This is a genomic window from Sphingomonas glacialis (genome assembly GCF_006439055.1).
In the GTDB taxonomy this organism is placed as follows: domain Bacteria; phylum Pseudomonadota; class Alphaproteobacteria; order Sphingomonadales; family Sphingomonadaceae; genus Sphingomonas; species Sphingomonas glacialis_A.
In genome coordinates this window covers 1-55642 of sequence record NZ_RCZC01000004.1, presented here as the reverse complement: position 1 = coordinate 55642, position 55642 = coordinate 1, and the positions used below count along the sequence as shown (strand labels likewise).

53 protein-coding genes, 6 pseudogenes and 2 other annotated features (1 of these 61 cut by a window edge) are annotated in these 55642 nt (G+C 60.9%); of the genes and pseudogenes, 24 read left to right on the top strand and 35 right to left on the bottom strand.

Annotated features, from left to right (window positions below; translation table 11 throughout):
- Positions 1–760, bottom strand: partial view of a cobalamin B12-binding domain-containing protein gene (locus EAH76_RS14810; RefSeq protein ID WP_140851065.1) — the 5' portion only. It extends 149 nt beyond the left edge of the window; only the first 760 of its 909 coding nucleotides appear in the window; it begins with the start codon at positions 758–760; the stop codon falls past the left edge of the window.
- A gap of 492 nt (positions 761–1252) precedes the next feature.
- Here EAH76_RS14810 and EAH76_RS14805 point away from each other — a divergent pair, with 492 nt between their 5' ends.
- Both EAH76_RS14805 and EAH76_RS14800 read left to right on the top strand, forming a co-directional pair.
- Positions 1253–1837 carry an SOUL family heme-binding protein gene (locus EAH76_RS14805; RefSeq protein WP_140851064.1) on the top strand — a complete coding sequence of 195 codons (585 nt, stop codon included), beginning with the start codon at positions 1253–1255 and terminating at the stop codon, positions 1835–1837.
- Between the two features lie 208 nt (positions 1838–2045).
- Entirely contained in the window at positions 2046–2519 is a 474-nt protein-coding gene (locus EAH76_RS14800; protein WP_140851063.1) for a BLUF domain-containing protein, read from the top strand.
- 144 nt (positions 2520–2663) lie between these two features.
- Here EAH76_RS14800 and EAH76_RS14795 read toward each other — a convergent pair whose 3' ends face one another.
- Positions 2664–3770, bottom strand: a complete 1107-nt coding sequence (locus EAH76_RS14795; RefSeq protein ID WP_140851062.1) for an aldo/keto reductase — start codon at positions 3768–3770, stop codon at positions 2664–2666.
- A gap of 96 nt (positions 3771–3866) precedes the next feature.
- Here EAH76_RS14795 and EAH76_RS14790 point away from each other — a divergent pair, with 96 nt between their 5' ends.
- On the top strand, positions 3867–4769 hold the full coding sequence (locus EAH76_RS14790; protein WP_140851061.1) for a LysR family transcriptional regulator: 903 nt from the start codon (positions 3867–3869) through the stop codon (positions 4767–4769).
- A gap of 176 nt (positions 4770–4945) precedes the next feature.
- Here the strand turns inward: EAH76_RS14790 and EAH76_RS14785 are convergent, their stop codons facing one another.
- On the bottom strand, positions 4946–5401 hold the full coding sequence (locus EAH76_RS14785; RefSeq protein ID WP_140851060.1) for a hypothetical protein: 456 nt from the start codon (positions 5399–5401) through the stop codon (positions 4946–4948).
- Positions 5402–5950: 549 nt separating this feature from the next.
- Here EAH76_RS14785 and EAH76_RS14780 point away from each other — a divergent pair.
- Positions 5951–7177: pseudogene (locus tag EAH76_RS14780) on the top strand (IS3 family transposase).
- Positions 6231–6347: a sequence feature (AL1L pseudoknot), on the top strand. It overlaps the preceding pseudogene by 117 nt.
- Before the next feature lie 1003 nt (positions 7178–8180).
- Here the strand turns inward: EAH76_RS14780 and EAH76_RS14775 are convergent.
- Positions 8181–8762, bottom strand: a complete 582-nt coding sequence (locus tag EAH76_RS14775) for an FMN-dependent NADH-azoreductase (RefSeq protein ID WP_140851059.1) — start codon at positions 8760–8762, stop codon at positions 8181–8183.
- A gap of 89 nt (positions 8763–8851) precedes the next feature.
- On the opposite strand from EAH76_RS14775, the gene EAH76_RS14770 reads away from it, so the two are divergent.
- Positions 8852–9247, top strand: coding sequence for a winged helix-turn-helix transcriptional regulator (locus EAH76_RS14770; protein WP_140851058.1), 396 nt, complete (start codon positions 8852–8854; stop codon positions 9245–9247).
- Between the two features lie 206 nt (positions 9248–9453).
- Here EAH76_RS14770 and EAH76_RS14765 read toward each other — a convergent pair whose 3' ends face one another.
- Positions 9454–9819 (bottom strand): bleomycin resistance protein, encoded by a 366-nt coding sequence (locus tag EAH76_RS14765; protein WP_140851057.1) that lies wholly within the window; start codon positions 9817–9819, stop codon positions 9454–9456.
- A gap of 244 nt (positions 9820–10063) precedes the next feature.
- Between EAH76_RS14765 and EAH76_RS14760 the strand changes: the two genes are divergently transcribed.
- The gene (locus EAH76_RS14760) at positions 10064–10312 is read left to right on the top strand and encodes a DUF6894 family protein (protein WP_161989047.1); all 249 of its coding nucleotides are present in this window, start codon (positions 10064–10066) and stop codon (positions 10310–10312) included.
- 1510 nt (positions 10313–11822) lie between these two features.
- Here EAH76_RS14760 and EAH76_RS14755 read toward each other — a convergent pair.
- The 6 genes and pseudogenes from EAH76_RS14755 to EAH76_RS14730 form a co-directional block, all read right to left on the bottom strand.
- Entirely contained in the window at positions 11823–12317 is a 495-nt protein-coding gene (locus EAH76_RS14755) for a BLUF domain-containing protein (RefSeq protein WP_140851055.1), read from the bottom strand.
- Positions 12314–12742, bottom strand: coding sequence for a BLUF domain-containing protein (locus EAH76_RS14750; RefSeq protein WP_140851054.1), 429 nt, complete (start codon positions 12740–12742; stop codon positions 12314–12316). The genes EAH76_RS14755 and EAH76_RS14750 overlap by 4 nt, the downstream gene beginning before the upstream one ends.
- Before the next feature lie 209 nt (positions 12743–12951).
- Positions 12952–13032, bottom strand: a pseudogene (locus tag EAH76_RS14745) (IS5 family transposase); the annotation flags it as partial.
- Positions 13033–13240: 208 nt separating this feature from the next.
- Complete coding sequence (locus EAH76_RS14740) at positions 13241–13873, bottom strand: class I SAM-dependent methyltransferase (RefSeq protein ID WP_140851053.1); 633 nt, start codon at positions 13871–13873, stop codon at positions 13241–13243.
- Between the two features lie 181 nt (positions 13874–14054).
- The gene (locus EAH76_RS14735) at positions 14055–14393 is read right to left on the bottom strand and encodes a nuclear transport factor 2 family protein (protein WP_241659710.1); all 339 of its coding nucleotides are present in this window, start codon (positions 14391–14393) and stop codon (positions 14055–14057) included.
- Positions 14394–14424: 31 nt separating this feature from the next.
- Positions 14425–15174 (bottom strand): glucose 1-dehydrogenase, encoded by a 750-nt coding sequence (locus EAH76_RS14730; protein ID WP_140851052.1) that lies wholly within the window; start codon positions 15172–15174, stop codon positions 14425–14427.
- Positions 15175–15380: 206 nt separating this feature from the next.
- On the opposite strand from EAH76_RS14730, the gene EAH76_RS14725 reads away from it, so the two are divergent.
- On the top strand, positions 15381–16262 hold the full coding sequence (locus EAH76_RS14725) for a LysR family transcriptional regulator (protein ID WP_140851051.1): 882 nt from the start codon (positions 15381–15383) through the stop codon (positions 16260–16262).
- Between the two features lie 404 nt (positions 16263–16666).
- On the opposite strand, the gene EAH76_RS14720 is transcribed toward EAH76_RS14725, so the two are convergent.
- The gene (locus EAH76_RS14720) at positions 16667–19105 is read right to left on the bottom strand and encodes a TonB-dependent receptor (RefSeq protein ID WP_140851050.1); all 2439 of its coding nucleotides are present in this window, start codon (positions 19103–19105) and stop codon (positions 16667–16669) included.
- Positions 19106–19293: 188 nt separating this feature from the next.
- Here EAH76_RS14720 and EAH76_RS14715 point away from each other — a divergent pair, with 188 nt between their 5' ends.
- A complete protein-coding gene (locus EAH76_RS14715) occupies positions 19294–20856 on the top strand; it encodes an alkaline phosphatase D family protein (protein WP_140851049.1) in 1563 nt (520 codons plus the stop codon).
- 326 nt (positions 20857–21182) lie between these two features.
- The gene (locus tag EAH76_RS14710; RefSeq protein WP_140851048.1) at positions 21183–21428 is read left to right on the top strand and encodes a hypothetical protein; all 246 of its coding nucleotides are present in this window, start codon (positions 21183–21185) and stop codon (positions 21426–21428) included.
- Between the two features lie 195 nt (positions 21429–21623).
- Here EAH76_RS14710 and EAH76_RS14705 read toward each other — a convergent pair whose 3' ends face one another.
- Positions 21624–22448, bottom strand: coding sequence for an alpha/beta fold hydrolase (locus EAH76_RS14705; protein WP_161989046.1), 825 nt, complete (start codon positions 22446–22448; stop codon positions 21624–21626).
- Between the two features lie 97 nt (positions 22449–22545).
- Here EAH76_RS14705 and EAH76_RS14700 point away from each other — a divergent pair, with 97 nt between their 5' ends.
- The 4 genes from EAH76_RS14700 to EAH76_RS14685 all read left to right on the top strand — a co-directional run bounded on the left by EAH76_RS14700 (position 22546) and on the right by EAH76_RS14685 (position 27805).
- Positions 22546–23172, top strand: a complete 627-nt coding sequence (locus EAH76_RS14700) for a class I SAM-dependent methyltransferase (RefSeq protein ID WP_140851046.1) — start codon at positions 22546–22548, stop codon at positions 23170–23172.
- Positions 23173–24076: 904 nt separating this feature from the next.
- Entirely contained in the window at positions 24077–24559 is a 483-nt protein-coding gene (locus tag EAH76_RS14695; RefSeq protein WP_140851045.1) for an EF-hand domain-containing protein, read from the top strand.
- 200 nt (positions 24560–24759) lie between these two features.
- Positions 24760–25665 carry a hypothetical protein gene (locus EAH76_RS14690; protein ID WP_140851044.1) on the top strand — a complete coding sequence of 302 codons (906 nt, stop codon included), beginning with the start codon at positions 24760–24762 and terminating at the stop codon, positions 25663–25665.
- A gap of 262 nt (positions 25666–25927) precedes the next feature.
- A complete protein-coding gene (locus EAH76_RS14685; RefSeq protein ID WP_140851043.1) occupies positions 25928–27805 on the top strand; it encodes an ABC transporter ATP-binding protein in 1878 nt (625 codons plus the stop codon).
- Positions 27806–27826: 21 nt separating this feature from the next.
- Here EAH76_RS14685 and EAH76_RS23960 read toward each other — a convergent pair whose 3' ends face one another.
- The gene (locus EAH76_RS23960; RefSeq protein WP_161989045.1) at positions 27827–28522 is read right to left on the bottom strand and encodes an energy transducer TonB; all 696 of its coding nucleotides are present in this window, start codon (positions 28520–28522) and stop codon (positions 27827–27829) included.
- Positions 28523–29495: 973 nt separating this feature from the next.
- Here EAH76_RS23960 and EAH76_RS14675 point away from each other — a divergent pair.
- A complete protein-coding gene (locus EAH76_RS14675; protein ID WP_241659743.1) occupies positions 29496–30473 on the top strand; it encodes a bifunctional methionine sulfoxide reductase B/A protein in 978 nt (325 codons plus the stop codon).
- A gap of 41 nt (positions 30474–30514) precedes the next feature.
- On the opposite strand, the gene EAH76_RS14670 is transcribed toward EAH76_RS14675, so the two are convergent.
- Together EAH76_RS14670 and EAH76_RS14665 are read right to left on the bottom strand one after the other, a co-directional pair.
- Complete coding sequence (locus tag EAH76_RS14670) at positions 30515–31252, bottom strand: MarC family protein (protein ID WP_206667875.1); 738 nt, start codon at positions 31250–31252, stop codon at positions 30515–30517.
- Between the two features lie 72 nt (positions 31253–31324).
- A complete protein-coding gene (locus EAH76_RS14665) occupies positions 31325–31741 on the bottom strand; it encodes a hypothetical protein (protein WP_140851040.1) in 417 nt (138 codons plus the stop codon).
- Between the two features lie 199 nt (positions 31742–31940).
- On the opposite strand from EAH76_RS14665, the gene EAH76_RS23955 reads away from it, so the two are divergent.
- Positions 31941–32087, top strand: coding sequence for a hypothetical protein (locus EAH76_RS23955; RefSeq protein WP_161989044.1), 147 nt, complete (start codon positions 31941–31943; stop codon positions 32085–32087).
- A 12-nt stretch (positions 32088–32099) separates the two neighbouring features.
- Here EAH76_RS23955 and EAH76_RS14660 read toward each other — a convergent pair whose 3' ends face one another.
- The 4 genes from EAH76_RS14660 to EAH76_RS14650 all read right to left on the bottom strand — a co-directional run bounded on the left by EAH76_RS14660 (position 32100) and on the right by EAH76_RS14650 (position 33938).
- The gene (locus EAH76_RS14660; RefSeq protein WP_140851039.1) at positions 32100–32297 is read right to left on the bottom strand and encodes a hypothetical protein; all 198 of its coding nucleotides are present in this window, start codon (positions 32295–32297) and stop codon (positions 32100–32102) included.
- Positions 32298–32628: 331 nt separating this feature from the next.
- Positions 32629–32841, bottom strand: a complete 213-nt coding sequence (locus EAH76_RS14655) for a hypothetical protein (protein ID WP_140851038.1) — start codon at positions 32839–32841, stop codon at positions 32629–32631.
- A 109-nt stretch (positions 32842–32950) separates the two neighbouring features.
- Entirely contained in the window at positions 32951–33205 is a 255-nt protein-coding gene (locus EAH76_RS24855; protein ID WP_431357994.1) for a DUF6894 family protein, read from the bottom strand.
- A 319-nt stretch (positions 33206–33524) separates the two neighbouring features.
- The gene (locus EAH76_RS14650; RefSeq protein WP_241659709.1) at positions 33525–33938 is read right to left on the bottom strand and encodes a BrnA antitoxin family protein; all 414 of its coding nucleotides are present in this window, start codon (positions 33936–33938) and stop codon (positions 33525–33527) included.
- Positions 33939–34007: 69 nt separating this feature from the next.
- On the opposite strand from EAH76_RS14650, the pseudogene EAH76_RS14645 reads away from it, so the two are divergent.
- Positions 34008–34412: pseudogene (locus EAH76_RS14645) on the top strand (tyrosine-type recombinase/integrase); the annotation flags it as partial.
- A gap of 195 nt (positions 34413–34607) precedes the next feature.
- On the opposite strand, the gene EAH76_RS14640 reads toward EAH76_RS14645, so the two are convergent.
- From EAH76_RS14640 to EAH76_RS14625, 4 genes are all read right to left on the bottom strand, one after another.
- Positions 34608–35594, bottom strand: a complete 987-nt coding sequence (locus EAH76_RS14640) for a sensor domain-containing diguanylate cyclase (RefSeq protein WP_140851036.1) — start codon at positions 35592–35594, stop codon at positions 34608–34610.
- Positions 35587–35826 carry a hypothetical protein gene (locus tag EAH76_RS14635; protein ID WP_140851035.1) on the bottom strand — a complete coding sequence of 80 codons (240 nt, stop codon included), beginning with the start codon at positions 35824–35826 and terminating at the stop codon, positions 35587–35589. Before EAH76_RS14635 ends, EAH76_RS14640 begins: the two co-directional genes overlap by 8 nt.
- A gap of 149 nt (positions 35827–35975) precedes the next feature.
- Entirely contained in the window at positions 35976–36350 is a 375-nt protein-coding gene (locus tag EAH76_RS14630; protein WP_140851034.1) for a hypothetical protein, read from the bottom strand.
- Positions 36351–36788: 438 nt separating this feature from the next.
- On the bottom strand, positions 36789–38069 hold the full coding sequence (locus EAH76_RS14625; protein WP_140851033.1) for a Gfo/Idh/MocA family protein: 1281 nt from the start codon (positions 38067–38069) through the stop codon (positions 36789–36791).
- 16 nt (positions 38070–38085) lie between these two features.
- Between EAH76_RS14625 and EAH76_RS14620 the strand changes: the two genes are divergently transcribed.
- From EAH76_RS14620 to EAH76_RS14605, 4 genes are all read left to right on the top strand, one after another.
- A complete protein-coding gene (locus EAH76_RS14620; RefSeq protein WP_140851032.1) occupies positions 38086–38496 on the top strand; it encodes a hypothetical protein in 411 nt (136 codons plus the stop codon).
- A gap of 527 nt (positions 38497–39023) precedes the next feature.
- On the top strand, positions 39024–39230 hold the full coding sequence (locus EAH76_RS14615; protein WP_140851031.1) for a hypothetical protein: 207 nt from the start codon (positions 39024–39026) through the stop codon (positions 39228–39230).
- A 152-nt stretch (positions 39231–39382) separates the two neighbouring features.
- On the top strand, positions 39383–42142 hold the full coding sequence (locus EAH76_RS14610) for an MHYT domain-containing protein (RefSeq protein WP_241659742.1): 2760 nt from the start codon (positions 39383–39385) through the stop codon (positions 42140–42142).
- Positions 42143–42489: 347 nt separating this feature from the next.
- Entirely contained in the window at positions 42490–43362 is an 873-nt protein-coding gene (locus EAH76_RS14605; RefSeq protein WP_140851029.1) for an SGNH/GDSL hydrolase family protein, read from the top strand.
- A 697-nt stretch (positions 43363–44059) separates the two neighbouring features.
- On the opposite strand, the gene EAH76_RS14600 is transcribed toward EAH76_RS14605, so the two are convergent.
- Positions 44060–44278: a DUF6894 family protein gene (locus EAH76_RS14600; RefSeq protein WP_140851028.1), complete on the bottom strand. Its 219-nt coding sequence runs from the start codon at positions 44276–44278 to the stop codon at positions 44060–44062.
- Positions 44279–44460: 182 nt separating this feature from the next.
- On the opposite strand from EAH76_RS14600, the pseudogene EAH76_RS14595 reads away from it, so the two are divergent.
- Positions 44461–45686, top strand: a pseudogene (locus EAH76_RS14595) (IS3 family transposase).
- Positions 44739–44855, top strand: a sequence feature (AL1L pseudoknot). It overlaps the preceding pseudogene by 117 nt.
- A gap of 36 nt (positions 45687–45722) precedes the next feature.
- Here EAH76_RS14595 and EAH76_RS14590 read toward each other — a convergent pair.
- The 3 genes from EAH76_RS14590 to EAH76_RS23950 all read right to left on the bottom strand — a co-directional run bounded on the left by EAH76_RS14590 (position 45723) and on the right by EAH76_RS23950 (position 46896).
- Positions 45723–45977: a hypothetical protein gene (locus EAH76_RS14590; protein WP_140851027.1), complete on the bottom strand. Its 255-nt coding sequence runs from the start codon at positions 45975–45977 to the stop codon at positions 45723–45725.
- A 342-nt stretch (positions 45978–46319) separates the two neighbouring features.
- Complete coding sequence (locus tag EAH76_RS14585; protein WP_140851026.1) at positions 46320–46502, bottom strand: hypothetical protein; 183 nt, start codon at positions 46500–46502, stop codon at positions 46320–46322.
- 178 nt (positions 46503–46680) lie between these two features.
- Positions 46681–46896, bottom strand: a complete 216-nt coding sequence (locus EAH76_RS23950; RefSeq protein WP_161989041.1) for a hypothetical protein — start codon at positions 46894–46896, stop codon at positions 46681–46683.
- Positions 46897–46926: 30 nt separating this feature from the next.
- On the opposite strand from EAH76_RS23950, the gene EAH76_RS14580 reads away from it, so the two are divergent.
- Together EAH76_RS14580 and EAH76_RS14575 are read left to right on the top strand one after the other, a co-directional pair.
- Positions 46927–47160, top strand: a complete 234-nt coding sequence (locus EAH76_RS14580; RefSeq protein ID WP_140851025.1) for a hypothetical protein — start codon at positions 46927–46929, stop codon at positions 47158–47160.
- A gap of 129 nt (positions 47161–47289) precedes the next feature.
- Positions 47290–47550: a hypothetical protein gene (locus EAH76_RS14575; protein WP_140851024.1), complete on the top strand. Its 261-nt coding sequence runs from the start codon at positions 47290–47292 to the stop codon at positions 47548–47550.
- A 397-nt stretch (positions 47551–47947) separates the two neighbouring features.
- Here the strand turns inward: EAH76_RS14575 and EAH76_RS14565 are convergent, their stop codons facing one another.
- From EAH76_RS14565 to EAH76_RS14550, 4 genes are all read right to left on the bottom strand, one after another.
- Positions 47948–48634: an EAL domain-containing protein gene (locus EAH76_RS14565; protein WP_194151016.1), complete on the bottom strand. Its 687-nt coding sequence runs from the start codon at positions 48632–48634 to the stop codon at positions 47948–47950.
- A 98-nt stretch (positions 48635–48732) separates the two neighbouring features.
- Complete coding sequence (locus EAH76_RS14560; RefSeq protein WP_140851022.1) at positions 48733–49899, bottom strand: AMP-binding protein; 1167 nt, start codon at positions 49897–49899, stop codon at positions 48733–48735.
- The gene (locus EAH76_RS14555) at positions 49896–51185 is read right to left on the bottom strand and encodes a sensor domain-containing diguanylate cyclase (protein ID WP_140851021.1); all 1290 of its coding nucleotides are present in this window, start codon (positions 51183–51185) and stop codon (positions 49896–49898) included. Before EAH76_RS14555 ends, EAH76_RS14560 begins: the two co-directional genes overlap by 4 nt.
- Before the next feature lie 8 nt (positions 51186–51193).
- A complete protein-coding gene (locus tag EAH76_RS14550; RefSeq protein ID WP_241659707.1) occupies positions 51194–51559 on the bottom strand; it encodes a phosphonate transporter in 366 nt (121 codons plus the stop codon).
- A gap of 433 nt (positions 51560–51992) precedes the next feature.
- Here EAH76_RS14550 and EAH76_RS14545 point away from each other — a divergent pair.
- Positions 51993–52818: pseudogene (locus EAH76_RS14545) on the top strand (IS3 family transposase); the annotation flags it as partial.
- A gap of 119 nt (positions 52819–52937) precedes the next feature.
- On the opposite strand, the gene EAH76_RS14535 reads toward EAH76_RS14545, so the two are convergent.
- The 3 genes and pseudogenes from EAH76_RS14535 to EAH76_RS23945 form a co-directional block, all read right to left on the bottom strand.
- Entirely contained in the window at positions 52938–54773 is a 1836-nt protein-coding gene (locus EAH76_RS14535) for a pilus assembly protein TadG-related protein (RefSeq protein WP_140851017.1), read from the bottom strand.
- Positions 54774–54781: 8 nt separating this feature from the next.
- On the bottom strand, positions 54782–55456 hold the full coding sequence (locus EAH76_RS14530) for a TadE/TadG family type IV pilus assembly protein (protein WP_140851016.1): 675 nt from the start codon (positions 55454–55456) through the stop codon (positions 54782–54784).
- Positions 55450–55642: pseudogene (locus tag EAH76_RS23945) on the bottom strand (hypothetical protein); the annotation flags it as partial. The pseudogene EAH76_RS23945 and the gene EAH76_RS14530, both read right to left, overlap by 7 nt.

The window sequence follows — 55642 nt, the reverse complement described above, 5'->3', positions numbered from 1 at the left end:
CCATTATGCCGACCGTCTGATTGCGAGACTCTCGGCGTATTCGTGCAATCGTGGTGCGCATGCTCTCGAGTTGACGCTCCGACCCCGCCGTCAATCCGACGACCGCGAACCAGGTGTTATTGGCGACGTCGGCGATGTCATCGGACGTTCCCTCAAGCTCGGTCCGTACCTGCCAACCGGCAGCCAGCAGGAACCGCTCCACAATCTTGACCCCGAAGGAATGCTGATTGCCCGGCGTCATCGCCATCAGGACATGACGACGTTCGTCCAACGACGTTAAAATATGGGTATCGTTAAAGATCGCAAGCAGCTTCTGCAGCCGGGCAACGCCCAAGGTGACATCAATGAAATCACACTCGTCGCGGTCCCACATCTCGCCGAGCACGCGCGCGGTGGGCTCGAGCAGCTCTAGGAACAACGTCTCCATCGAAAGTCCGCGATCGCGGAGCATCAGCACGTACGCGGCGGCCGCATCCAGATCGCTGCCGAGAACTATGTCGGCGAGGCCCGTGATGTCGGCGCTCGTCGGGGCCAACGTCTTAATGACGAGCGCAACTGGCGGGGCAGCCGGAACAGCCTCGGTATGCAACATAAGCAGTCGCGGGACGATCTCGTTCGATACGATGCGCGCCAGCTTCGCCTGGCGCTCAGCCACGTCTTCCCGGCGATAAATCTCCGGAGCGATGAAGTGCGTCTCAAGCCGTTTTAGGCTTTGACGGTTGATTGCTGGTCTCGCCAACGCACCACTCGCCTGCCCCATGAGCTTCCTCCCCGCTTCGGTCTTGTGACGATAGCAATATCTGAAATCAGCACATTAGACGGCAAGTGTCGATACCTTACGTTGCCGCGGAACCGCCACCGGGAGCGTCGAAGGCACGGCTCGCAGATTCATAGGGATGCATTCAACACTCATCTTGAAGGCAGCAGAGTTGCAGCAATACTTTGGGCAAGTGCAGTCTCGAAAGTGATGAAAGCAAGGAACGCGCGACTAGGTTCGCTCGTCGCGGTCGTGCTGATCGGCGGAACGGCTCGGGTCGCAACCGTTCCTGGTGGAGTGCGCGACGTTGGCAGCGGCTTCCCATTGCCGAGAAGAGGGAAACAGATCACAGCGGCCCATCGCAACGCCGCTGGGCCGCTAAGCCAGCCGGGCGGTCGCACAGGCCTCACCCGAATTGGCGATGGCTCAAGGTCCGCTAGGTTGTAATAGTCGGATAGGCTGTCGATCAAAACCGGCTCAGTATTGGAGCGTGACATGAAGACGCACACCATTCTCGGCTGGGGCGCTCTTGGGCTTGGCCTTGCAACGCTCGTGACGGGAGGGTTGGGCTTGTACGAACGCAATCTCGAACAGCCTGCTTATACAGTCGTCGAGAAGGACGGTGCGTTCGAACTGCGCGATTATTCCGCAGTCCTCGTGGTGGAAACCGCCGTCATCGGCAAGCGGAGCCTCGCGCTCAAGGCGGGATTTCAACGGCTAGCGGAGTATATCTTCGGCAACAAGCGCGAAAAGATCGCGATGACCGCGCCCGTGTTTTCGGACCGCGTGAAGGGTGCCTGGCGCACCCGCTTCGTGATGCCCGCGCGCTTCACTGCAGCGACGTTGCCCGACATGCCGGATGACGTCGCCGCCGCCGAACTCCCCGCGCGCCGGTTGGCGGTGGTCCGTTTCGCCGGCCTCGGCAGTGGCCCGCGGCTCGCCGAACAGGAGAAGCACCTGCGAGAGTGGTTGACAGCACGGGGCCTTGAAGCGACCGGGGATATGGTGATTGCCTTCTACAACTCGCCGTTCGTAGCGCCGCCGTTTCGGCGCAACGAGGTGATGATCGTGTTAGGGTGACGGCCGGTTTGGCGTTGCAGGCCGCCGCGCCGCAACGCGCCCCAAACTTTGCCTTTCAGTCGTATTCGAGACTTGCCGAAAAGCGGTCGCTCCCGCGGAGCAGGGATCGGGCGCCAATGCTTCCTTACGCAAATCAAAAAGACGCGCTAACTTGCCGTTGACCCACCGGATCGCCCGACCTGCCGTCATAGACAAAGCGAGCTGACCTATGTTCGACGAATATGGTTTTCCACGCGACCCTTACGTGGACCATGCCGCGCCCACGCTGGCGACTTTCGTCTACTGCAGTCGTGCCGCCGAAGGCGTCGACGACGCCGCGGTCGGCCGCATGGTCGAGTGGGCGCAACACCGAAATGTCGCCCGCGACATCACCGGGGTGCTGGTTTTCGGCAGCGGCGTCTTCTTTCAGTGGATTGAGGGCCCGCCCGCCGAGGTTGAGACTCTGATCGTGAGCCTTCATAGCGATCTGCGCCATTACGACATTGTCGCACTGGACCGGTGTGTCGAAAAGCGCGAGCGTCTGTATCCGAATTGGCAGATGGAATTGGTCGGAGCCGACGACATCCGCGCGGTGCTGCAGGAAGCGCTTGAGGACGCCGAAGACGAAAACAACATCGCCGCGCTGAGGCGTATTCTTGCGCACCTCTCTTTGGGTCCTTTGGATACGCTTGGGCGACGTTAACCCAGTCTGGTACTGGATGCCTCGAGCCAAATCCCCACAGGCCTGCGTCGGCAGAAGGGCTTGTCACGCCTTTCACAGAGGGCTGCTTGCTCTCCGCTGCACACTTAGCTCTGACCGAAACCGACGGCCCGCAATCGGCCAGGTTTACGCCACGGTGGGCGCCCACGGCTCGATCTGCTGGCCGCCGAAGATACGGGAGCGCGGCAAGTCGAAGATGAAATATGGATTGAGCAGCGGCAGCGCGCCCACGGCGTCGAGCCGCGCCTGCTGATGGGCACTGAAGACGATATCGAGCGCGGCAATGTTTTCCAGCAGCTGCTCGGGCCTGCTCGCGCCGACAAGGACCGAGGCGACGCCGCGCGCCGCGACCCAGGCCAAGGCGACCTGAGCCATCGGCCGGCCGATCTCGGCGGCGACCGAGCGCAACACGTCCACCACGTCGAAATTCTTCTGCGTGAAGAGCATCCCGCCATAGGGATTGTCGCCGTTCAACCGACCGTCGCTTCCGCTGGCCGCGGCGTCGCCGGCGCGGTTGGGCAGACTGCCGGCCGGGCCGGCCTCGGCGATCTTGTCGCGGCCGTATTTCCCGGTCAGCATCCCCGCCGCCAAGGGACTCCAAGCTACGAGCCCCAACCCGAGCGCGTGCCCTGCGGGTATCACATCAAGTTCGACGCCGCGGTCGATCAGCGAGTAGGAATATTGCAGGCCGATCGGCTCGGGCAGGCCATGGGCGCGCGCCACCGTCGTGATCTGCGCGGCGTACCAGGCAGGTGCATTGGAGAAACCGTAATAGAGGATGTCGCCGCGCCGCACCGCATCGGTCAGCGCGCGCAGCACCTCCTCGGGCGGGGTCGTGCGGTCCCAGACATGCGTCCAGTACATGTCGATAAAGTCGGTGCCGAGCCGGCGGAGCGATCCTTCGATCCCGTCGCGAATGTTGCGCGCGGAATTTCCGCCGGCAAGCGGCGTTCCCTCGCTCCGCGGGAAGCCCGATTTCGTCGCGATCACCATCCGGTCGCGGTTTCCGCGCTCGGCGATGAAGCGGCCGAGCATCTCCTCGCTCTGCCCGCCGGAATAGACATCGGCCGTATCGGCGAAGTTACCGCCCGCCTCGATATAGGCGTCGAAGATTGCCCGCGAGGTCGCCTCGTCGGCTCCCCAGCGTCCGGCGCCGAAGGTCATGGTGCCGAGGGCGAGCGGACTGACCGTCAGACCCGAGCGTCCGAGCGTGCGATAGGTGGCGAGGGTCATTGCTGTAGCTCCTTGGAAAGTAGTCTCCAAGATAGCACTTGTTGGCGTATCGATTAGCCGGCATCGGCGGCAAGGGCTTATGAAGGATATGCAGCAATGAAGCGGGGCGACCTTGACGATCTTGCCGCCTTCGCGGCAGTGGCCCGCGCACGAAGCTTTACCCGTGCCGCGGCGGAACTCGGTCTCTCAGCCTCCGCGCTCAGCCACGCGATGCGCAGTCTCGAGGCGCGGCTCGGTGTCCGCTTGCTCGCGCGCACCACGCGAAGCGTTGCTCCGACCGCTGCCGGGCAGCGCCTGCTAAGCTCGCTCGACCCGGCTTTGCAGGAGGTGGCGCGAGGATTGTCCGCGCTGGCCGATTGGCGCGGCATACCCTCGGGCACGATCCGATTGACCACCTTCGGCTATGCGGCGCGCACTGTGCTCGCGCCGATCTTGCCGCAATTCCTACGCGAGCATCCCGACATTTCGGTCGAGGTAATCGTCGAAGATCGGCTAGTCGATCTGGTGGCGGGTGGTTTCGATGCGGGAATTAGGCTGGGCGAAACCGTCGATCTCGACATGGTGGCGGTGCCGGTGGGCCCTGCGCTGCGCACGCTCGTGGTTGGAACACCGGGCTATTTCGAAGGCCGCTCGTTGCCTGCAGCCCCCGCCGATCTGGAGAACCACAATTGCATCAACTACCGGTTGCTCGGCGGCGGCGGCCTGCTGCCGTGGGAGTTCGAGCGCGACGGCCGCGAAATCAGATTCCGCCCGACTGGGCAGCTGATCGTAAACGACGAGGTGCTATCGGCCGCCGCGGTCCGCGCAGGCGCGGGGCTGGGCTATATGCTGGAGCATGACGTCGCCGAAGAGATTACCAACGGCCAATTGATCCAAGTGCTCGAATCCTGGTGCCCGCCCTTTCCGGGGTGCTACCTCTACTATCCGAGCCGACAGATCACGCCGGCGCTGCGCGTACTGGTCGACACGCTCCGGTGGACACCTACTGGCACACCATGATCAAAAGCCGCGTTGACCCAGAAACCGACGTTCAGTAGACTCCTAAGCGTCCGGCTTTCGTTCCCACGGGCTGACCGCCGCATTTCGTCGGCCAGATCAGCCGTCTCGACGTGTCGAGTGGGTAGCCGCCCGTGGTCCCTCGTGGCGGGCGTCAATTCGATTGAAGGCTCATCGTGTCACCCTTCCTTCTGTGAGAGAGCGTGTTCGACAAATGCCGTCACAATACGGTCAAGCGCATTGTAGTTGATCCCGTGGACCATCTGATGACCCGCTGAATAGCTTGAATCGAATGGAGGCGCATCGCGTGAGCCGTTTTTCGATTCATAGACAGCCTCGCGTAGCTGATCGAAATCACAGCGACCGAAACTTCTCATGCTTTCATAGGATAGCAAAGTGGCCGGGCTCTTTGCGATAGGGTCAACCAAATCAGCTTCAACATTGGACCGGTTAATGTGAGCGAGCACCTTGTGGATCGCGAAAGAGGCGCGAAGGGCCATATCTAGGGATAGTGACACGGCTTCGAGCGGTGGGCGTTCGATCAACCTTGCCAAGGCGTGCAACTCGTTGGTGGCGCGGGTAACATCTTCAGGCAGTGGCAGGTCTTTGGGATCGGATTGCATCATGGTGAGCATGCTCGCAGCTTTGAGGCGTCGCGCCGTGACTGAACTCGAGCAGATACCGACTGCCTAGAAGGACCGCTTTTGCCCCGTGCTGATCGTTAACTCGTCAGCACCATCGCACGAACGACGCGGGGCATCGCGTACGTTCTCAGGAATGGTCCGACTTGGTCTTATCCCTTTGCGAGTTGCTTAAAATAACGTCAACCTAATTTGAATAATAACGGGGGCGCAGGTGCAGGGTTGGGACGATGCAGTCGAATTTTCCATAACGCGGAAGAGCATCCGTCTCACGGTCGTCGTATCGCGGGACGCGATCGAAGATGCTGCCGGACATCCAATGGAGTTCGACGACAGAGAGCGCTAGATCCAAGACGATATGGATATTGTCACGCGAACGGCTGATTTGATCCGGCTCTTGCTCGCCCGTCGAGGAGCGAGGGTAATGGTCGAGGGCGCACGCCTTATCGCTCAGGGATGCAGGTCGTATGTACCACAGGCGGCATCGATATGAACCGCGCCGGGTTTGCCGGAGGCTCGAACTCCTGAGAAGGTGGAGCCTGTATGAGCAAGACGACGAACAAGTTTGCGCCGGAAGTCCGCGAACGCGCGGTGCGGATGGTTTTCGACCACGAGCGGGATCATCCCTCGCGATGGGCAGCGGTGGTGTCGATCGCGGAGAAGATCGGCTGCGTTCCGCAGACTCTGCATGAGTGGGTGAAGAAGGCAGAGGTCAACAGCGGCAAGCGTGCCGGTGTCCCGACCGAGGTTGCCGACAAGGTAAGGCGCTCGAGCGCGAGGTCCGTGAGCTGCGGCAGGCCAACGAGATTTTACGCAAGGCGTCGGCATATTTTGCGCAGGCGGAGCTCGACCGCCCGTTCCGGCGATGATCGCGTTTATCGATGATCACCGCGATGCCTATGGGGACGAGCCGATCTGCCGCGTCCTGCCGATCGCCCCATCCACATACCACGAGCGCGTCGCGCAGCGACAGGATCCGACACGCCTGTCGGCGCGGGCACGGCAGGATGCGGCCCTTAAGCCCGCGATCGTGCGCGTGTTCGCCGAGAACTTCGCGGTCTACGGCGTGCGCAAGGTCTGGCGGCAGATGATACGGGAGGGCGTGCCCGTCGCCCGCTGTACGGTCGCTCGGCTGATGCGCGAGATGGGCCTGGCAGGCGTGATCCGGGGCAAGCCGGTGCGCACGACCATCAGCAACAAGGCGGCGCTGTGCCCACTCGATCACGTCAACCGCCAGTTCTACGCGCCAGCGCCGAACATGCTGTGGGTCTCAGACTTCACTTACGTCGCGACCTGGGCAGGGTTCGTCTACGTCGCCTTCGTCATCGACACCTATGCTCGGCGGATCGTTGGCTGGCGGGCCAGCAGGACGGCTCATGCCAGCTTCGTCCTCGATGCCTTGGAACAGGCGCTTCACGATCGCCGGCCAACCCATCGGGGCGGCCTCATCCATCATAGCGATCGAGGGTCGCAATACGTGTCCATCAAGTACACCGAGCGCCTCGCCGAGGCCGGGATCGAGCCCTCGGTTGGCAGCGTCGGCGACAGCTACGACAACGCTTTGGCCGAGACGATCAACGGCCTTTACAAGGCCGAGGTCATCCATCGCCGTGGACCTGGCGCAGCTTCGAAGCCGTCGAGTACGCCACGCTTTAGTGGGTCGACTGGTTCAATCATCGCCGGCTGCTGGAGCCCATCGGAAACATCCCGCCTGCCGAAGCAGAAGATCAATATTATGCTGCCGCGGACAAGATCGATATGGCAGCGTGACTCACAACCCAACGCTGCCGGTAGACCCGGCGCGGTTCAATAGGGAGACCGAGCGGAGCTTTGAGCGCCGCTACGTGACCATAGCCGAGGCGCGACCAGCGCTCATTGCCAGCTTGATAGCTCTTACCGGCCGTACGAGGCGATCGTCGCCGCTGTTCAAACGCGGTCTAGCCGATGAAGCCGAACTCCGGTCGCGCTCATCGTGAAGCGTTTCGTTTGTAATCTTGCGTGGCGAAGCGTGCCGGCCGCCCCCGCTCCGGCTGCGCGATCTCAAGAACTTCATCGATCTGGCTTCGACAAACAATCGGAGACGTGCACTTCGCACCCAAGAGCAGCGCGCCGCATGACGGACATTTTGCAGCATTAACCGATTGAAATTCCTCACATGTTCAAGAAAGCGAACGATAGTGGGAATGATGTCGCAGCAGGTTGGTGGCGTCGTATCGTGGTTAATTCGCTCGCGTTAGCAGCGGCCTAAGAGCATATGTTGAGAACGGTCAGCATTTCTGGTTGTGGCGGGGGCGGAAAATCTTTTTCCCCGTCGCGCGGCAGTGAAGCGGCGGGACATTAGGAACGTTCAAGCGATCATCGTCATGCTGTATTACGATCGCGAGCTGCTGCTCCTGGGTTGAAATAGACGTGAACTCGATCTGTTCAATAAGCTCATTCGTTGAGGCGGCCAAACGGCCTAAGATATCGGAACGACATGGCCGCGTTGATTGAGCGCACATGCCGAACGCTAGCTCTTCCCAGAGCCACGGGCGCGCGCGTTTGTCGGTTTGTGCAGAGCAGACCCAGTAAAAACGTTCAGACCGCTTAACTCGCCTCGCGTAAGTGGCCGTTCGTTCAATTCGGTTGTCTTCCCGCTAACGTTAGTTTGGCACGCCACTAAACGCCCTGCGTTCAGCTGTTAGGGTCGTTCTGGTTTCTTTTAGAATGGTGGTCTCATCGATCAGACGCGCGCCTGGTTCAAGCCAGCAAGAACCAGGCGCGTGCCGCCCGATCAGGCCACGGCGGCTAGAGAGGATTGCGACAGCTGGCGGGCTTGCGCGAGAGCGCCTTCGATTGCGGCAAGACGCGCATCCTCGCCACGCCCGAGTCCTTCAGCGACGATAACTTCGACATCGGCACCGACGAAGCCGAAGATCGAGCGCAGTAGCGTTTCGGCATGCTCGTAAGCCGCATAAAGCGAACCCACACCATAGACGTTGCCGCGCGCGAGTGCGACGATCACGCGTTTGCCGGCTGCCAAGCCGACGGGGCCGCTTTCACCATAGGTGAAGGTCTTGCCCTTCACCGCGATGCGGTCGATCCAGGCCTTCAACTGGCTGGGGATGGAGAAATTGTAGAAGCCCGCGCCGATCACGACGACGTCGGCATTGAGGAATTGCTCAACGTCCTCGCCTTCCTCCAGCTTCAGGAAGGCATCGAGCGTCATGTGCGGGATCGGCTCGGCGGCAAGATCACGATAGACGACATTGAGGTTCGGGACCGTTTTCCGAAATTGCTCGACGATCGCGGCGGAAATCGCCCGGCTAGCCGAGCCTTCGCCCATGATGCTGGAATCGAGATGAAGAAGTTTCATGGAGCGTCTCCGGTCTGGTTTTGTGACCAGGAGCAGTTATGTGACCAATGACGACCCGCCAAGGACGCATATTTTTAGGACCAGGTCACATGGATATGCCCGCCCCAACCGGCGTTACCGCCAACTGCCGCCGGATGAGCAGCGTGCTCAGCCTCATCGGAGATAAATGGACGGTGATGATCGTCATGGTGCTGATCGAACGCCCGCGCCGCTTCAATGACATCAAACGGACGATCGGCGGCATTTCGCAGCAGATGCTCACCCGCACCCTGAAAGCGCTTGATCGCGACGGCATGGTCAACCGGACGGTCCATCCGACCGTACCGCCCCAAGTAGAATATGCGCTGACGGAGCTGGGCTATTCGCTCGCCGAGCCGCTTCGCGCCCTGGGTGCCTGGGCCGGCGCGCATCTCGAGGAAATCGACGGGAACCGTGTTCGTTATGATACCGTCAAAGGCGACGAATTAGGCAAAAGCGCTTTTTAGCGCCCAGTGAGACCACATAAGCCACATAGGTACGGCAATGCGCTCGCGAGGCGGACCACGTAGCGTCGGAGCAGACACACATCCGGTCCTTCGCGCCGACCCCTGCGGTTCCCAGCTTCGGCCATTCATTAATGTCCATCGGACGACCGGTTTGGATGCCAAGCGCTTTGTCCGCGCAAGGGCGATAGTTGGTGGATTCCAATCGTTCAGTTCGGAGCTTGAACCAGCCGAATTAACGTTCCGTCTGGATCGATTAGAGCCCCGACGATACCGCCCCATGGTTCGCGTTTTGGCTTATGTACGCGCGGCCAACCTACTGTTACCTCTGGCACACCAGCGGCTTTAATATTTGCGAAAAATACGCCGACGTCTTGCATTCTGAAGCAGCAGCTAAATGAACTTTTAGCGGGATCCAGGTCAGGATACGGAAAGAACTCGAGCGTTATGCTGCCGCGCTTGAGGATCATCCACCCTGGGTCTCGCCACGTCTCCATGAAGCCCAGCTTCCCGAAAAATTCAGTCGTCTGGTTGAAGTTTCGGCTTGGCAAATTGGGAGTAGCAATATCGGACAAGGGACTGGACTCCATCAAAATTTTTCACGCCATGATAGCGTTCCCGCGACTGGCAGCAAATGCTCGGAAGGGGGTGATCGCCTTCTGAGTCGGCGACCTATGCGGCTTGGCCCTTTCAGCGTTGCTATGGTCGCTGACTTAGCCGATCACTTAATCCGATAGGGCGCACTGCGCCGCATACATGTGCATATGCTCGTTTCTAACGTGAGTATCTAACGCAAGTGCGCGACAGGCACCGATTCCGATGACAGAATGGGGCATGCGGTATCGCTTTAATTTGATTGCGGAAGACCAGATTGTTGTTGATGAGGAGGGCTTAATCCTCATCGACATCGAAGCTGCCCGTGCGCGCGCTATCGATACAGCTCGCGACATACTGGCGGGAGAATTACGGGCCGGCCGGCTACCTTTGAATTGGATCATCGCGATTGCCGACGACTCGGATACCGTCGTGGCATTGGTACGCTTCGCTGATGCGGTAAGGGTCGGTTAGAATCAGCTACCAAATTGGAGATGTTACTCTCCTAACCATCACTCAGGCACGCGAAAATAGGTGCCAGAAGCATTCGGTCTGGAATTGCCAGCACTGCCGGGTGCCCCTCCCGCAATAACCTAGCCAGTTAGCCTTGGTGCCGGCCGAGGATTGGCGGCACCGCGGCCAGGCTCTGACAGTGGTTTTGCGAAGCCGTTTCGAGATTTATCCGGGCGTACCAATCGTAACGGCCTTCAAAACTTCGCTGTCTTGAGCACCGCTTAATTCATCTGCGTCGGCCAACCGAGCCCCTAGACGCGGCTTGCGGGTTAGCGCCTCAGCGAAAGACGAATGGCGCTACTACAATTCCCCACAGCAGGGCCGAGACTGGAAGTGCGAGCAGCATACCGTGGGCTCCAAACCGGCGCCGGATCGCCCGCTGGGCAGCGGGCACGTTGTAATTCGGTTGGCGCAATTCATCTCTCCATGCATTCAAGTCCGGCCGTTACAGGACTAGCGCCAGAACGCCTCAATTTGGGACGAAGATCAATGCGTAATATACCGTGTTTACGAATTCTCGATCGTCGGCCGCGACGTGACGCGCAAGCGTCCGCACCGGGAGCACCGGGAGACCAGCTTGTCTGGCCGCAGGGTCGCTGGCCGCGTGACCCACTTGTGAATCTCAAAACTGCAAAGCATTCCCCSCCCCCCCCCCCCCCCGGTTTCGCCGGTCGATATATACCTGATCCACCGAACAGACGGTAGACGTATGAGCGTCGAGATTCGGTTAACGTCCAATTATCTCTGGTTTTTCGATTTCGGTGGCCGTGCCGATCGGGCCAGCTTCTCCCTGGTTCGCGATGGCGATCGAGCATCGCGTCGACCGCTGTGGCGCCGAAGTGACGGAAGTTGCCTTGCATCGACCCGCCCTCGGCCCAGGTGTGATCGTCGAACGTGCCGCGAGAGCGGCCACCAAACGCGCTTCTGCCATCTTGTCGTAAGAGCTATCGATGTCGTTCGCGGCGCAAAGCCGACGTCGGCTGTCGTCAGTCGGATCGCTCATCGCCGCGATATATGCCTCGGCTTCGTTCTTATAATGTTTTCGACAAATAACGCGGCCATGGGCTCCACCCCGACGATGGCCCCTGGCCAGTTGTTAGGCGCAAGGAAAATAGGCTGAGGTATTTCGACTTTAGCCTAGTCCCACCACCGTAAAATCAGTTGCCATCTTCTCGTCAGCGGAATTAACATACATTAACCGCAGTCTAGGTCTAGCAAGGAAATTTACCGCTCTGTTCCTTGGTTGCTGCGGCGAGGAGTCAACCCTCCTATGTCAGAGCGCTCTCGATTGTGATCCATATGCGGACATCGCGACTCGCCCAGCACACGACAAAAATTTCAAACATGCGTTCGTCTCGGCGGCACCGATCGAAATATGTCTTCTGACAAGCTCGTGATGGAATTAAGGCAAAATTACAGTTGCGGTCCGCTAAGCAAAAAGGGTCGCTTCGGTCCTAGGCGCCTACTCCCGTTATACCCAAGCCGGGAGCGAAAGTTCTGTCGCGGCGCCGGGGTCTTCTCCGACAAAACTAAGAATCAGATCAACCAAAAACTCGCCCTCAGCGGGCGTTTCAGAACCCATCGAGGCCAGTTCATGATTCTTGAGCGCGCGCTGTACCCAGCGGGATGGCCCGACATAGGCAAGCGGCCAATTGGAAAAGCGGCGCTTGATACAGGCTTGTTCACGCAAGTTTCGCACATTGGTGTGTAGCGGATCAGCGACAACGCGCGCGCGCATCTTCTTCACGCCGTTCGGCGTCCCCTCGAGCACGTGGACGAACGAGCCATCGCACAACAACAAAGCGCCCGTCAGCCCAAGGTCCCTATTATTCTTCCGCCATGTTTTCAGCATGCGGTCGAGGACCGCATAGTCGCGCGATTCCACCGCCGCGAATCTACAATCGCTGACATTGATGTTGAGGACCAGCTCGCGGTCTTCCAACGTCTTGCGCCGAGGCAGGCTCATACCTTTCCCGCCTCATCATGCGCAAGTGAGACCATGAAATCAACGATCTGGTCCTCGCGCAATACCAAGCCAGGCGCGGCTAAGGGAGATTCCGCAAAGCGCTTGCGTACCGCGGGTGCATCTCCAACAAATCCCATAGACCAATCAGGAAACTGGCGAGCAGGCACAGTGCGATTGACCAGCAATTCAACATCTTCGTGTCGCGGGTCGGCTGCAATACGATCAAAGGTCGACTGGACATCGCCTTCGTCACCCTCAAGTAATTGGACGAACCAGTCTTCGTTGAACAGCATGGCACCCGTAACGTTGACCGCAGGATTGCGTCGCCGCGCCGTCGCGAGGATGCTATCGACTTCTCCAAGATAGGACGAAACCGACCCGTTGAAGACGGGAACGCTGCGGTAAACGATTGTGTGAACGGCCATAATATCCCCCTCCGGATGAGGCAGAGATATGTACCGATTCGGCCATTAATAATTCGTGCGATGCTTCCAATTGATCAGCGGTTATCGGCAGGAAGTTTATGCACGTGGATCTAGGAGGGGTATGTAAAACCCTATAGGTGAACATTTGAACGGGTTACTCGTAAACGATTCCCGCCTAGACCGTCTCTAGGCTCAGGGCTCGCTGATCCGAGCCAGAAGATGACGGTGGCGGCGAGCGCGATGGCGGAGAAGAAGACGGTCGGGCATCGATCGTAGCGGGGGGCGATACGGGGCGACGTCGGTCGCGCCAGCGAACGGGCAGTCTAGGCCGGTCGCGGAATGGCAGGTTGCCGTCAAATAGCGAGGGTAACGATTATTGCGGGAGATGACGGCAACCCGAGGCGCAATTGCGATCGCGCCACGCGTGACGAGCGCTTCCTGTCGCTTGCCTCCTTTTTGCTGCCGGTTCACGCCCGCGTGCCATTGCGGCAGCGTGTGTCAGGGTCTGATGAACCGGTAGGCGAAGCGATCTGTCGCCCCCTTGATCGTGGGATCAAACACCCTGATCGCGTGGGCGTCCGCTTCGCTGGCGAGAAGGTCGCTCTGTGCGTCCAGCACGAAACCCGCCTCCAGCACTTCCTTGACGACCAACGCGGGGTCGATCCGATGCAGCGACGCGGTGTCGCGGCTGCCAGACTCGGCTTCGGCGGCGTGATCGATGATGACGTACCGACCGCCGGACTTCAGACTTGCGTAGACGGCCTGGTTGAAGGCGGTCGCCGTGGCGCCCTTGGCCTGGATCAGCGGGGTGTGGAGATCGTGATAGAATAAGTGCATCCACACGACATCGACCGACGGGGTCGCCTCCGCCAGCGCGACGACGTCGGCCGATACGGCCTCGACGTTCTCCCTGCCCGACTGCTGCGCGAGCGCGCGCATGAGGCCGACCGGATCGTTTTTGAAGTGCGCGACTTCGGCCGGAACGAAGCTATAGACGCGCCCTTCGGGTCCCACGACGTCGGAGAAAATGACGGTCCAGTCGCCAGTGCCGGGGTAGACGTCGATGGCGGTAGAGCCCGCCGTGATGGTCGCGAATCGGACCAATTCAAATTGCTTCGCTCGGTCGTACATCGGAATTTCCTAATCGTGGTAGGCGATAAACCACGAACCAGGGGGTCGATCTCCCGTTCCGCGGCGTACCGGCGCTTCTTATAAGGCTCGTAGAGCGGCCCCGCCGGCCGCGGCTGTCACGCCGGTGCCGGCCTGGAGGCTGACGCCAATGCCTGCGTGTCGACATATTCCCGGATGCTGGTCAGCTTGCCGCCGCGAACCGTGATGGCAAACACCCAGTCATCAGCGAAGGCCTTGTTCGTGGCTTTGACTTTCCCCATGGCAACGCCGACGACATAACCCGTTCGCCTTGGGCAAGATACTCCCGGGGTTCGGTCGATGTATCAAGGGACCGGGAGGCGGTTTCGAGCAGGTCGGTCAGGCCCGCATGCCCGTAGTACGTCCCGACCAGCGGCCAGTCTTGGCCCGGAATGATCCATTCGATATCGTCGGCCACCAAGGCCAGCAGAGCCTCCCTGTCGCCGCGGCCGATCGCGGCGAAGAAGTCTTTCACGGTTTCGACGTTCTGCTTGGTGTTCATGAGAGGCTCTCCAGTTAGCAGCTGTGGTCGGTCAGACCTGCGCCATGCCGCCATCAACGGCGAGATCGATCCCGGTGATGTACGAGCTTTCCTCCGAGGCGAGGAACAATACGGCGGAGGCCACTTCCTCGGCCCTGCCGCGTCGACCGAGTGGAACTTGCGAGGCGAAATGCGCTACAGCCTGTTCGACTTGCTCGGCGGTGAGCCCTACCTTATCGAGCGCCGGCGTTTCGATCGGGCCCGGGCTCATCGAATTCACCCGAATGTTCCGATCCTTTAGCTCGACAGTCCAGCCGCGCGCGAAGCTGCGCACCGCCGCCTTGGCAGCGGCATACGCGCTGAAAGCGGGATCGCCCCTGACGTTCGCGACCGAAGCGGTCAGGATGATCGAGCCGCCGTCCTTGAAGAGCCGAAGCGATTTCTGAACCGTGAAGAAGGTTCCCTTCGCGTTGAGGTCGAATGTCTTGTCGAAATGCTCTTCGGTCGCCGCTTCGAGCGGCGCAACTTCGCCCCAGCCGGCATTTGCGAAAAGCACGTCGATGTGACCATGCTTTTCCTTCACGATGGCATAGAGCCGGTCCAAATCATCAAGGCGGGTCACGTCGCCGGCCACCGTCGTGACGTTGCCCCCGATGGCGGCGGCAGCCTCCTTCAATTCTTTCTCGCGTCGTCCGGTGATGACGACGTCGGCGCCTTCCGCGACGAACCGCTTGGCCGTGGCCAACCCGATGCCGCTGTTTCCGCCGGTGATGACGGCGACCTTGCCTTCGAGCATTTTCATGTCTGCGATCCTTTGATGTGCCAGGGAAAGTCCCTGACCGCCTCCAGATGGGTCGGCATCGGTCGCTGCATCAGTCCGCAACTCCGCACATCGGTGGTGCGCGGATGCACCGTTAAGCGCAACTGGCATTGCCGCGGTAGGCGCAAGCCAGCGTACCGCGTGTTGAAATGATGTTGAACGCGCCACTATAGGTGCGATGATGCACCATGATCGACTGGGATGACGTTCGCTATTTCCTCGCCGTCGCCCGTGGTGGTTCGGTGCGCGCTGCCGCCCGGGGATTGGCGGTGAACCACGCAACGGTGCTGCGACGGATCTCTCACCTTGAGGAACGCCTCGGCGCCCAAATGTTCGAAAAGCTGCCCGCCGGCTATCGCCTGACGTCGGCAGGCGAGGACGTTCTCGAACTCGCGACCCAGATGGAAATTTCGTCGCACCAGCTCGAAACGCGCGTCCTGGGGCGCGATCAGAGCGTGCGCGGCCTGTTGCGCGTGACCTTGACGCCGATCCTCGCGACCCATTTGCTCATGCCCGATTTTGCCGATTTCGCGCGCCTTTATCCTGATATCGAGATGGAGATCCTGTCGTCCGGCGAGTTGGCGAATCTCACCAATCGGGAAGCGGACGTCGCGATCCGCGTCGTCTACGACCGCAGCACGCTGCCCCTCAATCTACATGGACTGAAGGGGCCGGAGGTATTCGGCGGCGTTTACGTGTCGCGCGATCGGCTCGCCGAATGGCAATCCGGCGCGAGCGAACCGCTGCGGTGGATCGTCATCGCGAACCACGGCGTGCCGGATTGGGCGAACGAGGGCGCGGTGCGGACAACCGGGGTGCCGTTCAAGGTCACGGATGCTGCGGCGGAGATCGCTGCTGTCCGTCAGGGGCTCGGAATTGCGGCGTTGCCATGCTTCGTAGGCGATGCCGACCCGGATTTGCGAAGAGTGCCGGGCGCCAACCTTCATAAGTACGGGACGCTCTGGATCCTGACTCAGGGCGAAACGCGCAAGACCAAACGCGTTCGGCTCTTCACCGAGTTCGTATCCAAAAGGGTCGCGGCGTACGGGCATCGTCTTGTCGGCCAGTGACTGACGGACGATCACTCGGACCGTCAGGTACGAACGGATACTGGATCGGCGGCGCGCCCTATATGATCAGTTAGGGCCGCTGCGAACGGCAAGCATTGGGCGCAGCGCTCGGCATCTCGACCGGCTGCTATTGTGGGCGTTGCTGACCGCCAGATATGTGGCAGCAAGGACTCAAAAACGATCGTTCACGACGTCTTTTCCTTCCCCCAAAACCAGCCGTTCATTCACGTTACGACTTGGCTGGGGCTGGGCTTTGGTTGGCTAGCAGATTTCAACCCGTGGAGTTTGCTGCGCGCATGCGCAGGCCGGCTTTGGACGTCTTGGGCGTGCCGCTGCGGCCCTAACGGGCCGAGGCGAGGTCTCGACATTCTTCGCAGCAGCCGAGCGCGAGGCTGCAGCCTAACTCAATATTTCACCTTCACCGTACCACCGAAGGTGCGTGGGCTGCCGGGATAGCCCTGCACGATCCCGGTCGATTTGGTCAGGCCGAGCAGATTGATGAAATAGGTCTTGTTGAACAGATTCTCCGACCAGATCTGCAGGTCGAACCGGCCGTGGTCGAGCTGCAACCCGACACGCGCGCTGACCAATGCATAAGGCCTGATCTCTGCGGTCGGATCGAGCGTGATCGTCGTGTTCTGCTTGCTCCGCCAGTTCACGTCTACCAGGCCATAACCGACCATGTCGTCGCCAATCGCATGGCTATAGTCGGTGGTGAGGTCGGCGGTCCATTTCGGCGCCCACGCGACTTGACGGCCGGTCAAGTCGCACACCGTCGCGGTCGTTGTCGCCGGGCAGGTCGAATTGCGGAACGACGAATAATAGGCGTGATTGTATGCGCCGAAGCCCTTCATGTGGAGGCCCTTGAACAGGAACAGCTCGCCCTCCAGCTCGACGCCGTCCGAGGTCAGCGACCCGACATTGGCGAGGAACTTCGCCGCGGTGTTGCCGACCCCGACCGACTCGTTTGCCTGATAGTTGCGCACCTTGGTGTGGAAGCCCGTGAGGTTGAGCAGCAAATGTCGGTCGAACCATTCGCTCTTGAGGCCGATCTCGAAATTGTCGGTCGTTTCACCCTTCACCTGCTGGCCCGCGCCGTACAGCGTGACCGCGCGCAGCACGCTCGCATCGGGGTTCGAGGCATTGACCGGCAACAGATTGAAGCCCGCCGATTTGTTTCCGCGCGCATATTTGGCGTAGAGCATCGCGGCCGGCGTGACCTTGTAGCTCACGCTCGCCTCGCCCGACAGCGAGCGATCGTTGAGACGATCGTCGACGTGACCGAGCTGGGCGTTGGCGCCCGACGGCGACAGCGCGTTGATCTGCGCGGTACTGAAACCGCCGAGGTTCGAGCTCACCACGCCGTCATAGACTTCGGTACGATGCTCCCAGGTGTAGCGCAGGCCACCGTCGATCGCGAGACGGCGCGCCGCGTCGGGATGCCAGGTGGCGTTGGCGAATGCCGCCTCGGTATCGGTGTGGAAGGTCGCGAGCGACGCGAAGCCCAGCCCCGCCAACCGCGCGGCATAGGCGCCCTGCGCCCAGGTCCGTCCGCCGACCGCCGGGAATAGCGTCGCCGACGGGTTCGCCGCCCAGATGTTATACTGGTCGCCGAAGCGGATGCGCGAATCGACCTGCAGCTTCTGGCGCGACAGGAAGCCTCCGACGGTCAGCTCGAGCGGCTTGTTGCGCGCCGTCGCAAAACGGAGTTCCTGCGAGAGTTGATGCTCGTCGTTGCACGAGCCGTAATCGGGGATCGCGTTGAGCTGGGTGTAGTCGTTGTCGTTGTTGGTGAAGCATTTCCAATGCTCGAATGCGGTGATCGAGGTCAGCGTGCTGCCGCCCAGCGTCCAGTTGACCTCGCCACTCACCGCGCGCGTGTCGGTCACGGCGTTGAGCGCGCCGTCGATGTTGATCTGGCGGTCGCGCGCGTTGCTGGTGGTCAGCGTATAGCCCGCCGCCGCCATCCGCGCTTTCAGCAGCGTCGGATCAAAGACCTGCAGGATCACCGGCGAGATCGTTGGGAAGGCCTGGTGGTTGTACGTGCCGATCAGGCGCACCGAGAGATTTTCGGTTGGCGTGGCGAGCAGCTGCGCGCGGACGCCCTGCCCCTGCCGCGCGTTCTGATAGCCGTTGTTGTAGAGGTTGCGGTAATTGCCGTCGGTCTGGCTGTAATAGCCCGAGAGGCGCAGCGCGAGCTTGTCGGGGATCAGCGCGCCGGTGGCGCCGCCCTTGACCTCCTTATAGCCCTGGTTGCCGACGGTCGCCTCGGCATTGGCGGCGAAATCGAAGCTCGGCTTGAGCGTGTTGATGATCACCGCGCCGGCCGTCGTGTTCTTGCCGAACAGCGTGCCCTGCGGCCCGCGCAGCAGCTCGACATCGGCGAGATCGGTGAAGTCAGTCGAGACCATGCCCTGGCGGCCGGTATAGACGCCGTCGACGAAGATGCCGACCGAGCCGTCGATCCCGTCGGTGTTGAAGCCGTTGTTGCCGATGCCGCGCACGCCGAGATTAAGCTGCTTCGGATTGGTCAGATAGACCGAGAAAGCCGGGAACTTGGTCTGAAAATCGGTGAAGTTTACGAGGTTCTGGCGGCTCAGCTCGGCAGGCGTGATGACGGTGATCGGGATCGGCACCGACTGGACATTCTCCGAACGTTTCCGCGCGACAACCGTGATGTCGGCAAGCTGGTCGGGGCCGGCGGCGTCGCTGTCGGCGCCCTGCGCGGCGACCGGCGCTACGGTTGCGGTTTCCTGCGCCGAAGCGATGCCCGATAGGGCGGTCGTCGCCAACAGCGCGGCGCCCACCAGCCGGGTTGGCTGGCGCAGAATTTCGAATGTCATAATCGGTCCCTTTGGTGTCGCGCGCGTTGCGGATCTGTGCCCGCCCTTCTCGCTTCGCTGCCCCTAGGGAGGCGTTGCGTCAGTCTCGCGTCGTCTGCGTTTCAATACCGTTACAGCTTTGTCTTTCAACGGTAACCTGGATGGCGGATAGCCGGATCGTCGCGCCCCGCTTTCACGTCAGGCTTTGCATGTTCCATCCCACACGTCGCGGCTTGCTCAAGACCTCGCTGCTGACCCCGGCGCTGCTAACCATGTCGGCGCGCGCCACGGTGCTGACGACCGGCGACTATCCCTTCACGCTCGGCGTTGCATCTGGCGAACCGTGGCCCGACGGCATGGTCCTGTGGACGCGCCTCGCACCGCGCCCGCTCGAGCCGCACGGCGGGATGCCGCCCAAGCGCGTAGCGGTACGCTGGGATGTTGCGGAAGACGAACGCTTCACCCGCATCGCCCGCTCGGGCACCGCCTTCGCAGATCCTGCCGCGGCGCACTCGGTGCATGTCGAGGTCAGCGGCCTGCGCCCCGGCCGTCGCTATTTCTACCGCTTCATCGCGGGCGGCGAGTCGAGCCCAGGCGGTCGCACGAGAACCGCGCCCGCGCGCGACGCAGACGTCGCAGCGTTGCGCTTCTGTTTCGGATCGTGCCAGAAATATGAATCGGGGCATTACGCCGCGTGGACGCATGTCGTCGCCGCCGACCCCGACCTCATCGTCTTCCTCGGCGACTATATCTACGAGACTCCGCCGACCGACGACGGCGTGCGACGCCACGTCAATCCCGAACCGTTCGACCTGGCGGGCTATCGCCTGCGCTACGCCAGCTACAAGCTCGATCCGCTGCTGCAGGCAGCGCACGCGACCGCGCCCTGGATCTCGACCTGGGACGATCACGAAGTCGCCAATGATTATGCGGGTGGGCTCGACGAGAAGAACGGCGATCCCGTCGCCTTCCTGCGCCGCCGCGCCGCGGCCTATCAGGCCTATTGGGAGCATCTCCCGCTGCGCGCCGCAGCGCATCCGTCTGGGCCGAGCGCGCGGTTGTACCACACGCTCGACTGGGGCGGGCTCGCGCAGTTCCAGATCATCGACGACCGGCAATATCGTGGCGCGCGGGCGTGCCAGCCGCCTGGGCTGCTGCCCGCACACCAACAATATCTGGTCAACGTGCTCGACTGCCCGGATCGCCATGATCCGGCGCGAACGATGCTTGGTGCGGCGCAGGAGCCTTGGCTGCTCGAACAGCTGGGCACGACGCGCGCGCGCTGGAACCTGCTCGCGCAGCAGACGCTGATGGCCCCGTTCGCGCAGATCGACGACAAACATCCCGAGCGCGGTCTCGCGCTTCATGCCGCCGACCGCTGGGAAGGCTATCCCGCCGCGCGCGACCGGATCTTCCGGCGCTGGGCGGAGGCGAAGACGCCCAATCCGATCGTGCTGAGCGGCGACATCCACGCCTTTGCGGCCGCCGACATCCGCCATCCCGATCGGCCCGCGGACGCACCGATCGCCGTCGAATTCGTCGGCGGGTCTATCACGTCGCTCTATCATCACGCTCAGTTCCGCGAGGAAGCGCAGCGCAACCAAGGCTTCCGCTATGCCGAGAACGAGGTGCGCGGCTTCGGAAAGGTCGAATTGACGCGGGACAGCGCGGCGGTCCAGTTCCGCGGCTTGGCCGACGCGCTTGATCCGTCGTCGAACGTGTCGACCATCGCACACTTCGAGGTTGAGGCCGGACGAGCCGGTATCGTGTGATGTCAGACGCGGAGGATGCTGATCTAGCGCTTTTAAAGTCCCAAGGTACAACCCTTGGAAATCCCCAATCATAACAAGGCCCAGCATTAGCGTTTCAATCTCGCGCCCGGAGGCCGTGCCCGAGCCGCCAACATGCGATAGCAGGCGGTTGTCCGCGGAGACATCAGAACTCGCTTCGTTGCCGATCATGGAAATGACTTGGGATCGAACATCCTGAGGTGGACGCCCGTGCGGCGATGCGTGGCCTCCCCAATAAGTTCAGTGCGTCGTGCAGCTATTACAAGCCTCTCACGATGGAGACGAGTTGGCCCGCCGATCCGCCAGAGATGCCGTACCAGACCGTGCCATTCTATACGCTGGCACAGGCGGGCGGCTGCTTGTGGGTGGCTGGCGGAGACGGGCTTTACGTGATCGCGGCGGCTCGTCCGATTACATTGAGAAAGATGCCGCCGTTTAAGCAGATCGATGGCGTCGACATCAGCTTTGGGATGCCTGGGCTCGCGGTAGTACGCACCGACATCGATGCTCCTGTCTCACTTGGCGGCGGGGCCCCGCTCCTTGTCGCCCGTTGATACGCCTTAATCTGCAACGCTGCCTCACGTTGACCCACAAGGCGAGATTGGCGCGACCATCAAGGCAACAAGCTTCTGCCGTTCGTCCATCGCGCCGCTAAAAACGCTTTCAAGGTGTCCGACGTGAATGTCGAACGGCTAACTCACTGTGGACAGACAGGCCGCTTTCAACCGTCAATTCATCGAACCCGAGGCCTAGTGTCGAGACGAACTATTATTTGCGACTTCATCGATCGCAGCGACGACAGCATCGAGATTTGTGACGTAGAGATCATGATCTCCGTCAATGATGCGGAGACTCCCTCGCACGCCCGCGTCCGCCGCCGCGCGCGATGCAGCAACATAGGCTGGGTAAAGAGGCCCACATGCGCCCGCTCCAGGGCACTGGTAGCGCTCCGTCGAGATCATGATGATGTGAGGGATCTCCGGCGGGCCTTCAACCTCGATGGCGCGGCTCACGTCGTTCACGTCGATATGTTCGTTGTTGCCGCCAAACGCCCAGGCATCATCCTCCCCCCGCTGTGCGGGTGTCTCCAATCGACGTACATACCTACCCCACTCGGCCGACGTGCCGGGCTGGTTGCTCGTCACGTACCCGGCGACACGATGCGAAGCTGCGTACGACCGCACCAGCAAGCCGCCCATCGAGCTGCCAAACAGAATGAACGGGCCTTTCTCGTTTGCGGCGGTAAGGGCGTCGAATGCGTCGCTCATCAGATCGGAAGCTCTACGGGGTATGGAAGCCACGGAGCTGTTCCCGACATTTCGCCGATCGTACTCGCACACGCGGTAGCGGGTCGACAACGCCGCGAAGAGAGCAGCCATGTGCGTACGACGACCACCGTCTCCGGGTTCGAGCAAAATGGTGAACTTGCCCCTGCCGTCGCAGCGCATGGCGATGGCGCGGTTGCCAGAAAGCCTGACCACTTGGTCCCGCGGCTTCGCCGACGTGCTTTCCACTGAACTCGACAGGCTTGCGGCCAGCCACAGTACAAGCCCGAGAGCGCGGAATAACATCATTCCTGTAGGCTGACCGAGTGTTGACGATCGAGCAAGTACGGCTTTTCTTGTCTTCGCGCATTTCTGACTGCGGGTGATCAATGCTAAGCGCGAGCGCATGACCAACGACTTTCTCCCGGAGCTGCCGGCCGATGCGTTCGACAAGCAAGATGCGGGCGATGATCTCGCCTTCTACGCGCCGGCGCGACTGGTCACCCACATCGATGCGGGCGCCATCGCAGCGCTGACCGGCTTCTACCGCGCCGCGCTCCCCGACGGCGGCCGCGTTCTCGATCTGATGTCGAGCTGGATCAGCCATCTGCCCGAAGATCGCGAGTATGCCGAAGTCGTCGGCCACGGCATGAACGCCGACGAGCTCGCCGCCAACACACGCTTGGGCCGCTGGTTCCTACATGACTTCAACCGCAACCCGACGCTGCCGCTCGATGACAACACCTTCGATGCTGCGTTGTGCTGCGTCGGTGCTCAATATCTGCAACGGCCGGTAGCGGTGTTCGCCGAAGTCCGCCGCGTGATGGTCGCGGGCGCGCCTTTCGTGGTCAGCTTCTCGAACCGCTGCTTTCCGACGAAAGCAGTGGCAATCTGGCGCTCACTCGATGCCAATGGGCACGCGGCATTGGTCCGGCTCTATCTGCAGCGTGCCGGCTTTGCTAAGGTTGCATTCGAGGTCTTAGCTAATGGGAGTGCAAGCGACCCGCTCATAGCGGTAATTGGCCGCGCTTAATTGATTATCTTAGCTGTCCGGCTCGGCTGCCACCGACTTAATCTTTAGGGCTTTGACCCAATCCGGGCCCTACGAGCCCACTCGCCGGTTCCGAAACTGGCCGCTGGTTCATCTAACGAAACTGCGGTTTCGATGGACGTCATTGCGGTCGTTAAATGGCGCTCAGCGATAGAGACCGGGCCTGCTGCTTTGATACTCGCTCGGCTAGATTGGAGACGCGCAGGCGAAGTTGACGAACGCGTCTAGCAGCCCCGCTTTCGAGATTCCTGCCAAAGTGTTTTGGGCTGGACAGGATGCTCCGCCTCCAGTGCAGCCTTTGCCTCCCGGATTGAGAGTAACGACCCGCTGTCGTTCACGCCGCGTGATAGACGGCATAAAATTTTCCTCGATGCCGTCGAGGTCGGCGGGATGTAGATGTCTCAAACTACGTCCAGGGCAAACTGAGTCTGCTCTATGGGCGAAGGTCTGATAGACCGGTGAGGTCATCCCCTGAAAATCGAGACGACTGGGTTGCGTCGCGAGAATACCCGCAAGTACGACGGCACGCAGCAGCATAGGGACCCCGAGGGCGGCAGTTAACATTACCGCTAATCCCCTCGAGGAATAACTGCAATCGAACGCTAACCTAACCGAAGCGAGCCGGTCGACAGCATGCGGACGACCCGGCCGCACCGAGTCCGACGGGACCCAACAAGCGACAATCACAGGTCGTTTCCTCCCCCTCAAATAAGCTGCTTATGCATCCTTCGGCATTGGCCGTGCTGGCGCGACAGCTTGGACGTCCCACGGCGCTGCCCGGTCGAGAGCGACGGGAGAATTGCGAACTCGCATGTAATTCAATGAGGCGGATAGAATTCAGATATTCGTCACCCCCACGTCATTCGACCAGAAGCACTTTCGCTCAATGGTAATTTTCCTTGCAGCATTCCTCGCAACCACTGCTGCCGATCCGGTCGGTGAAACGCGCGTGCAGAACGAAGCCAAGGCTCTGGCGCAGCATGACCGCCTCGATGTGAACCACGACGGCTTTGTGACCTATGCCGAGATGCTCGCTGCCACCTTGGCCATGATCATGCCGAAAGCGCAGATCACAGAGCAACTGCCGAACGATCGCATGGCACATGCCGAGTTCGATCGGGCTGACGGCAATCACGACGGGCGAATATCGGCAGATGAAGCGGTCGCTGGTGCAAATATGATTTTTGACAAGGGCGACACGGATCATAACGGCCTCCTTACTCCGCAGGAACGCGGCGCCTACATGGCGCGCTGGCTTGCTGCCCTTCAGCGCGAAATCTCAGCGTGGAAGCCACTGCCCTGCCAGCCCGGTGCGGCTTGTTCCACAGCGCGCCATAGTAGCGGGAGTGGGCTAAAAAGAGACGAGTAGTGGTTGACCCATTTGGCACATGGATGACTGCCCCGTTCCAAGGATCGCAGGATGGTTCGACAAAAAACTGCGTCATTTTGAGGTGCCTTGCCTTCAGCGGATTGCTTGCAGCGTCTCACTCGGCCGCCCAATCCCAATCGGCATCAGTCCAGGTTCCGATCCACGAGGTCGATCTGTCCGATGGGACGCGGCGATACGTGGTGACGATCGAAATCGATGGACACCCCATCGATGCCGGCCTCGATACGGGCTCGGTGGGGTTGCGCGTGCTTCCAGGCATTGTCGACACTGCGGTGACGAAGACCGTGGGACCGGTACAGCGATATAGCTACGGCGCCGGCACCGCTCTTGAAGGACCAGTGGTGCGAACAGCGTTATCCGTTGGGGGGCTGCAGAACGGTGGCCGTTGGCAGATCATTCGTAAGATCGGATGTAGCGTTGCACGTCCGGATTGCCCTGCTTCCCACGTTGATCCACGCAAGTTCGGTATCCAAGGCAATGGCCTTGCAGGCGAAGGGTTTCGCGCGATCCTCGGTGTTGGCTTGGCAAACGCCGACTTGCCCAATCCATTTCAAGAGATCGGCGCTCATCGCTGGATTATCGAACTTCCAAGGCCCGGCGAAATGGATAGCGGGCGCTTGATCCTGAACCCAAGCGACGAACAGGTTGCCGGGTTCACACCGCTAATGCTCGTGGATCCGCATCGAACGCGCGCGAACGATGCAGTGCGAGCATGTTTGCAGCACGATGTTGGAAAACCCATTTGTGCGCCGACACTGATCGACAGCGGGGCTCCAGGGGTCGAACTCGTCAATCATAGCGCTGATCGCGGCTGGGCCGAGGGCACGACTGGGCGCCTAACTTTTGGTGATGTCGCTAACGCAGAGGCATTGGGGGTCCGCTTCATCGTCGGACGCAGGGCGCAAGCGTCTCGGTTCAGTTCTGTCACCGATCCGCGGGTAGAAGGGGTGCGGATTCGGTCGGGCCTGCTCACCTATTTCGCCTATGACGTGCTTTATGATGCCAATCACGGCATAATCGCAGTCAAGGCGCGTCCAGCGTATCGAGATGGAGTTATCGCGGTTGGTGGCGGTGACCCAAATTGACCCATAAGCCGCCGCTCCCGGCTGCATTTCCGGCCCTCGACTTCAGACACCTATTCATCAGTCGCGCATGTCGGTCTCTTCGACGAGCAGGCGCCGGCGCAGTTCGGCCCGAATCGAACTGCTCGCAGCATCGAGAGGGAACCATCGAGTACCCCTGCCAACGTAGGTACCGATTGTGTATCGGGTGGGTATGCAGATGACCTTATCCCCCTCCCGATCCCGGTGCGAAGCGGCCGACAGCATGTCGTCTCGGAACGGTTAAATGGCGCTCGGCGTCAGACAGGGTCGTGGGGGTGTTCCGCCCCGGCCCACCAGCTGGCGCGAGCGGCTCGGCGCGCTACGCAACCTGCCACCGTTCCTCGCCATGGTGTGGGACAGCAGTTGGCAGCTCACCGCCACGACCGTCGCCATACGGCTGGTGCGTGCGTTGCTTCCGGTGGCGACGCTATTTGTCGGCAAGCTCATCATCGACGAGGTCGTGCACTTAAGTCACCTGGCGGTTCGCCCGGTCAGTCTCGCGGGTTGGCTCGGCTCCGGTCTGCTCGGCCGGCTGGAGGTGCTGCTACTGGTCGAGTTCGCTCTCGCGGTCGCCTCCGATCTCCTCGGCCGGGCCGTCTCGCTGGTCGACGGGCTGCTCTCCGACCGTGTTAGCAACGACGCGAGCGTACGGCTGATGGAGCACGCCGCCACCCTCGATCTCGCCGACTTTGAAGACGCGGCCTTCCAGGACCGCATGGATCGCGCGCGCATGCAGGCGAGCGGGCGCATGTCGCTAATGGGGCAGCTGTTCGGACAGGTACAAGACATCGTCACGGTATTGAGCTTCGCCGCCGGCCTGGTCGTCTATGCGCCGTGGCTAATCGTCCTGCTGGCCATCGCCCTAGTGCCCTCGTTCCTCGGCGAGGCGCACTTCAACGCGCTAAGTTACGCGCTCAGCTACGTGCGCACGCCGCAGCGACGCGAACTCGATTATGTCCGGCAGGTCGCCGCAAGTGCGGACACAGCCAAGGAAGTCAAGATCTTCGGCCTCAGCCCGTTCCTGATCGACCGGTACCACACCATCTCACGCGACACCTACGACGCGAGCAGACGGTTGGCGCTGCGCCGAGCAGTCTGGGGCTCCGGCTTTGCAGCACTCGGCACGATCGCCTATTACGCCGCCTACGCCTACATCGCCTGGCGCGCGGTGACCGGGTCAATCACCATCGGCGACCTCACCTTCCTTGCCGCCTCGTTCCTGCGGCTCCGTGGGCTACTGGAAGCCTTGCTCACCGGCTTTTCCTCGACCGCTGGGCAGGCATTGTACATCGACGACCTGTTCTCCTTCTTCCGGACGGAGCCGGGCATCCGCTCGCCCGCGGGAGCGCTGCCGTTCCCGGATCCGGTCCGGCAAGGCTTCGTCTTCGAGGATGTGGGATTCCGCTATGCAGGTGCCGAACGATGGGCGGTGCGGCATCTGTCGTTCACGTTAGCTCCGGGAGAGGTGCTGGCCTTGGTCGGCGAGAACGGGGCTGGCAAGACCACTCTCGTGAAGCTGCTCTCGCGACTCTACGATCCTGTAGAGGGCCGCGTCCTGCTCGATGGACGCGACCTCCGCGACTACGACATCGACGGCTTGCGCGCCGCGATTGGCGTGATCTTCCAGGACTTCGTACGGTATAATCTGCCCGCCGCCGACAACATCGCGGTCGGCCGCATCGAAGCGCGTGGCAATCGCGAGCGGATCGAGGCTGCGGCATCCGCCGCGCTCGCGGACGGTGTGGTTGCCAACCTGCCGAACGGCTATGACCAGATGATCGGCAAGCGGTTCCAGGGCGGCGTCGACCTGTCGGGAGGCGAGTGGCAGAAGATGGCGATCGCCCGCGCCTACATGCGCGACGCCCAGGTATTGATTCTTGACGAGCCCACGGCGGCGCTCGATGCGAGAGCGGAGTATGAGGTGTTCCAACGGTTCCGTGAGTTGAGCACCGGACGCTCGGCCGTGCTGATCTCTCACCGCTTCTCGAGCGTGCGAATGGCAGATCGGATACTTGTCCTCAGCAACGGTAGTGTGGAGGCATCCGGGACCCATGGTGATCTGCTCGCTGCCGGCGGCCGCTATGCCGAGTTGTTCGAACTCCAGGCCGCCGGCTATCGGTGACGGGCACCTTTCCGGATTACATCACCGGGCAATCCGCGTTGGCGGCAACTTGAACCTTATGCGCTGAATGCAGCCGCGGCGGCCTGTGTCATTCTCCGTCACGCGGGCGTTCGAAATTGCGTTGCGCGCGACATTGCCGAACGTTTCGTCCGGCTCCGACAGCAGAACCTTCACGTTTCCAACTGCGCCCCAAGGCGCCGTATCGTAACCGACCACGGCCACACCTTCGATATGGCGTCGGGAGAACGGTTTTGGATATGCGCTCCCATTCAGCAGGCCAGAAATCGATTTAGGATCGACCGCACAACTGGGCTGGTCGCTCATGTCGGCCGGTGCATCTGAAGGAAGCTCCGGCGCTGCGTGATTGGAATTATCGGTTCGATAGAAGTGGTAGGTGCAACCGCGATAGCCTGGCCCCGGTGCATAGCGGTTCGCGAGCAAGGCATGGAGGCCTGCGGTATCGAGGGCTGTGTCGCCAGACGAACCAAGAGCCCGAGCACGACTTGGCTTGCCGCTCGTATCAACGTCGAAGGCGAAGAACACCCAAGCCGAACCACCAACGATAGACGGCAGCTTTTCGAACGCTGGCAGATTCAGCCGGCGGTACTGACCAGGCTGGGTTGGGCAGGTTGAATCTGCGGGACGGACCCGCTCAAAGAGCCCTGCTGGCGTTCCCGTAACCTCTGGTCGGCTGGCCAGCTCGTAGAGGTCCGACATAGCGGCAGTCTCAATCGGGCGGAAAGATGCTTTGTAACGGACCGAGCACGCGGCATGCGGCGCGCTAGCCGGGAAGTGCGATACAGCAAGTGCGGGCGCGAGATCGCTCGTGTCGAAATAGTAGTTCGAAAGCGATCTGACATGCTGCCGGATTGTGCGAACGCGCCCTTGCGCATCGATTGCGAACGAGAACCCGTACGTTGGTGGAGGCGCAACGTCCGAGGAAGAGGCGTAGCGCGTCCATACAACCGACAGAGGGCGGACGAGACCGGTCGACTGTACCGATCCGTCGGCGCAGGACACCGCGTCTGGTGTGAAGGATACGATCTCTGTGCGAGAGGTCATAGACGAGGGCACAGGCGCGGGGACGCTGAGTGAGGTGAACGACGTGATGAGCATTGGCAGGATCTCCAACAGCATGATTCGAACTTAGCGGTTATAAATCAGCGCTTAGCGCCTGCATCGAGGGGTCTGGATAGCCGAAGGTGATCCCTGACGGAAAGGTGACTTTCGTCCAATGATGGCTGCATTGCCTTCGTTCAGTTCACTATCGATCTCGGTCGCGTTCCCGCGCGTTGGAGCCCGAGAGACTGCTGGTGAAGAAAGTCGATTTAGATCCAAACCGATGCGGCAGAGACCAGCATTGAGCGTACCGCCAATACGAACATATCTGGCGATGCCCAAATGACCCACAAAGCGACATTCGCAGGTCGTTCTCAATATCCCAATGTCAGACATTTGTTCATCTCGACAAAATGTCCTGTTTCGGGCGGCCATTGCGGAATCTGATCGTCGAGGACGTCCGGTACGACGCGCGGCTCAAGAAGGCTAAGGATTTGCGGCGCGCAGGTAACGCGATTTGGATAATGCCTGAGTGCCACCTCATCGAGCAGCTCGCCTCGCCCCGCGGCACGCGGCGGCTAACACTGGGTACCTCGACAGCGGCCGGCGGGCCCACCACATTGGCTCCATGATGAGCAGCTATTCCAAGACCGACGAAGCCGTCGCCGCGCTGACACCAGAGCAGTTCCGCGTCACTCAGAGGAACGGGACAGAGCGCCCCGGCACTGGCCCACTGCTGAAGAACAAGCAGGCGGGCATCTATGTCGACATCGTATCCGGCGAGCCGCTGTTCGCCAGCACCAATAAGTACGAGTCCGGCTGCGGATGGCCGAGCTTCACCAAGCCCATCGACGCCGGATACCTTAAGGCGAAGCGGGACTGGTCGATGCTCATCCCGCGCACAGAGGTGCGCTCTGCGCATGGCGACAGCCATCTCGGCCACGTTTTCAGGGATGGCCCGCGCGATCGCGGCGGCCTGCGCTATTGTATCAACTCGGCCGCGCTGCGCTTCGTGCCGCGCGCCGATATGGCCGCGCAGGGCTATGGCGCCTATCTCGACCAGATCGAGGAACCGCCTGCGGCGACGCAGCGGGCCGTGCTGGCCGGCGGCTGCTTCTGGGGCATGCAGGACCTGATCCGGAGGCTGCCGGGCGTCGTCTCGACCCGTGTCGGCTATTCGGGTGGCGAAGTGCCGAACGCGACCTATCGCAACCATGGCAACCACGCCGAGGCTATCGAGATCGTCTTCGATCCCGCCAGGACGGACTTCCGCACCCTCCTCGAGCTCTTCTTTCAGATCCACGACCCGACAACGGTCAATCGGCAGGGGAACGACCGCGGCGCGAGCTACCGTTCGGCCATCTTCTTCACCGATGACGCGCAGAAGGTGGAGGCCGAAGACACCATCGCCGACGTCGAGGCCTCCGGTCTTTGGCCCGGCAAAGTCGTCACCGAGCTTTCCCGGGCAGGCGACTTCTGGGAGGCCGAACCGGAGCATCAAGACTATCTGCAGCGAAGGCCGAACGGATACACGTGCCACTTCGTCCGACCGAACTGGAAGCTGCCAAGACATGCGCCCGAGACCGGGAGCAAGCCTGTCGCGGTCTGACCGAAACGCATGGCGGCCAGGCTGATGCGCTCACGGTCGGCCTATCTGATCAGCCGGGCGACGCCGATGACGCCGGTCACCATGATCTGGACTCCGACGCACAGGAGAAGAAAGGCGACCAGCCTTGACATCACGCGAGCACCGCCCTTGCCAAGAACGGCGTGAACACGGTCCGACCACCTGTAACAGACCCAGATTGCAAGCGCGATGCACGCCGCCGCCGCACTGACGCCGCCGAAAAATCCAATCGTACTGGGGCCGCTGGCGGGCCGCTGCGAAGCGAGAGCGATGGCAACCGCGATCGTCCCAGGTCCCGTCGTGAGCGGCATCGTCAGTGGAAAGAAGGCGACGTCGTCCGCGTCCTGCGCGGGCTCGGCCGCGCTCGCCTTGCGGTCCTCATGTACTTCCGGCTCCATCAGCAGGCCCCAGGCTCGCACCGCGACGACGAGTCCGCCGGCGATCCGCAACGCGCCCAGGCTTACGCCGAAGAAGTTGAGCACATAGCTGCCCAGCCACAGCGACACGAGCAGGACCAGCAGCGCATAGAAGGCGATCTTGTTCGCGAGGCGCCGTCGCTCGGCGATCGACCGACCACCCATGACCCCGTCGAAGATCAGCGCGCCGCCGATCGGATTGACGATGGAGAAAAGTGCCGGAAAGGCGAGCAGGAAGGCTCCGACGAGGCTATCGACGGGCAGCGGATTCAATTCCATCTCATCCCCAACCGTAATCGTAAGCGTGCCCGTACGTGCATTCGGATCGCCCATGTACTTCTGCAAGCCACTTGACCCAGTCGAGGTCGTTCGGGCCGCTTCACCCGCGCTCCATCTTCGGGCGCTCGCCCATTTGGACTAAGCCGGATCGTCATCGAGCGTCGCGACCCCCATCAGCGGATGCATTACGAAGGTCCACCCGTCGCCGCCGACAATCATAAGGCGCAATGATTGGCGATCTGCGGTGCCGAGCAGCGATGCCGCTCCTGACGAAGCAGGCAATGTGACCGTCCTGCCGTCCTGGAGAATGCCGGTTGCCCAGCCACGCCGTCCATCGCGGATCTCATCGGCAAGGCGCTCCAGCGCCGTCTCAAGCGCAGTTCGCGCACGAGGTCCGGTAACCCACGCGTGTCCACCCGCCCCCAATTCCGGAGGTGTTACGATGGCCTGGCGGAGGACTTGAGACGGCTGTTTGACCAGACGGTGGGATCTTTCCTTCAGGTGGTCGAGAGGACGCACACCCTCCATACTCATCATGCGTGCAAACTCATCCATCGTAATTCCCTTGGTGGCAGCGCCCGGAGCACGTGGGTTCGACCACTGGTTCCTAAACGGATGCAAGGATAGTTTGCGCCCTGAGACTATGAAAGGAATGCCGTCCATTAGGCGAGAAGACAAGATCAACCACACCGCGCACGGCGTCCCGATCGCTACGTCGGACGTCCGCCTCGCGCTCCGGGTGATATACCCGTTCTTGCGCAAGCAGACGGATCTGCGGGCATATTGGGACGTCGCATCGATCCCGCGCGATCGTCCGTGGGAGGGCTGTCACAATGCGTATAGCGGGATCGTCGCGGCGCTCCTGGAGAAGGATTGCGCTGTCGACGCCGAGCTTCGCTGAAGCGGTTCGGGCTTACTGCCTGGGCGAATACGCGATCGCCCGCATCTTGTTGATAAGGTCCGCCCAGTGATGGTCGGTGTCGTCCTCGCTGGAGGATTTCAATCCTTCTATGGCTCGACGTAGCCACATCTCTCCATGCAGATCCATAAACGCCGCGGCTTGCATCCAGCGGAGCGCGTCTAAATCCTCAGCGAATTGTTCGTCGGCCATTATGGGTCCTAAATATCGAGCCCGCGGCGCTCGATCGCGCACGGTGACGCCCGCAAATGGGCGATTTGATTGTAATCTTGGGCGATTTAGCGCGCTGGCCGGCCTGCCTTCCGCTTCCGCGGTCTTAAACACTGCGTCAATTTGACTTCCACACCCGATCGGCGGGGTGCATTTCCCTCCAAGGAGGGCCGCACCTCACGAGCGGCACTTTGCAGCTGTAATCAATGCAGATCCGTTACATACCCCAAAACGCTGACAATGCGAAAATGATGTTAGACCGTGTTTGTTGCGTCAAAGCGTCGTTAACGGAGGGCATGTGGGTGTGGCCCAACTAGACACCGTAACCTCGCTTCCGCGACTTGACAGGCGACGCAACGTCTTGGCTTGGTCGAGCTTTTATGATTGCGATCGCGGCGTTGGCCTCTTCCTCAGACTGATAAACAACATCCATCCAGCGGTCGCGCTGCACTGAATACAAGCCCCATTTATCGGTGAAGTTTTTCCCGGTTCTGAGAGCCGCCACCAGACTGTGATCAAATACCATTTGCGGTGCCATAGCCCAACTGCCCACTGCTGTGTGGCTACAACATATATCAACATTCGATTTGGCGGGAGTGGTGAAAAGCTCAGCTGGTTAGGCCGGGCTTTCATCGTCACTCATCAAATGGGCTCGTGAATTCGACGACGGTCGTGACGCACTTCAGGTTCGCCACCCTCACATGGTCGGGATCCTCGATAAGCACCGAGAGGTGGATCGCGTTGTTCTGTCCTTGTAACTCTTCGGCCAGAATGTCTCCGACCACCTTCCGCGCGTGCTTGCACGCTGCCTGAAGATTTGAGAGATCGAGTCCGTCCTTATCGATGATAGTGCTAACGTCATTTAAGACGTGAGAAAAGCACCGGGCCATTCGGAAAACTGGCAAAAATGGTGTGCTAGCTCAACAATATTAAAAAAGGTTCGAACGGTCAAATGCGCATATCGGGCCGCTCCGCGCAGCTATGGACGCGGACCTAGCGGATCCTCACCGAACCATCATTCAGGGACGCAGACATGTGCCGAGGCGCTCCTGGGTCGGCTTCGCCAGCCCGGTCGGATACCCTACTGGCACGAACGTCGCCATATATCCAGTGCGCGCAGCAGCATGCGCGACAACGCCGCTAGGCTCTGCCCGTGGTCCGCGGCGAGCGGCTCTAGGATTTCGCCGGGCGTCCCGGTTGAGCCCGGTTTCAAAGGCCCGCCACCTTACGCAATGCTTTATTAATGCGCGTCTCCCAGCCGGGCCCACCAGCGCGAAAATGATCAAGGACGACCTTGTCGATCGGCAATGTGACGTTCTCTTTCGCCGAAGCTGGTGGGCGGCCCCGTCCGCGCTTCGCCGCGGAGTTGCCGGCCCCGAGTGTAAGCGCCGCACAGTTCGCAGCTTTCAGCAGTCTTTGATCAACTACTCGTATGTGCTCCGCGGCCACTTCTGAAAATTTCCGCTCACCCTCTCGACGATAGATGCCAAGCGTTGCCATTCGCGCTGACACACCGCCTTGAGAACGGTTTAGTTTGTGCGCAATTGCGTGAGTCTTCACACCAATATCGACGAACCGTCGCAACTCGGCGTCATCTTCGGGAGACCAGAGAGCGCGTGTCATGAGGGTGTTATATAATCATAAACAATACGCCGTAGCAAGGGTCGCCTTTGGTTGGCGCGGTTATAGCCTGGGCCCATCCGGGATCGTGCCGTAGTGGTGCAGCAAAAAACCGAACGACCGGTGCAGTTCGAGCTCGTTGAGCCTGCCCGCAAGACACTGTTCGCTTGGCTCGAGCGACGTGGCGGCAGGTTGAGCCTCTACGTCTTCCCGAGCCGGAATGACTATATAGGTCATATGAGCACGAGGCAGTACGCTCGTCTCGTGGGCGAGTGGATTGTCGGCATTGGCCTGCAGGCAGAAGATTACGGCACACACTCGCTTCGACGTACCAAGGCATCGATAATTTACAAGGCAACGGGGAATTTGCGCGCGGTGCAAATCCTGCTCGGTCACGCAAAGATCGAGAGCCCCGTTCGCTACCTTGGCGTCGATGTAGAAGACGCCTTGGAACTCTCAGAACGGACCGAGATCTGACCAGCCTAGCTTGACCCAATACGGTCACTCGCGGAGCCCTTGCCGGTTCCCGAAACCGGACGCTGGTTCATCAGGCCTTGCTGGTGGCTCGGAACTCAAACCATCCAGCGCCGATATGTAGATACAAAAACCACATTGCTGAATTTTGCCTACTAAAGACGCAAGCCGCCTCCGATGCCAACCGTCGCACTTGGCCTAGTTGTATTCGGCAACACGCATGCAATTCCGCCCCGCAGCTTTGGCCGCGTAAAGCATCGCATCGGCTTGCTTCAACCAAGCCGCGAATGAGGGGGTACCGGATGTAAAATTAGCCAGACCGAAGCTGGCTGTGACGTGAAGCGTTGCGGAATTTTCGAGAGATATCGGGTGTGTGGCGATAGCCTGACGCAAACGCTCGATCGCAAAACCCGCGTCGTCGCCAGTCGTTTCCGGCAGTAGAACCGCAAACTCCTCGCCGCCCAAGCGACCGAAGATATCGCTCGGACGAAGAGAAGAACTTATGACATCAGATAAGGCTCTCAGAACCTGGTCACCAGCTGCGTGGCCGTGGGTATCGTTAACCAGCTTAAAATGATCGAGGTCGATCATCACCAGCGTGCCGAAGCGGCCATTACGGCGAGCGCGCGCTATCTCGCGCTCAGCTTGTTCGACGAACCCACGACGTGTGAGCGCACCGGTAAGCTGATCCACCTGCGCTACCAAACGGAGCTCGAGCTCATCGCAGACGATGCTTGCGAAGTTGGAGAGAATGGCCACGTCCGCCGGGCTGAAACGGCGCGGCCGCGTGTCCATCGCGCATAGCGATCCGACATTGTAGCCCTCCGGCGTGCGCAGCGGGATACCAGCATAGCTCTTGACGTAAGGCGGGCCCGCTACAAGCGGGCTGCCGGCAAAGCGCGGATCGCGGTCCGCGTCTTCGACAATCAGAGGTTCGCGTTGCTGAATCGTATGAGTGCAAAAAGAAACCGAGCGGGGAGTCTGCTCTGCGTCCAACCCACGCTTGGCTTTGAACCACTGGCGGTCACGATCGACGAGAGTCACTGTTGCGATCGGTACGGCAAGTACCGTTCGCACGAGCGTGACGATCTTCTCGAATGGCTCCTCGACTGCGGTGTCGAGCACGCCGAGCCGCTGGAGCGCAGCAATGCGCGCCGGCTCGTCGCTGAGCAACGGATCAAACATGACGCTCCTCCTGCATCATGCTGTGGATTGCGGCTGTAAGTTCGTCCGCATAACTATCGACCAGTACACGAACGCTAGCGTCTATCGCATCGCCTTCGATTCCGGCAGCGCGCATACTGGCAATCAGCGCCTTCAGATGCCCTTGGTGACGCTCCACGCTAGCAAGCAGCTTCGGCGGTATTTCGAGCGGTTGCGCCGCCGTGGGTGTCGGATGAAGTTGATCGATACGCATGACTCATCCTTAACGCAGCCGGTTTGATCTGCGTTAGGAGCAAGAAGTTAACGCAAACTCAAACTGGGGGATCCGCGCCTGACCAACTTCTTAGCTGGACCCAAGACGGTCGCGCTGACCGTATCATCGCACCGCTGACCGGGATGCGGTCACTCTGGGTGCGATAGCCACGCCTCCGCCGCTTTGATCGAGGTGAAGTATTCTGCTTTGCGATCACCGGCCGCACGGCGGATTTGAAAACGGGCTAAAGAGGGCGACACTAGAAACGCGATCGGCTTCGCGATCGCTGTTTGATTTGATAGCACCCGTCGAAAGGCCATAACGATTTCTTGGGACTGGATTTGCATCTCGCGAATATCAACCAGGGTGGACTGGTGGCATGACGGCCCTCCCATCTCATTGATCGCTGTATCCTTGTCGGCGGCGAAACGACGAACGTGTTCCTCCATAAAAAAACCCGACATGGCGATCCGCAGCAGGCCTCGCGCGTTATCGACCTCGATCGAATATGAAGCGTCGCGCACCGCATCCTCCTAGAGGAAACTAAACTCCGCGCTTGTATTCATGATCTTTGTTTAGGCCCCGCGCAAGGCTGATAAATCGCTTCGAGATCAGCTTGCCGACGCGCTGGGCCTGACGAAGGTACACATCAATCGAACAATGCGCGAGTGTGAAGAAATGTGTTGGTAATCCGCACCGCGCGCAGTGTCAGCTTTCCGAACTGCAACGCTCGCGAAGTCGCGGACTCTTCGCCCAATGATCTTTAACTCGGCCAGATCGAACGTAATTTATTAGCCTACCTTTCGCGGTTGGGCGATTTCGGTCCGGAAGACCCAATAGACGACATTAGTGAGGCCATCGCGGCTCCCCGGGAGCGGACATCCGTTAATGTGGCCGATGCACCTAAAATCGGGCGATGTTGGCGTCCAGTATCGGTGTCCGCCCTGCGAATTTTAGGTGCGCTATTGCGGGAGAGACTCAGGTCCGCGGAAGCGGTCGTGACCTGGCACCTCCGCCAGCCGCACCGTCCGTCCTGTACGGGCCGCCTCGTAGATCGCCTCCATGATACGCTGGTCCTGCGCGCCCTCTTCACCTGGAGTGCGGGGCAACAAGTTCTTGCGCACGGAATGCGCCATATGGTCGAGCTCGAGCGCGAACTGGTTCTTCACGCCGATGCTGGTCTCAGCAATTTGATCCTTGCCGTCGACAAGTCGCGTAACGCGTAGATTCTGCCCCTGATAATCGAAGGCATGCTCCATCTCGGCCCACGCATCGCTGCCAATCAACTTCAGTCGCGATAGCCGGTGGGTGCTGTAGCTCGACATGCAGTTTGCGATCGCGCCGGAGGGAAAGCGCAGCGTAAAGGCGACGTTGTCCTCCACCTCGCGAAAGCGTGGGTCGCCCGGTGGCGACCAAATCTGTGCGCTGACTTCGACAGGTTCCTCGCCCAACACCGCCCGTGCGGTGTTGAGGCAATAGAGCCCGACATCCGGCAGCGAACCACCACCCGCAAGTGCCTTGATCTGCCGCCATTGTGCTGGGTCGCCCTGGTTCTGATTGTTGATCATGTCCATTAGCGTCACCGAGCCGAGCGCACCGCTTCGCGCCAAGCGGATCGCCTCGCGCGCGTGCGGCTGATATTGCATCCGGTACGCGATCATCAGCTTCACATTGGCAGCGCGACAGGCCTCTATCATCGCATTACAATCGGACGACGAGGGTGCCATCGGCTTTTCGCAGAGCACATGCTTTCCCGCTTTTGCCGCCGCGATCACATGCTGGCGGTGTAAGGCGTTCGGCGTAATGACATAGACCACTTGCACCGCCGGATTGTCCCGCAAGCGCGCCATGTCGGCGTAGGTATAGCAGCTGTCGGGCGCTATGCCGTACTGCTTGGCAACCGCTGCCATCTTGACAGGCGATCCGCTGACCAACGCCACTGGACGGGCATGTGCGGCTTGGGCAAACGCAGGGAGCACCTGCTCGAGGGCCAGCTTGCCCAACCCGACGATTGCGAAACCGACTCGATCGGCCGGCGCATCGGCGTTCGGCGGAGGGGCGGGCTGTGCCTCGCTGTTCGCCTGCGAAGGTGGGAACAAGACTTTGCCGTCGACCACGGTACCCAGATCGACAGGTGGCCGGCTTGCGTCTTGCGCGAGCGCCACTCCCCCTATGCCGAGCGCGCCGATTCCTAGCGACGCCATCGCTGCGCGCCGCGAAACGCCATCTTCGGTGCCTGCCATCTATCGTCTCCAACACATGAACTCGGCAACGCCGTCACGCTGCGAAGGCTCCGCGCCCGGACTCAAACTTCGCAATCTCTATGCTTATGCGCCGATTGGCTACGAGCGGCGCGGGCGGCCGCCGGAAGCATCTGTCAGTTTCTGGTTACGTCGAACCATTTTCGGTGGACAGTTCCTCACACCAATGGCCCGATCCGGCATTGGCAATCCGGCATTGGCAATCCGGCATTGGCAATCCGGCATTGGCAATCCGGCATTGGCAATCCGGCATTGGCGATCCGGCACGTTCAACCCTAAAATCCCTTCGAGGCGGTGCTTCCCTAGGCTCCATTTCAGAGAAGACCGCGGGCAACCGTCTGTTTGGCGACTGACGTCCTATATCGGTTTTGCTGCGCAACCGGACCACTTTGATCCGTTAACCCCGTGATCTGCTCTCAATTTTATAGGTTGCTGATAGCTCAGCGTCGGTGGCCAAATGCCGTCGGCGCAGGCGCCGCCTGAACTCGGCCGGGGCTAACCCGCCAAGGCTGTTATGGCCGTCACGACGAATATTCCAAGAGCATTGCAGAACTGGTTCAAAGACGCTGATATATTGGTCTTTTCTACCAATCGCGTGCCACTTTCAGGGTTGTCGGCTCGCCGCTGGCCCGTTTTTCATATTCGTCACAAACTTGCTTATGAACGGACGCAATTGAACCGGTGACAGCCAGTCGCCGGGCGTTTCCACAGACTCTGCCTTGGCGCGTGCCTCGACGCGAGCTTCATTGCTTTCCGGGGTGGGGCGATCGCAGCAATTGGTTTATGTAACAATGACACGGTTCACCTCTCTGTAGCGAGCCGGCGAAATGACGACTTTTCTCTGAAAGCGTTTCGGACCAAAGTGGTCCCCTGAACGACACGAAACGCTGAACCAAGCGCGCTTTCCGGTGTTTTACGAAACTGCAGGAGATGGCCATGACCAAATTGTCCGAAGACGACCGGGACAAGTTGCCGGCCGGCAAGTTCGCCGAACCCGAAAAGAGGGCCTATCCGATCGAGGATGCCGCTCATGCCAAAAACGCCAAAGCCCGGGCGAGCCAGGCCGCGAAAGCGGGGCGGATGACAAAGGCGGAGGAGCACAAGATCGATAAACGGGCCGACGCGGTGATCCAGAAAGACTGATTCTCATACACGCACAACATTAGCCGAGCAGCGGCAACACTGCGCGCGGCCGCGGATGGCCGCGCGGAGTTGCACCCGTCAGGCCTGTGTGGAACTGTCGTTTGATGACCATGACTGGCGTCCACGATCCATATCTCGTCTCCTTGTCGATCGTGATCGCGATTATCGGCGCGTTCACTGCGCTGAGCCTCGCGAGCCGCATCCGGACCTCGAGTGGCCGTTCGCGTTCCGCCTGGCTGGCCGCCGCCGCCACCGCGCTGGGCGGCGGGATCTGGTCGATGCACTTCGTTGCGATGCTCGCCTTCAGCATGCCTGGCATGTTGATGAGCTACGAAATCACGGCAACCCTGCTTTCGCTTTGCCTTGCGATCGGGTTCACCGGTGCGGGACTCGCGATCGTCGACTGGCGGCGGGCGGCGGCTTCCAGGACGCTGGCCGCGGGTCTGCTGATCGGCGCCGGCGTGGTGTCGATGCACTATCTAGGGATGGCGGGGATGCGGATCCCCGCGACGCTGACCTACGACGCGCGATGGGTCGCGGTATCGGTCGCGATAGCAATGGTCGCGGCGACCTTGGCCGTCTGGCTCGCGGGTCGCGAGCACCGGCTGGGCGGCCGCGCGGGAGCCTCGGTTGCGATGGGCGTCGCCATTGCCGGCATGCATTACGTCGGCATGTACGCCGCGACGTTCACGCCGTCGCGCGGCGTCGGCCCACAGGACGGCCTGGCCACCGTAGGACAAGCGTATCTGGCGACAGCGATCGGATTGCTCACACTGCTGGTTCTGCTGCTAGGGCTGGGGGCGGTATGGGTCGAGCGCCTGTTGCGTCGGGGCACTGCGCGCGAGGATCGTCTGCGGTTCCTTACCGAGCTCAACGATCGACTGTTCCGGTCTTCCGACGCATGGCACGCTATGCGCGCTGCGTCGGAACTGCTCGGACGCAAGCTGGGCGCGTCGCGGTGTGCCTATGCCGACGTCGGCCCCGACGGCGACCGGTTCTGGATCAGGAGCGACTACACAGCTCCAGGGCTGGAAAGTTCGGTCGGAGAGTACAATCTTGACCTGTTCGGCCCGCGCGCGGCAAGCGACCTTCGCGCCGGGCAGGCGCTCGTCGTGCGAAACGTTGTTCGCGAACTCGCTCCTGGCGAGGGGCGCGAGATGTTCGAGGCGATCGCGATCGACGCGATCATCTGCTGCCCGCTGATCAGCGACGACCGGCTGTCGGCGATGATGGCGGTCCATCAGGACCGCGCGCGCGACTGGACCCCGTTCGAGATCTCGCTCGTCAAGGAGGCGGTCGAGCGGTGCTGGGCGCACGTCGGGCGGATCGGGGCCGAAGCGCGGCTGCGTGAAAGCGAAGAGCGGCTGCGGCTTGCGGTTGACAATGCCGAGGTCGGGTTCTGGGACCTCGACGTGGTCAATGACGCGCTGGTCTGGCCCGCCCGGACGAAGGCCATGTTCGGCATCTCCCCCGGCGTTCCGGTCACGTTCGAGAACTTTTACGGCGGTCTGCACGACGACGATCGCGAGCCGACGATGGCGGCGTTCACCGCGGCGATCGATCCCGAACAGCGCGCGCTGTACGACGTCGAGTATCGCACGGTCGGCAAAGAGGACGGAGTCGTTCGCTGGGTCGCCGCCAAGGGTCGCGGCGTTTTCGACGAGGCTGGGCGCTGCCTGCGCGTCGCGGGCACGGCGGTGGAGATCACGAGCCGAAAATGTGCCGAGGAGGCGCTGCGCGAGTTGAATGCAACGCTCGAAGCGCGCGTCGCGACTGCCCTCGAGGAACGCGAGGCGGTGGAGGATGCGTTACGCCAGAGCCAGAAGATGGAGAGCATGGGACAGCTCACCGGCGGCGTGGCACACGATTTCAACAATCTGCTGACGCCGATCATCGGCAGCCTGGACCTGCTCCAGCGCAAGGGCGTCGGCGGGGAACGCGAGCAGCGCTTGATCGCGGGCGCCATGCAATCGGCGGAGCGGGCGAAGACACTCGTTCAACGCTTGCTTGCGTTTGCGCGACGCCAGCCCCTGCAACCCGTCGCGGTCGACATCGGTCTGCTCGTACAGGGAATGCGCGACCTCGTCGCAAGCACAACCGGCCCGCAGGTCGAGCTCGTGATCGACGTGAGCACCGACCTTCCGTGCGCGCGCGCCGACCAGAACCAGCTCGAAATGGCCATCCTCAACCTCTCGGTCAACGCGCGCGATGCCATGCCGGATGGCGGTACGCTGCACCTGTCGGCGCGCGCCGAGACGGTCGGACCGGGCCACCGCTCGGGTCTGAATGCCGAGCGCTACCTCTACATCTCGGTCGCGGACACCGGATCGGGCATGGACGAGGCGACGCTCGCGCGCGCCGCCGAGCCGTTCTTTTCGACGAAAGGCGTTGGCAAGGGAACCGGCCTGGGGCTGTCGATGGTCCACGGCCTCGCTTCGCAACTCGGCGGAGCGCTTACGCTGCAGAGCCAGATTGGCGTCGGCACGACTGTCGAGCTGTGGCTCCCGGTGAGCGCTGCGGAGGCTCAGGTCGAAACGATGCCCGAAAAAGTCGTTTCCCCGATGATGACCGGCACCGCGTTAGTTGTCGACGACGAGGACATGGTGCGCATGACCACTGCGGACATGCTCGCCGATCTCGGATACCATGTGATCGAGGCCAGCTCCGGCGAGGAGGCGCTTCGGTTGATGGGCGCGGGAGTACAATTCGACTTACTGGTGACGGACCACCTCATGCCCGGGATGACGGGCACTGATCTCGCGTGCACTGTGCGTAATCTGGCCCCTGAACGGCAGGTCCTCATCGTGTCTGGCTATGCGGAAACGGCCGGGATCGACGCGACGCTCCCCAGGCTGACGAAACCGTTCCGTCGGGACGACCTTGCCTCCAGCCTGAGGCAGCTGATAGGATGACAGGTGCCTGACCATCGTTGGTCATTTATCGCTCCAGCCGCTTCTCTAAAGACCGGACGCGTGTTCATATGGATTGTTGGCGAGTTTGGCCGGCTTCATCCGTCCGGTCCCAAAAGCTGGCAAATTCTCGCGCTGCGGTATCTCAACGTGCTATGGCCTGCATGAACGGAGGATTCTGTATTGGGAACCCGCGCCGACTCCCCAAAATCTGTCATCCATACTGGTTAAAGTAGGGGTCTTGTCCGATCACAAGGGCAACGTCTGGATTGCGGGACGGCAGGTTTTGCGGCTTATGCAACAGGCTTCCAGCCGGGACGCGGGTCGATCGACGGAGGAATTGACTGGGGATGTCACTTAACGTCAATTTTAAATGGCGAGGCAGCACGCTGCTTAGCTACGCAGCGCTCCTTGGCGGATGTGTCGCCGCCGCTCCCGGCCCACGCGTCACGATATTGCCGGGAGCCGGCTATGTGGCGATGGGAAGTTCTTTCGCCGCGGGTCCCGGAGTCGCCACACCCGCTGATGAGCCTCAGACTCGCTGTGCACGCTCGATTTATAATTATGCGCACGTTTTGGCTCGCAGCCTGGATTTGCGGCTGCGGGACGTCAGTTGCAGCGGTGCCACGACTGAACACATCCTTGGGCCGTGGAAGGAGTTGCCGCCACAGATCGAGGCTTTGGCGGCGGATACCCGGCTTGTTACGATAACCATCGGCGGCAACGATGTCGGTTTCATCGGCAATCTTGGATCGGCTTCTTGTCGCAGCTTTCCATTTCCACCCCTCGGAACACCGGGCGGCAAGTGTCCTGATCCGCGAAGCATATCAGAAACCTCCTGGAGCAAACTCGCTATCGCAGTGCGGAGAATCGTATCGGTGGTTCGTGAAAAGTCGCCCGCCGCACTGATCGTTTTTGTCGACTACGTGCAGGTGCTACCCAGAGCAGGAACCTGTCCGGCTGTTCCGCTGACCGCGGAGGACGCCAATGCGAGCCGCGCGACTGCAAAGCGTTTAGCAGCGCTTACCGCACGAGTAGCTGCTGAAACCCGGACCAAGCTTTTAAAAGCTTCCGAACTATCCGAAGGCCACGATGCCTGTAGCGCAGAGCCATGGGTCACAGGTTTTCCGCGGCCGGATGGTCGTGGCTTCATACCGTATCACCCAAATGCTCGCGGGATGGCGGCCGTGGGTGAGGCGCTCGCACGGCATCTGCGGCACTAGCATCCTCTCTCGACGCGGCATCTGTACATGTCCGCCGTTGGTCGGAAGCGGAATGAGCGCTTTATCAACCGACGACCCCAACGACCGAAAAGCATTCGCGTGCCGCGTGAAAACATGGTTTTGGGCACCGCTTCTGCATCCTGTTGCCAGGTCGCGGGAGGGAACGTGGTTGTGCTGCGCGATCCGGTTTTGGCGGCCCACGTTAGATATCTACGGGTCCGCGCGCATTGCACCAGCACGTTGTACAAGCACCGTGACGGTGAAGCGGATCACGCTACGCTCGGCAGCGGTCACCGTTGATTCGTTCGCGTCCCAAACCTCATCAGCGTTAGCGGTCAAAATCTCTCCTGTATGTTGTGTAGTCGCTGCGCGTGCGGCATCCGGTGTCGGAAGACTGTTCCCGGCGGGGGGCGGCGTGGGAAGGACAGTTCGCCATGTTAAAGAAATATCGCATCACCTGCCCCGACTAAGTTTTCCAAATCGCAGCGTATAACGGCGACGAGTTGTTCGCCGCGACTGCTCGCCAATCCATTCGTAAAACATAAGCATTCGTGGAGGGCCCGCGGGGAAGTGATCGAGATTGGCGGTTACATGCGCGAAGAGGGTCGTACCGTCCTTGAGCTCCAAACGCGCACGAAGGTTGCCAAGGATGGTGGCAGTGGTCGGACTGAGCTTTGGAGCCTAGGCGGCTTGCACATCAGTGGAGCGTAACGGTGTTTTCGAACGGCATTGTCGCCACTAATTCACCGGTTTCATCGATAATCGTGATTGACCATCCTATCGGGATGTTTCCCGACTTCGCTTCTTCCGCAATGATATCGCGCGCGATCCTAACGGCACGAAAGCAAGCCGTTTCAAGGTTCGGAAGTTCGGCAACCACATCATCGTACAGGGTTTTACCATCGGCAATCAGCATAAAGCGATATAGCATTCGTAGCACCAGCGCCCCGTAGAAGCCATGGGAAGCTATGAAGCTACGAAGCTACGAAGCTATCTGAAGATAGATGCAGAGAGCGCGGCTATATTGACAGTTGACGTCGATAGGTGAACCGCGCGGGGTTTGCCGGAGGCTCCAACTTCTGACAAGGTGGAGCCTGTATAAGCCAGACGACAAACAAGTTTCTGCCGGAGGTTCGCGAACGCGCGGTACGGCTGGCTTTCGACCATGAGCAGGATTATCCCTCACCCTGGGCAGCGGTGCTGTCGATCGCGGAGAAGATTGGCTGCGTTCCGCATACGCTGCATGAGTGGGTGAAGAAGGCTGAGGACAACAGCGGCAAGCGTGCCGGTGTCCCAATCGAGGTTGCCGAAAAGGTAAAGACGCTCGAGGGGGGGCGTGAGCTGCGGCAGGCCAACGAGATTTTGCGCAAGGCATCTGTATATTTTGCGCGGGCAGACCTCGACGGCCCGTTCCAGCGATGATCGCGTTCATTGACGATCACCGTGATTCCTATCGGGTTTAGCCGATCTGCCGTATCCTGCCGATCGCCCCATCCACCTCTCACGGGCGCGTCGCGCAGGAACGGGATCCGACACGCCTGTCGGCGCGGGCGCGGCAAGATGTCGCTCTCGAGCGCGAGATAGCCCGCACGTTCGCCGAGAACTTCGCAGTCTACGGCGCGCGCAAGCTCTGGTGGCAGATGATACGGGAGGGCGTGCCCGTCTCCCGCTGTACGGTTGCGCGACCGATGCGCGAGATGGGCTTAGAAGGCGTGTTCCGGGGCCAGCCGGTGCGCACTACGATCAGCTACAAGGCGACGCCATGCCCGCTTGATCACGTCACCCGCCAGTTCTACCTGCCAGCGCCGAACATGGAGTGGGTCTCAGACTGCACCTACGTCGCGACCTGGGCGCGGTTCGTCTACGTCGCCTTCGTCATCGATACCTATCTATGCTCGGCGGATCGTAGTCTGGCGGGCCAGCAGGACGGCTCATGCCAACTTCGTCCTCGATGCCTAGGAATAGGCGCTTCACGATCGTCGGCCGGCCCATCGGGGTGGCCTCATACACATAGCGACCCGGGGGTAGCAATATGTGTCCATCAAGTACTCCAAGCGCCTCTCCAAGGCCGGGATCGAGCCCCCGGTTGGCAGCGTCGGCGACAGCTACGACAACGCTTCAGCCGAGACGATCAACGGCCTCTACAAGGCGGAGGTCATCCATCGCCGTGGCCTCTGGCGATCCTTCGGAGCGGTGGAATACGCGACCCTCGAATGGGTCGAATGGATCAACCATCACCGGCTGTTGGGCCCACAGGCAACATCCTGCCGGCCGAGGCAGAAGATCAATATGCTGCCGCCGACAACATCGATATGGCAGCATGAGTCACAACCCAACGCCTCGGGGAGACCCGGCGCAGTTCAGGATCGGCGCAGCGAATGCGTCGACCTGTTGCCCGACGTCAGGGCGGTCGGTGTGGGCAAGCGGTGCGGCAGCGCCACCTTGTCCAATGTCGCGTTGAACTTCACCAAAGTGGCTTCCGCCAGATCGATGTCATAATGCGCTGCGAGCTTGTCGAGGCAAATGGACGTCGCCGATCTCTCCGCCGAGATCCGCGACGGTGGCGCGCGATGCGCGCCAGCCCGCCACTCCGCGGTGCAGCTTTTTGACGACATTCAACACCTCCCCGACTTGCCACCGAGATCGGCGGCGTGGAATAGGCCATCGGTCAGTTCGGTTTCGCTGCACCACGCCGCGAGCCGAGCACCGTTAACGCGGCGCAACTGGGCTAGGAAATCCTTGCGTCGGCGCGGCTTCGGGTGGGGTCATTACGGTGCCATCCTCATCGTATCGATTTTGGGCTGAGCGGACGCATTCAGCGTGTGCCGGCGTCACGCCCCCTCTATAGGGGCATCCTCCGTATGCCTAATCGGCCAAAGTTCTGGTGAGCTCTCCCAGCATTGAGAATTCGGCGGAGCTAGGGTGGCCATCGGCTTGATTGTCGGCGCGCCGCGCAATCATTTTGCAAATCCGGCCATGAGATTGCTGCCAAGCGCGCTGACAACCGCACCAAAATCCCGCTGGTCGCATGCGTCGAGCTTGTCGGGGTGGTTATTGCAGTAGCGCGCGAGGGAGACGTGCTCCTTGCGGCGCACTCGCGCGAAGGTGCGGCTGCGGCAGGCCCGCTTTTCTGTTGGCACTTGTGGAAGATGTTTAGCGCGCGCACCACTGTCGGCTTTAGGCGTGGGGCAATCAGGCGTGGAATCGATACCTTGGGACGGGCCGGCCGTTCTGCATCTCGAACCCCCTTTCGACGTCGGGAAACCCGACGGAAGAAACCTCCGCGACGCCGTCGCGCAGTGGCTGGGTCTTTCGCACTTAGCGCAGGGCGCTGCAACGATCAGCCTTGGCAACTGGGCAGAATTGGCTGAGGTTGAATGGAAACGGCACGACATAAGCTGGCTGGCCCATCGTCTGCCCGTGTAAGCTTGCCTGCCCGCCGGCGAACCGCTTGCCATTGTGGAGGGATTGCAGCGGCGACGTTGCCGCCCGCCGAGGCTGCGTCTTGCGTCCGGCGAGCAGCACGCGCACCATCCGCGCGAAAAGATGATGGGACGATCAGACATGGCCGCCGATCTCCAAATTGTTGATGGAACCATTCGCTGGAAGGCTACCGACCTGAAGTTCGATGCGATGATCAACGGCGAAAGACGTAGCTTTGCGATCGACGTTCGAAAGTTGACTGCCGTCGATTTCAGTGATCCTGAGCACACGCTTTTTCAGAGCCTTCCCGCGCTTCGAGCCGTGATAATTGCAGCCGGAGCGGATCCGGGTCTGGCCGAACGGAAAATTTGCTGAGTCGGTCATCAGGCGGCCCGCCGGCCATTCGGCTGTACGCATTTGGCACAGGTCCGAAATGGACATATTGCTTGCAAATTGCTTAACCGCACATCAACCTTCCTGAAAATAATAAGGGAGAGTCTGCTGATGCACGTGTTTAGCGAGACCATCGAATTTCCGATGGTTCGAAAAGGCGTAGGGTTTATCGTCGTCGTATCGCGCGAAGCGATCGAGGGTACGGCTGGGCATCCGATGCCGTTCGAAGACCGAGAACGTTGGGTGCGCGACAATATGGATTTGGTCACGCGCACGGCTGATCGGATCCGTCCATTGCGGACTTCGCGCGGCGAGAGAGTGTTTGTTGAGAGCAAGCACGTCATCGCGCAGGGCCTCCCAGCGCACGCTTGATGGTAGCGATCGCTCGAGCGTACAGGCAGCGACCCTCTAGCCATTCTGCGAAGGCACGTCGAAGTCGGCAAAGGCGACACCTTACCAACAGCGCCGGGCCGAAATTGAAGATGCGCGCGCAACCTCCGCTATTGGGAGGCGGCGACCGCTAGTGCAGCAAGGCTAGTCTCCAAATCCGCGCTACGGAAAGGCTTGGTCAACCGGGCGATTGACGCATCGATTCCTCCGGCCTCGGCATATCCAGACACGATCAGAACAGGGAGGTCGAGTAGGATAGACCCAATCTCCGACACTGAGGGCGCTTAAAAACCCTCCCGAAAGCCGCCACTTGTTAAGGTTCCCACACTCGCGCCGTTGAGGGCGCATCCGGTCGGCTGACTGGGGGCCCAGCCGTTATCTATACCCGGACGGGAGGAAGGGCTTCGACGGCTGGTCGCGCCAGCAGATAACCTTGGCACAGGCGTATGCCGATCGTCTTTAGCGCCTGCAGTTCCGCCGCCGTCTGAATACCCTCGGCGATGCAGCGGATGCCAAGCGCTTCGGCCATTCGGACGACGGCCGCGACGATAACTTGGCGTGGCTGCGACGCGTCGATCCCGCGGATCAAAGCCATATCGAGCTTTAGCATGTCCGGGCGGAGGTCGGCGAGCAGCCCGAGGCCGGCATAGCCGGCACCGAAATCGTCGATCGCAGTGGTGAAGCCGCGCTCACGATAGGCGTCGATGATCGAGCGGACGTGCCCGACGTCCCGCATGCGCTCGTCTTCGGTAAATTCGAACATCAGCCGCGCAGGATCGAACCCGACACGCCGCGCCGCGGCGAGCGACGCGCGGATACAGGCGTTTGGCTCGTACACAGCGTTGGGCATGAAGTTGATCGAGAGCTTCGCGTCACCGTCGGGCACGAACAGCCCGCCTGCAAGCTCAATCGCCTTCACCCGGCATGTCTGATCGAATTTGTAGAGCATTTCCGGTTCGACTCCCGCGATCACCTCCGCTGCGGATTGTCCTTCGATGCCCCGCACCAGCGCCTCGTAGGCAAAAACGGAGCCTGTCGCGATGTCCACGATCGGCTGAAACGCCATCGTGATCCCGATTTTGAGCGGCCTGCCCGAACGGCAACCTGTGCAATTGGCCGCGGCCGGCAACGATGTCGCGCCGACCGCATCGATGGGAGAATACTTCATGCCCAGTCTTCCAATTTGCCCATGGCATTGCGTGGAAGCGTAGCTCCGAAACGGAAGCTCTTCGGTCGTTCGTGAACCGGCAACTGCGCGGCGGCCCGCTCGAGGTTGGCAGCAAGGTCGGCAGAACCAATCCCTTCGCGCGGTACGATATAAGCTTTTAGCCTACCGGTCGCATTGAGCCGCACAGCGGTTTCTGCCACCCCGTCCACCGCGCCCAACATCTCCGCCACACGCTTGGGCCAAACGTTGTGTCCGCCAACCTGAACGGCGCCATCACGCCTGCCGAGCAGGCGCAGCGAGCGATCTCCAGTTCGATCGATGTGATCCGGAAGACGCCCGGTCGCACCGGCGCCATCGATCAGTTGCCAATCGCTCTCGCCGCACCGAACCAGACGCCACCGCGGTAGCAGCTCATAAGTAGCCGCCGGCGCGTCGCGCATCGCGATTCCGCTAGTTTCAGATGCGCCATAGATGTCCACCAGTCGCCTTAAGCCGGCGGCCAGCACTGCTTCGGCGACCCCTCCGCCGAGCGACCCGCCCGAACTAACGCCGATGACGTCGTCGGGAAATTGGCGAATCAAGCGCACCGCCGCCTCCCATTGCTCGGGCACCGCGACGACGAGATCGCCCGCGACGAGACCCAGCGGCGCGCCCAGCGTGCGCACGACGACCGGCACCTCCAGAACGCTCGGCAGCATCGCCGTCCAGATAATCCCGTAAAGATGATCCGCCGGCACCAGGGCAACCACGCGCCGCCGGTCGGAAAACCGCGCCGCCAGGAATGCCGCCTCTTCGAGCAGGTCGGACATGAAATGGGTGCAGGGTTGCGGGACGCCGGTCGATCCTGACGTCCTGACCGTCATCCGGACGCCACCTGCGGCTTGCCCTTCCATGATCCAGTCGATCCACGCTCCAACAAAGGTCGGCGGCGTTTCGTTCAGCAGACTGTCATCGAGATCGAACGCCTCGGCCAGCGCACCAAGCGCGCCAAGTTGTTCCAATGAATCGAGCCCCAGCCCCTCCTCGCCAATTCGCCACGCCTCAGGCCAGACGCCGTCCACACTCAGCGGGATGGGCGTTTCCCGGATGCGGCGTACCTCGGTCGCGACGATGGCGCATGCGATCAGGTGCGCGGCGGTGCGTCGAAGCCCTGTCCCGTTCACGCGGCATAGGCTTCCGAATGGAATACTTGGTTACGTCCTGCGTGTTTAGCCGCGTACAGACGCTCGTCCGCCAGTGCGATCAGCACGTCGATCGAGCCTTCGGCCTCGTCCAATGTCGCGCAACCGAAGCTGGCGGTCAGGCTTAAAATCCCGCCCTGGGTTTCGACCTTGATCGCCGCGACGGCCGTGCGAAGATCCTCGGCAAGTCCAATCGCCTGTTCGCGGTCGTAGCGCGGAAGGAGGGCGCCGAATTCCTCGCCCCCCAGTCTCGCGAAGATGCCGCGGGGCGGCAGCAACGCCGCGCACACGTCGGCGACGCGGCGCAGCACGATGTCGCCGACGGGATGCCCATGCGTGTCGTTGATCACCTTGAAATGATCAAGATCGAGGACGATCAACGAAAGCGAATGCCGCAGGTCGCGCCACTGTGTCTGTTCGCGTTCCAGCACTTGACTGAAATGGCGGCGATTGGCGGCGCCGGTGAGATGGTCGCGGGTCAGCAGCCGCCGGAGGTCCTCCGCCGCCGCGGCGCGCCGCGGCACGTCTCTCAAGACGACCGAAAAGCCAGTCGGGCACGATTCGTTGCAGTCAGAGCGTGCGACTACCAGCCTTTGGCACCAATAGCGCTCGCCGTCGGCGCGCTGCTGCCATCCCTCCTGCAAGTGCCAGCCGTCGCGCTCGGCGAGGAACAGCTGCTCGTCGAGACGCAGATCGCCCCCCGACGCGTCGGTCTTCAGGACATCGCTGAGATCGCGACCGACCACGTCTGCAACATCGTATCCGGTCTGGCGGGTGAAGCAGGCGTCGCCGGCGACGATCCGCCCGTTCGGCAGGATCGTCAGCGCTGCATAGTCGTTGATCCCGTCCAGAAGCGATCCGAACCAAGTATCCGCCTGACGCAGCCGCTGCTCCTGGACGACCTGCTGGCTGATGTCGGTCAGCGTTGCCATCAGCCGATCGGGGCCGAGTTTCACGACCGTGCACGCGATTACCTTGGGTGCCGCAGTGCGACGCCCCGCGCCCAACTCGACAAAGATGCGATGGCCGTCGCAGACGCGACCCGTCGCCGATCCGAAAGCGGCAATAATGCTGCGCAGCTCCGGCGCATGCTGTTCCAACGCCGAGAACAGGTTGCCGGCGTTGCGGGGCCCCGCCAAAGGCAGGAGGTGCTGCATGGCATGCGGGTTCATCATGCCGATCTCGCCGGCCGCATCACATTCGAGCAGACCGACCGGACAGGCGTAGAGGAATTCAAGCAGCTGCTCTTCGCTAGACCTTTCGGTCATACCGTTTCCTAGCGTTCTATGAGGATGTAACGGCGCACCGTATCGGCCGAAGCCAGCAAGCGCAGTCGCACCTTGGTCGGCCGCATGCGCAACGTGAGAATATAGGGCACGACAGCGTCGATTTCGGGTTCGTCCTCGAACCGCTGTGCCACCATGAAATTGTTCATGCACTGCGCGACGGCTTCGAAGAATGGGACTCCAATGACGCTGGTGCGGTCTAGCCCCGACATACGCGCCTCTGTGGCGTTGTACACCTGAACGGCCGTGTCCGCTGCGAATCCGACGACGCCGAACGGCAAAGTATCACGTTCGACATCACCCATTTCATCTAGGGAATGTAAGGAAACGGCTTCGAAACCTAGCTCTTCTTGCACAGACGTTGCTCCCTTGGATGCCATCCATGCCCGGAAAATTTGAAGATTGGCTTAAAATGCTGATTTTGCTTCGAAGAAGCATGAGGCTCACTCCGCATTAGCATGATCTCACTTGGCTTTAATATCGGCTCCGCTAATTGCAGTGGTGACTACCAGTTTGTCTTTCGAAGGCGTTGGAAACCGGGACATGCATAACGCGCGATGGTCTCCCGACGCTGCGGCGCTTGTTTTATCCCGCCGGCTAGACCCATACCCGGCCATTCACGCGCGATTAGCGTCGCCGGAAAGCGGACTTCCGTTAATATCCTGCGCGCTCGCCTTCCCGCGGCACGTGGGACCGCGGCGAAGGGCGATGTTTGGGGCATTCCTGCCGAGTGGCGCCGCGATTGGGATCGTCCGGTTATACTGACACCGGTCATTGGTGGATCCGATTAAGCCCGTTCGCCCAAGTCCGGCACGTTGGGCCAAGACGACTATCCGGAAATGGGAGCAGATTAGCGTTAAGCCGCCCTTGGGTCAGCTAGCCCATTATCGTGGCTGCCGCGCGGATCAGGCCGACCTTAAAAAACGGATGCGGGAAATCGCCGAGACGCGCGTGCGCTACGGCTATCGCCGGATCCATGTGCTGCTCCGACGGGAGGGTTGGGATGTGAACGCGAAGCGTGTTTATCGCCTTTACAAGGAGTTGGGGCTGCAGCTGCGGCACAAGCCGCCCGAGCGCCGTGTGAAGGCGAAGCCGAGAGAAGGCCGCGGCGCGGCGTCTGGTTCGAATGAAGTGTGGGCCACGGACTTCGCCCATGACAAACTCGCAACCGGATCGAAGCTGCGTATCCTGACGGTGATCGACACGTACCGTCGGTTCTCGCCGGCGGTGGTGCCGCGGTTCAGCTTCTGGGCGCCCGACGTAATTGAGGTCCTGGACCGTGTGTGCGGCGAGGTCGGCCATCCAGCCTCGATCCGGGTGGATCAGGGCGGCGAGTTCGTCGCCCCGGGACCTCGACCTGTGTGCGTATGTGAGAGGGGTCGTGCTGGACTTCTTGCGGCCCGGCACGCCGACGGACAATGCCTTCATCGAAAGATTCAACGGTAAGTTCCGGGCGGAATGCCTGAACCAGCATTGGTTCCTGAGCATCGACGACGCGGTCGGAAAATGTGAGACTTGGCGTAGAGACTATAACGAGGTGCGACCACATAGCGCGATCGGCAACAAGCCGCCGATATCGCTGGTAAACCAGTTAGCGGCAAATGGTCCGCTCTGACCGGCAAGAACTGGACGACGACCAGCCGGGTGGTCCAAGATCGGGTAGCAGCTTATACATCTGACGAGCTAACTCACCAATGGCATGAATTCTGTGGAGCAATTCAGTAGTTTTGGAGATTACTGCACGAGACGGGAAGTTTGGAGTGCGGTAGAAAACAACTGCTTGAGTGCAGTGATGATACTATCATTGGCGGTCACCGTTTGTACAAGCGCTGCACCGTTGATGCCCGGTGAAGCGCACTGCTGTAGTGCGGCCAAAACCTTATCGGAGCTTCCTGCACTGCCGACCGCATACGGCGCTGGGGGGGGCGGCAGAAATGGCGCGACGTTGGACTGTGACCAGGAGTCGCCGGCCAGCGCCTCTGGCAAATATTGGGTGTAAAGGATCGCAATCTTGATGCCTTTTGCTTTGATCGCGGTGCAAATGGTCTGATCGCTGCTTCGCAGCGGTCCAAAATAGCGGCTAGGCTGGTCTACCATGCCGTCCGTAACGAGGAATAGGATCTTCTGTGGGGTCGCGCCGACCGCGCCCGAGCCAGCCGTAGGTATGAGCCCATTCATTGCCGCGAGCATATTAGACATCTCGGTGCCTTGATCGTTGGTGTTTGTCCCACTGGTCGGCTGGTTGTTTTGCCACCAATAATCATCGGTCGGGAATATCGAGGCTGCTGAGAAATTGCTGCCATACGATGCGACGTTAGTCAGGGTGTTGAGCGGTTTAACTGGAGAGGTATTTCCAGATCGGGTCCAATCGAATGAGAACATCTGTGCCTGATAGGTGACTTTGTACTGCTCGGCCTGGCTTGCGGCAAACGGGATCAATTGGCTGGCAGCGGAAACGACATCATCCTTGCGCAGCGTAAGGCTGGCGGGGCTTCCATAGACGAGCCCGTAATTATGCGTCAGCCAATAGCCATCCGCCCAATATCCGGTGTCGTAGGTAGATGATGAGCTGCTGGCAGTGCCGGTCGTTGTGGTCGTGGTCGAGGCGCTAAATGGGGGCTTTGTCGTGGTGACCGTCGTCGGGGTCGAAGACGTAGTTTTTGTAATCGTTACCGGTCCGCTATTGCTATCGGCAAGTGAGTAGGTCACCGCTGTTACAGTCGTAACCGTTGTCGTCGTGGTCGTCGGATTAAAAAAGGTTCCACCGGTCGTATTTGGCCCAGAGATAGATGCGGAGGTAGCGGGGTTGAGCGGGCGCTGAGCACTGTCAAACAGCGTTTTTGTTGTCGGATTATATAGATAGTAGACATTTTGCTTGGCTGCATTGGCGGTATAATAACTCGAGGACAGCAGGACTTGTAGGCCGCTGCTATTTGTAACATTGATCGAATCATTATGCGGCAAATATTCGTGGCAGGAAAAAGCACATCCGGTTACGTGCTGAACTTTGCTAATTCCATCCGAGGTTGCCGGGAGGAGCATCGATGGGGAATTGTCCATCGCCAAATAGAAGTCGACGTTGGGCGGCTGCGCTGCGTTTGCCGTCGCCGTTCCACGTACCGTCAACGTACTAGCACCGAGAATGCCGCCGAAAATGTTGATCGACTGCGCCGTATAGGTGACGGTCGCCGTGCGAAGATATCCCAAGGATTGACCACTGCCGGACGTGCCATCCGTTACCGTGACGGTTCGTTGCATTCCCTGATAGCCGCCGATACCCGATGCTTGCGAATCAAACATGTTACTGGCTGCATCGGTCGAATCCTGTTTGACCCGAAGGATCATCGCGGGTGAAACCGCCGCCAGCGCCGCCGCATCGGCAGCGGAGTTCAGGTGGGTCTGGAGCCGCATGGCACGCGCATAGTCGATGCCGAAACCCGTCGCGAAGGTGAGCGGGATGATGGAGAACCCCATGATCATCAGGACGCCTCCCTTCCGGTCGGCGCTGAGCCGACGAAGGAGCTTGACCAAATCGACCCATGGGCGGAACATATCTGCGCTTTTCATCATCTATGCACCTAGTAGAGGCGAGGCGACATGTAGATCGTGTCGGTCAAGGTCGTCGTCGGCAAAGACAAGAAGGTTACGCCCGGCGTATACTGATAGTTGACCGTACCGACGAACAGCCATCCACCCGCAGTTCCGACTTGGGTTTTCGAGCTGGTGCTCGGCGCGAAATTGCCGCACACGTTCGAGCCGTCGGGCGAAACCGGTACGATCGGGGACGTGACCATCGTGCTCGGGATCGAGACGACGTTGCGGGCCAACTGTGTCTGGGTCGCGGGAAGCGTCCCGGCGGTGTACGTCGAGGGCGCCGCGGTCACGGTACTGCCATCGACTGACTGCGTTTGCGCTTGGGTCCAGACGACATAGGCGTGCGTGGCGTCGCAGACGCGCAACAGCGAGATCTGCTCGGTCGCGTTGTTGAGCTTGTACGGGGCCAGGGCAACCGCGCTGGCACTCAGATACGACGTGGCGTTGGCGTCCTGCGGGATGTTGTAGATGATCGCTGGCGACATGGTTCGGCTGACCAGGTCGACGAGTGAGCGCGTGGCGGTGGTGACCTTGCGGGTCGACGATATCATGTCGAGCGTAGCGAATCCGCCAAGATACAGAACGATGAGGACGGGCAGGCAAAAGGCAAATTCGATCAGCGCGACGCCGCGCGTGCTGTGGGCGAGGCGGCTCAGCATGAGGTCTGCCCCGAGTTGCACGAATAGGCCTCGGTCGTTGAGACCGACGTCGCGACCAGCATGCGGTTGCCATTGGGCTGGTTGGTAAGGTTCAGCCCCAACGGTCCTGTTCCCGTCGGCCACAGGTAGATGAGCTGCAGGACGAGGATCTGGCTCTGGCCGTCGCCGCCCGACTGGGTGTTATAG

Bases quoted from the DNA above. Each gene is read 5' to 3' on its own strand.
- EAH76_RS14805 (WP_140851064.1), top strand. From the start codon at position 1,253: ATGAAGACGCACACCATTCTCGGCTGGGGCGCTCTTGGGCTTGGCCTT.
- EAH76_RS14800 (WP_140851063.1), top strand. From the start codon at position 2,046: ATGTTCGACGAATATGGTTTTCCACGCGACCCTTACGTGGACCATGCC.
- EAH76_RS14795 (WP_140851062.1), bottom strand. From the start codon at position 3,770: ATGACCCTCGCCACCTATCGCACGCTCGGACGCTCGGGTCTGACGGTC.
- EAH76_RS14790 (WP_140851061.1), top strand. From the start codon at position 3,867: ATGAAGCGGGGCGACCTTGACGATCTTGCCGCCTTCGCGGCAGTGGCC.
- EAH76_RS14785 (WP_140851060.1), bottom strand. From the start codon at position 5,401: ATGCTCACCATGATGCAATCCGATCCCAAAGACCTGCCACTGCCTGAA.
- EAH76_RS14775 (WP_140851059.1), bottom strand. From the start codon at position 8,762: ATGAAACTTCTTCATCTCGATTCCAGCATCATGGGCGAAGGCTCGGCT.
- EAH76_RS14770 (WP_140851058.1), top strand. From the start codon at position 8,852: ATGGATATGCCCGCCCCAACCGGCGTTACCGCCAACTGCCGCCGGATG.
- EAH76_RS14760 (WP_161989047.1), top strand. From the start codon at position 10,064: ATGACAGAATGGGGCATGCGGTATCGCTTTAATTTGATTGCGGAAGAC.
- EAH76_RS14755 (WP_140851055.1), bottom strand. From the start codon at position 12,317: ATGAGCCTGCCTCGGCGCAAGACGTTGGAAGACCGCGAGCTGGTCCTC.
- EAH76_RS14750 (WP_140851054.1), bottom strand. From the start codon at position 12,742: ATGGCCGTTCACACAATCGTTTACCGCAGCGTTCCCGTCTTCAACGGG.
- EAH76_RS14740 (WP_140851053.1), bottom strand. From the start codon at position 13,873: ATGTACGACCGAGCGAAGCAATTTGAATTGGTCCGATTCGCGACCATC.
- EAH76_RS14735 (WP_241659710.1), bottom strand. From the start codon at position 14,393: ATGAACACCAAGCAGAACGTCGAAACCGTGAAAGACTTCTTCGCCGCG.
- EAH76_RS14730 (WP_140851052.1), bottom strand. From the start codon at position 15,174: ATGAAAATGCTCGAAGGCAAGGTCGCCGTCATCACCGGCGGAAACAGC.
- EAH76_RS14725 (WP_140851051.1), top strand. From the start codon at position 15,381: ATGATCGACTGGGATGACGTTCGCTATTTCCTCGCCGTCGCCCGTGGT.
- EAH76_RS14720 (WP_140851050.1), bottom strand. From the start codon at position 19,105: ATGACATTCGAAATTCTGCGCCAGCCAACCCGGCTGGTGGGCGCCGCG.
- EAH76_RS14715 (WP_140851049.1), top strand. From the start codon at position 19,294: ATGTTCCATCCCACACGTCGCGGCTTGCTCAAGACCTCGCTGCTGACC.
- EAH76_RS14710 (WP_140851048.1), top strand. From the start codon at position 21,183: ATGCCGTACCAGACCGTGCCATTCTATACGCTGGCACAGGCGGGCGGC.
- EAH76_RS14705 (WP_161989046.1), bottom strand. From the start codon at position 22,448: ATGATGTTATTCCGCGCTCTCGGGCTTGTACTGTGGCTGGCCGCAAGC.
- EAH76_RS14700 (WP_140851046.1), top strand. From the start codon at position 22,546: ATGACCAACGACTTTCTCCCGGAGCTGCCGGCCGATGCGTTCGACAAG.
- EAH76_RS14695 (WP_140851045.1), top strand. From the start codon at position 24,077: ATGGTAATTTTCCTTGCAGCATTCCTCGCAACCACTGCTGCCGATCCG.
- EAH76_RS14685 (WP_140851043.1), top strand. From the start codon at position 25,928: ATGGCGCTCGGCGTCAGACAGGGTCGTGGGGGTGTTCCGCCCCGGCCC.
- EAH76_RS23960 (WP_161989045.1), bottom strand. From the start codon at position 28,522: ATGTCGGACCTCTACGAGCTGGCCAGCCGACCAGAGGTTACGGGAACG.
- EAH76_RS14675 (WP_241659743.1), top strand. From the start codon at position 29,496: ATGAGCAGCTATTCCAAGACCGACGAAGCCGTCGCCGCGCTGACACCA.
- EAH76_RS14665 (WP_140851040.1), bottom strand. From the start codon at position 31,741: ATGGATGAGTTTGCACGCATGATGAGTATGGAGGGTGTGCGTCCTCTC.
- EAH76_RS14660 (WP_140851039.1), bottom strand. From the start codon at position 32,297: ATGGCCGACGAACAATTCGCTGAGGATTTAGACGCGCTCCGCTGGATG.
- EAH76_RS14655 (WP_140851038.1), bottom strand. From the start codon at position 32,841: ATGGTATTTGATCACAGTCTGGTGGCGGCTCTCAGAACCGGGAAAAAC.
- EAH76_RS24855 (WP_431357994.1), bottom strand. From the start codon at position 33,205: ATGGCCCGGTGCTTTTCTCACGTCTTAAATGACGTTAGCACTATCATC.
- EAH76_RS14650 (WP_241659709.1), bottom strand. From the start codon at position 33,938: ATGACACGCGCTCTCTGGTCTCCCGAAGATGACGCCGAGTTGCGACGG.
- EAH76_RS14640 (WP_140851036.1), bottom strand. From the start codon at position 35,594: ATGTTTGATCCGTTGCTCAGCGACGAGCCGGCGCGCATTGCTGCGCTC.
- EAH76_RS14635 (WP_140851035.1), bottom strand. From the start codon at position 35,826: ATGCGTATCGATCAACTTCATCCGACACCCACGGCGGCGCAACCGCTC.
- EAH76_RS14625 (WP_140851033.1), bottom strand. From the start codon at position 38,069: ATGGCAGGCACCGAAGATGGCGTTTCGCGGCGCGCAGCGATGGCGTCG.
- EAH76_RS14620 (WP_140851032.1), top strand. From the start codon at position 38,086: ATGAACTCGGCAACGCCGTCACGCTGCGAAGGCTCCGCGCCCGGACTC.
- EAH76_RS14615 (WP_140851031.1), top strand. From the start codon at position 39,024: ATGACCAAATTGTCCGAAGACGACCGGGACAAGTTGCCGGCCGGCAAG.
- EAH76_RS14605 (WP_140851029.1), top strand. From the start codon at position 42,490: ATGTCACTTAACGTCAATTTTAAATGGCGAGGCAGCACGCTGCTTAGC.
- EAH76_RS14600 (WP_140851028.1), bottom strand. From the start codon at position 44,278: ATGCTGATTGCCGATGGTAAAACCCTGTACGATGATGTGGTTGCCGAA.
- EAH76_RS14590 (WP_140851027.1), bottom strand. From the start codon at position 45,977: ATGTCGTCAAAAAGCTGCACCGCGGAGTGGCGGGCTGGCGCGCATCGC.
- EAH76_RS23950 (WP_161989041.1), bottom strand. From the start codon at position 46,896: ATGGTGCGCGTGCTGCTCGCCGGACGCAAGACGCAGCCTCGGCGGGCG.
- EAH76_RS14580 (WP_140851025.1), top strand. From the start codon at position 46,927: ATGGCCGCCGATCTCCAAATTGTTGATGGAACCATTCGCTGGAAGGCT.
- EAH76_RS14575 (WP_140851024.1), top strand. From the start codon at position 47,290: ATGCACGTGTTTAGCGAGACCATCGAATTTCCGATGGTTCGAAAAGGC.
- EAH76_RS14565 (WP_194151016.1), bottom strand. From the start codon at position 48,634: ATGGCGTTTCAGCCGATCGTGGACATCGCGACAGGCTCCGTTTTTGCC.
- EAH76_RS14555 (WP_140851021.1), bottom strand. From the start codon at position 51,185: ATGACCGAAAGGTCTAGCGAAGAGCAGCTGCTTGAATTCCTCTACGCC.
- EAH76_RS14535 (WP_140851017.1), bottom strand. From the start codon at position 54,773: ATGATGAAAAGCGCAGATATGTTCCGCCCATGGGTCGATTTGGTCAAG.
- EAH76_RS14530 (WP_140851016.1), bottom strand. From the start codon at position 55,456: ATGCTGAGCCGCCTCGCCCACAGCACGCGCGGCGTCGCGCTGATCGAA.